We start from the raw sequence: 56,651 nt of genomic DNA on the forward strand, positions 1-56,651 counted from the left end.
CCGAGCGCGCTCGGTATCAGGCGGCCGCCGTGCGCCGCGAGGCGGCGCGGATGGCGGTGGCCTCGGGAGAGCCCGCGTCACGCTGGGCGCTCAACGTGACGGCCGGTTCGGCCAGGGGCGACATCGCCGCCGACTGGGCGCTCACCCAGCTCGACAAGCCGTACGTGTGGGCGGCCGACGGGCCGGCCGCCTACGACTGCTCGGGGCTGACCATGCGGGCCTGGGAGCGGGTCGGGGTCGTCATGGACCACTGGACCGGCACCCAGTGGACCGCGGGCCCGCACGTGCGGCTCAGCGAGCTCCAGCGGGGCGACCTGCTCTTCTACGGGCAGATCACCCAGAACCCCGGCGACATCCACCACGTGGGGATCTACATCGGCCGGGGGCTGATGGTGCACGCCCCGCAGACGGGGGACGTGGTCAGGGTCGCGCCGATGTGGCGCAGCGACCTCGTCGGCGCGACCCGTCCAGCGTGATGACCGGCCAAGGACCGACCGGCCAAGGACCGACCGGCCAAGGACCGACCGGCCGATGGGCGACCGGTCAAAGGCCGGCCGTTCGACGAATGACCGGCTGAAAACCGATTGTCCGATGAACGACCGGTCAAAAGACGACCGTCCGGAAGACGACCGGCCAAGGGGCGGTCGGCCAAAGACCGGGTAATAATCCGGTCACGAATCAGTGCTTTCCGTGGACCTCGTCCTTGGCGCGCTTGATGGAGCGGACGATCTCCTCTTCGGCCTCCACCCTGCCGACCCAGTTGGCGCCCTCGACCGACTTGCCGGGCTCCAGGTCCTTGTAGACCTCGAAGAAGTGCTGGATCTCCAGGCGGTCGAACTCCGGCACATGGTGGATGTCGCGGATGTGTTCCATCCGGGGATCGGTGGCGGGGACGCACAGGACCTTGTCGTCGCCGCCCTTCTCGTCGGTCATGCGGAACATGCCGACCGCCCGGCACTTGATCAGACAGCCGGGAAAGGTCGGCTCCTGGAGCAGCACCAGGGCGTCGAGTGGATCACCGTCCTCGCCGAGCGTGTCTTCGATGAAGCCGTAGTCGGCGGGGTACTGCGTGGAGGTGAAGAGCATGCGGTCGAGCCTGATGCGGCCTGACTCGTGGTCCACCTCGTACTTGTTCCGTTGCCCCTTGGGAATCTCAACGAGAACGTCGAACTCCACCGCGGTTCCTCCACTCAGACCCCCGGGCACCCCCGGTTGGGCGTTAATGTCTCGTAGGCGATTTATGCCTTTTGGATACCGATGATGAGAGGACGGCGACGATAATGCGGCGTGAGCGGTGGGTGGCCTTGGTCACTCTCGTCCTGCTGCAGATCTTCGTCGTCGCGGCCGGGGCACACCTGCTCACCAGCGATGTGCTGGTCGAAGGTGAGCCCGAGACGATCGTCGCGTCGGCCGAGCCGCCCCCCGTCCCGGTCATCACCGCGGGTCCGGTGCTGGCCGCGGGGGGGAACGGCCCTCTCCCCGCCAAGGGTACTTTGGCGGAGCGGCTGACCGAGGCGTTGGGTGACCCCGCCCTGGGGAGAAGTGTCGGCGCCGCGGTCCTCGACGCGGAGACGGGCGCCCTGCTGTTCGGCAGCGGCGCGGCCACGGGCATCACCCCCGCCTCCACCACCAAGGTCGTCACCGCGGTCGCCTCGATGGCCTCGCTGGGACCCGACGCCAGGCTGAGCACCCGCGTGGTGCGGGGCTCCTCGCCCGGCTCGATCATCCTCGTCGGCGGCGGCGATCCCACCCTGGCGAGTCCCAGGACGGCGGGGAGCGCGGGAAACACGGTCTATCCCCGGCCCGCCTCGCTCGCCACCCTCGCCTCGCGTACCGCCAGGGCGCTCAAGGGGGCCGGCGTGTCCAAGGTGACGGTGGCCTACGACGACTCCCTCTACACCGGGTCGCGTACCGCCGCGACCTGGAAGCCCGGTTACGTCCCCGAGGGCAGCGTCGCCCCCGTCACGGCGCTCATGATCGACGAGGGCAGGGTCTCGCGGGGAAGCGACCAGCGGGTCTCCGACCCCTCCCGCACGGCGCACGCCGCGTTCGTGTCACTGCTGTCGAAGTACGGGGTCACGGTCTCCAAGTCCGCCAGGCGGTCCAAGGCCCCGGCCGGTGCGCAGGAGCTCGCCCGGGTCGACTCCGCTCCGGTCTACGCCCTGGTCGAGCGGGCCCTCACGCTCAGCGACAACGACCTGTCGGAGGCGCTGGCCAGGCACGTGGCGATCAAGGAGGGGGAGCCGGCCTCCTTCGACGGCGGCGCCGCGGCCGTCGGCAAGGTGCTGACCCGGCTCGGCGCGGCGCAGGGCGTTCGGGTGTTCGACGGCAGCGGGCTGTCGCCGAAGAACCGCATCGCCCCCGAGGCGCTCGCCCGCCTGGTCGCGGCGGCGGCCTCCCCGGCCAATCCCGGCCTGCACCCGATCATCAGCGGCATGCCGGTCGCCGGCTTCAGCGGCACCCTCGGGCACCGGTTCGACAAGCTCCACTCCGCCTACGGGCTGATCCGCGCCAAGACGGGCACCCTCGACGGGGTCAACACCCTGGCGGGCATGACCACCACGCGGGGCGGACGCATGGTGACCTTCGCCTTCATGGCGGACAGGGTCCCGCCGGGCTGGGGCAAGGCCGAGGCGGCCCTCGACAGGCTCGCCGCCGCGGTCGCCGCCAGCTGATCACGGGTTCCGGGTGCGCGAGTCGACGGGAGAGCACGTACGGTGGACGGTATGCAGGTGATCGACTGGGATCTTGCCGTAGCGACCGGAACGCGCCTGGTGCGCCCCGGGCCGCAAGTCAGCCGAGAGGAGGCCCGGCAGGCCGTCGCCGATTTACGGCGGCTCTCGCGTGAGGCCGAGGGGCATGTCCGCGAGTTCACCCGAATCGACACCGAGACCGCGCCGCAACCCGCGACCATCGTCGACAGGCCCGGCTGGATCAAGGCCAACGTCGACGGCTTCCGGGTGGTGCTGGAGCCGCTCACCGAGCGGATGGCCGCCCGGGGGAACCAGACACCGGCGATCGTGAGCGCGGTGGGCTCGCGCGTCACCGGGGTCGAGGTGGGCGCGGTGCTGGCCTTCCTCGCCTCCCGCGTCCTGGGGCAGTACGAGCTGTTCCTGCCGCCCGACCCGACCGGCCAGGCGCCCACGGGACGTCTCACCCTGGTCGCGCCCAACATCGTTCACGCCGAGCAGGAGCTCAACGTCAACCCGCGTGACTTCCGCCTCTGGGTCTGCCTGCATGAGGAGACCCACCGGGTGCAGTTCACCGGCGTCCCCTGGCTGCGCGAGTACGTCAGCACGCAGACGACCGACTTCCTGCTCGCCTCCGACATCGACCTGCCCGCGCTGCTGGAGCGGCTCCGCTCGGCCGCCGGCACGTTCACCGATGTCGTCAGGGGCGGGGAGGGCAACCTGATCGACGCGATCCAGACGCCCGAGCAGAAGGTGATCCTCGACCGGCTCACCGCGGTGATGACCCTGGTCGAGGGGCACGGCGACTACGTCATGGACGCGGTGGGCCCCTCGGTGGTCCCCTCGGTCGCCGACATCCGCGCCAAGTTCCACCACCGCCGCGAGGGCGGCTCCCGGCTCGACCGCACGATCCGCAGGCTGCTCGGCCTCGACCTCAAGATGAAGCAGTACGCCGAGGGATCGGCCTTCGTCCGCACGGTCGTGGGGCAGGTTGGCATCGGCGGCTTCAACAAGATCTGGACCTCGCCGGAGACGCTCCCCACCCAGGCGGAGATCGCCAAGCCGGAGCGCTGGATCGCCAGGGTGATCGGCACCCCGGCCATTCCCGAGGCCAGCGGCACCGTCGGCTGACCGGTCCGGCTTGGCGGCCCGATTCGATCGGGCCGCCAAGCCGACCGCACCGACCGCGCTCACTCCGTTGGCCCCGCCGGTCACGTCGGCCGTGAGCGGGGTGGTCGTGTCGCCGTCCCGTCCGGGGCCTGGACAATGGCGGGCATGGGTCCGCATCCCGCCGTCGCCGACATCCGGCGCGCCGTACGGCTCGCACTGGGCGACCTGGAGCCGGGCGTTCTGGTGCTGGCCGCGTGCAGCGGCGGCGCCGACTCCCTGGCCCTGGCCGCCGCGCTGGGCTTCACGGCGCCCCGCGCCGGGCTCCGCGCCGGCCTGCTCAGCGTCGACCACGGTCTGCAGGAGGGTTCGGGCGAGCGCGCGGGCGACGTCGTGCGGCTCGCGCCCGGCCTGGGGCTCGACCTCGCCGAGGCGCTGACCGTCTCCGTCGGCACCTCGGGAGGGCCGGAGGCGGCGGCCAGGCAGGCCAGGTACGCCGCCCTGTCCGAGGCGGCGGAGCGCCTGGGGGCGGTGGCCGTGCTGCTCGGGCACACCAGGGACGACCAGGCGGAGACCGTGCTGCTCGGGCTTGCCAGGGGGAGCGGCACCCGGTCGCTGGCCGGGATGCCCGCGCGGGCCGGAATCTACCGGCGGCCGCTGCTGGAGCTCGGCCGGGCGACGACCGTGGCGGCCTGCGCGGCGCTCGGCCTGACCCCGTGGGACGACCCGCACAACCTCGACCCCCGATACACCCGGGTCCGGGTCCGCGAGCGGCTGCTGCCCGCCCTGGAGGACGAGCTCGGCCCCGGCGTCGCCGAGGCGCTCGCCAGGACCGCGTCCCTGTGCCGCGACGACGCCGACGCGCTGGACGCCTGGGCCGGGGAGGTCTACGCCCGCGTCGCCGTACGGGATTGCGCTCTTAGCGATATCAGCACGGTGACGGTGGCCGTACGGGACCTGGAGGAGCTCCCGGCCGCCGTGCGGCGGAGGGTGTTGCGGAGGGCGGCGATCGACGCGGGATCGCCGCCGGGCACGCTGGCGGCCTCGCACGTCCTGCAGGTCGACCGTCTGGTCACGGCGTGGAAGGGGCAGCGGCGCGTAGAGGTGCCCGGGGGGGTGGGCGCGGTTCGGCGGTATGACACCCTGATACTCGCCAGACAGCCAGCCAGCCCCGTTTCGTAAGGAAAATCCCAGGTGGACGCAGCCGATATGGGCCGGGACCTCTCGAAGGTCCTCATTCCCGAGGAAGAGCTCCAAGCCAAGATCAAGGAGCTCGCGAGCCGGATCGACGAGGACTACGCGGGCGAGGACCTGCTGATCGTGGGCGTGCTCAAGGGCGCGGTCATGGTGATGGCGGACCTGGCGAGGGCCCTGCACCTGCCCGTGCAGATGGACTGGATGGCCGTCTCCTCCTACGGGGCGGGCACCAGGTCGTCGGGCGTCGTGCGCGTGCTCAAGGACCTCGACACCGACATCGCCGGACGCCACGTGCTGGTCGTCGAGGACATCATCGACTCCGGCCTGACCCTGTCGTGGCTGGTTCACAACCTGAAGTCGCGCAACCCCGCCTCGGTGGAGATCTGCGCCGCGCTGCGCAAGCCGGACGCGGTCAAGGTGCCGATCGACGTGAAGTACGTCGGTTTCGACATCCCCAACGAGTTCGTGATCGGTTACGGCCTCGACTACGCCGAGCGCTACCGCAACCTTCCCTTCATCGGAACTCTCGCCCCTCACGTATACGGAGCGGGCTGAAAAGTACGCCCTGCGCGAAGTGAGCCATCCACAAACGCGACATTGCCCATAGCGGCGGGGAACACGGACCTACCTGACGTACGTTGGTAGGGCAAAGCCGGTCTGTCCGCGCGGTGACCCCGCGCGCCACGCCGGTGTACCTTCGGACAACCGAAGAGGTGGCCTCCCGCCGTCTCTGGGTAGTCAGTTGGAGCGGTTAGGGATACCGCGAACCCCGGGTTCGCCCGGGGTTGCCAGGCTCTGGTCAGGAAGGGACGGGCCCGCCGGGGTTCCGCATCGGATGGATCTCAAGCGATTTACACGTGGGCCACTGCTGTGGATCCTGGGCATCGTCGTTCTGCTTCTTCTCGTCACCACCATGTGGGGCGGTGAGGGCAACTTCGAGAGACGCGACACCTCCCAGGTCATCAGCTGGATCGACGAGGGCAAGGTCTCCAACGCCAAGATCATCGACAAGGACCAGCGCATCGAGGTCACTCTGACCGACAAGAAGCGCTACTACTCCTCGTGGGTGACGGGCCAGGGCGTGCAGCTCGCCGACAGGCTCCAGACGGCCGAGGCCGCCAACAAGCTGCCCGGCGGATACAACGTCGACGTGCCCAAGGAGAACTTCCTTCTCGGGCTCCTGGTGAGCTTCCTGCCGATCGTTCTCATCGTGCTGTTCTTCCTGTTCATCATGAACCAGATGCAGGGCGGCGGCTCCCGGGTGATGAACTTCGGCAAGTCGAAGGCGAAACTCATCACCAAGGACACCCCGAAGACCACCTTCGCCGACGTCGCGGGTGCCGACGAGGCCATCGAGGAGCTCCAGGAGATCAAGGAGTTCCTGCAGGCCCCGGCGAAGTTCCAGGCGATCGGCGCCAAGATCCCCAAGGGCGTCCTGCTCTACGGCCCGCCCGGAACCGGCAAGACCCTGCTCGCCAGGGCCGTCGCCGGTGAGGCCGGGGTGCCGTTCTACTCCATCTCCGGCTCCGACTTCGTGGAGATGTTCGTCGGTGTCGGCGCCTCCCGGGTCCGCGACCTGTTCGAGCAGGCCAAGGCGAACGCTCCGGCGATCATCTTCATCGACGAGATCGACGCGGTGGGCCGCCACCGCGGCGCCGGTCTCGGCGGCGGCCACGACGAGCGCGAGCAGACGCTGAACCAGCTCCTCGTCGAGATGGACGGTTTCGACGTCAAGGGCGGCGTGATCCTGATCGCCGCGACCAACCGGCCCGACATCCTCGACCCGGCGCTGCTGCGTCCCGGCCGTTTCGACCGCCAGGTCACCGTCGACCGCCCCGACCTGGAGGGCCGCAAGGGCATCCTCAAGGTGCACGGCCGCGGCAAGCCCTTCGCCGAGGGCGTCGACCTCGACATCATCGCCCGCCGGACGCCCGGTTTCACCGGTGCCGACCTGGCCAACGTGATCAACGAGGCCGCGCTGCTCACCGCGCGGGCCGACGAGAAGCTGATCACGATGGAGCTGCTCGAGGAGTCCATCGACCGCGTGATGGCCGGCCCCGAGCGCAAGTCCCGCGTCATGTCGGACCAGGAAAAGAAGATCATCGCGTACCACGAGGGCGGGCACGCCCTGGTCGCGCACGCGCTGCCCAACTCCGACCCGGTCCACAAGATCACGATCCTGTCCCGCGGACGCGCCCTCGGTTACACGATGACGCTGCCGATGGAGGACAAGTTCCTCGCGACCCGCTCGGAGATGCTGGACCAGCTCGCGATGCTCCTCGGCGGCCGTACGGCGGAGGAGCTCGTCTTCCACGAGCCCACCACCGGCGCCTCCAACGACATCGAGAAGGCCACCTCCATCGCCCGCCGCATGGTCACCGAGTACGGCATGAGCGAGCAGCTCGGCGCCCGCAAGTTCGGCAGCGGCAACGGTGAGGTCTTCCTCGGCCGCGAGATGGGCCACGAGCGCGACTACTCCGAGAAGATCGCCTCCACGATCGACGAGGAGGTCCGCCGCCTCATCGAGTCCGGCCACGACCAGGCCTGGGAGATCCTCGTCGAATACCGCGACGTGCTCGACAACCTGGTGCTGGAGCTGATGGAGAAGGAGACCCTCTCCCGCGACCAGGTGCTGCAGATCTTTGCCCCGGTCGTCGTCAAGGAGAAGAGGCCCTCCTACTCCGGCTACGGCAAGCGGCTGCCCTCCAACCGTCCGCCGATCCTGTCCCGCAAGGAGCAGTCCGGCAACGGCGCGCTCCCCACGGGCGAGCAGGCGGCCGGTGGCAACGGCGCCCTTCCGGCGGGGACGGGTCACCCCGACGCCTCGCCCAAGGACGTGAACTGAACGTGGGGGGTGCCAAGCCGCTCCAGGTCGACGCGGCCCGGCTGGAGAGCGCGGTCCGGGAGATCCTCATCGCCATCGGTGAGGATCCCGACCGCGACGGGCTCCAGGACACCCCCGCCCGCGTCGCCCGCGCCTACGCGGAGCAGTTCGCCGGGCTGGGGCAGACCCCGGAGGACGTCCTGACCACGGTCTTCGACGTCGACCACGACGAGATGGTGCTCGTCCGCGACATCGAGGTCTACTCGACCTGCGAGCACCACCTCGTGCCGTTCCACGGCGTGGCCCACGTCGGCTACATCCCGAACGCGAAGGGGCAGGTCACAGGCCTGTCCAAGCTCGCCCGCCTCGTCGACGTGTACGCCAGGCGCCCCCAGGTGCAGGAGAGGATGACCTCCCAGATCGCCGACGCGCTCATGAACGTGCTGGAGCCGCGGGGGGTCATCGTCGTGATCGAGTGCGAGCACCTCTGCATGACCATGCGGGGGGTCCGCAAGCCAGGGGCCAAGACGATCACCTCGGCCGTGCGCGGGGACTTCCGCAACAGCGACAAGACCCGCGCCGAGGCGATGGCCCTCATCATCCGCTGATCGCCGTCCCGCGTGCCTTCGAGAGCCCGTAAGGACGTGACCCCGCCCGGACCGCCGATCGGCGTCCGGGCGGGGTTTCCGCGTTGTGGAGGGTCTGGAGGGGGTGTGGCGGGACCGGCGACCGGACGACGGCCGTGCCCGCGGCCGGACCCGTGGCCCGGCCGGCGGCCGGGAAGGGCTGTGGGGCGGGGAAAGTCCCCCAAGCCGACCTTGGTCGGGCTAATATCGCCACACCCGGCAGGGCCGGGCGCCCCGATCGGGTTCTCTCCGACTCTCGGATCGAGACGGCCACGCCCGAGGGTCTCGCGGAGCCGCCGACTCCGAGTGGAGGAGAACGCATGCCAGCCAGACGTCCCGGGCGGGACACCGGCCGAGGACCGTCCGCCCTGTGACGGGTGTGCGGATTCGTTATGGCGCAAGCCGGACCCACGAGACGGGCGTACAGGGCGCAACGCCTAGGCTTGTCGCCATGACTACGTGGAGTGTGCCCGGGCTGCCGGACGCGGGCCGGTGCCTCGTGATGGGCGTGGTCAACGTGACTCCCGACTCCTTCTCCGACGGCGGCAGGTGGTTCGACCCGGCGGTGGCCGTGCGTCACGGCCTGGAGCTGGTCGAGCAGGGCGCCGACATCGTCGACGTCGGCGGCGAGTCCACCAGGCCCGGCGCCGCGCGGGTGCCGCTGGAGGAGGAGCTGGCCAGGGTCGAGCCGGTCATCCGGGAGCTGAGCCGCGAGGGCGTCACCGTCAGCGTCGACACCATGCGGGCCGAGGTCGCCCAGATGGCCGTGCGGGCCGGGGCGAAACTGGTCAACGACGTCAGCGGAGGGCTGGCCGACCCGGCGATGCCGAGAGTAGTGGCCGCCTCGGGCGTACCGTACGTGGTGATGCACTGGCGGGGGCACAGTCACGCCATGGACCGCAGGGCCGTGTACGGCGACGTGGTGACCGAGGTGCGCGAGGAGCTCGCCAAGCGGGTCGCCTCCGTGCTGGCCGAGGGGGTGGCGGAGGAGCAGATCGTGCTCGACCCGGGGCTGGGCTTCTCCAAGAACCCCGAACACAACTGGGCGCTGATCGCGGGCATCGACAGGCTCGGAGAGCTGGGTTACCCGCTGCTCGTCGGGGCCTCGCGGAAACGCTTCCTGGGTCGCCTCCTGGCCGACCCGGAGGGCGTGCCGCGCCCTTTCAGTCGTAGTGACGATGCCACGCTCGCCGTGACCGCGCTCGCCGCGCAGGCGGGGGCCTGGTGTGTGCGCGTGCACGACGTCCGTCCGAACGCGGACGCCGTCCGTGTGGCTGCCGCAGTTCAGGGAGCGAGATCATGAGCGTCGACACCACCGCCGTCGAGACGGTCAACCAGGCGTTCTACACCGCCATCGAGGACGCCGACCTCGACCGGATGACCGAGATCTGGGCCGAGGACATCGAGGGCGAGCAGGTGAGCTGCGTCCACCCCGGCTGGCCGATCGTGAACGGCCGGCAGGAGGTGCTGCGCTCGTGGGCGCTCATCATGGCCAACACGCCCTACATCCAGTTCGTGCTGACCGACGTCCGCGTCATGGTCCTGGGCGACGTCGCCATCCTCACCTGTGAGGAGAACATCCTCACCGCGGGCGACGAAGGTGATTCCAGCTTCGCGGCGGGCAAGGTGGTCGCGAGCAACACCTTCGTGCGGACGTCGGCGGGGTGGCGGCTCTGGCTGCACCACGGCTCACCCGTGCTGCAGGGGGACGACGAGGACGAGGAAGAGGAAGCCGCGTGAGCGAGCGCACCGGTGAACGGTCCGGCGGGAGTGGCGGTCACCCGGTGGCCGGGGGTCGGCCCCTGCGGATCGACGACGGCGTCGACGACCTGATCGGAGATCCGGCCGACGAGCCGATCGGCGGTCCGATCGGCGGCCGGCCGCTGGATCCGCTGGAGAACCTGGCCCTGGGCTCGTCCGGGGCCGTGGCGTACGGCCTGCCCTCCGGCGGGTCCGGCAGGACGGCCGGCGACCGGATCAGCCTCAGAGGGCTGCGGGTGCGCGGGCGGCACGGCGTGCTGGCGGCGGAGCGGGAGCTCGGCCAGGAGTTCGTCGTCGACGTCACCCTGTTCCTCGACACGGCACCGGCGGCGGCCGGTGACGACCTCACCAGGACCGTCCACTACGGCGAGCTCGCCGAGGACCTGGCGCGGGTCGTGGGAGGCGAGCCGGTCGACCTGATCGAGACCCTCGCCCAGCGCCTGGCCGACGTCTGCCTGGCCCGCGAGCTCGTCCAGGCGGCGGAGGTGAGCGTGCACAAGCCCGCCGCGCCGATCCCGCTGCCGTTCGACGACGTGATCGTGACGATCACCCGGGGCCGGGCATGAGGGTCGTCCTGGCGCTCGGCAGCAATCTGGGCGACCGGTTCGGCACCCTGCGGGGCGCGCTCGACGCCCTGTTCGAGAAGCCGGAGCTCACGTTCGTCGCGGTCTCGCCGGTCTACGAGACCGACCCGGTCGGCGGTCCGGAACAGGGCGCCTATCTCAACGCGGTGGTGATCGCCGAGAGCGCGCTGGAACCTCGGGCGCTCCTCGATCGTGCTCAAGGTGTGGAGAACGCCTTCGGCAGGGTCCGGGTGGAGCGCTGGGGAGCGCGCACCCTGGACGTCGACCTGATCACCGTGGGGGACGTCGTCATGGACGACCCCGACCTCACCCTGCCGCACCCCAGGGCGCACGAGCGCGCGTTCGTACTGGTCCCCTGGGTGTGGGCCGACCCCGGCGCCGTCCTGTCCGGACGCCGGGTGGCCGACCTGCTGGCCGGTCTCGACCAGGGCTACGTACGGCCGCGCCCCGACCTGACCCTCCAGAGGCCCGTGTGAAGCCCACCCGCCCCGGTGTCCTCATCGGGATCTTCCTCGTGTTCGCGATCCTCACCTGGGCGCTCCTCAGACCGCTCTACTCGGATCTGCCGACCGTGCCGTGGACGGCGATCCCGACGGTGCTGCTGCTGGCGATCGGTGAGTTCTACAGCGGGTGGATGACGAAGGCCAGGATCGAGCGCAAGCCCGACACCAAGCCCGTCGAGCCCCTGGCCGTGGCCCGCCTGGCCGCCCTGGCCAAGGCCTCCGCGTACGGCGGGGCGATCTTCGGCGGGATCTTCGCCGGGTTCACCCTCTACACGGTGGAGCTGCTGGAGCAGGAGGTCCCCCGCCGCGACTTCTTCATCACCGGCGGGTCGATGCTGGTGTGCGTGCTGCTGATCTGCTCGGCCCTGTACCTGGAGCACTGCTGCAAGGTGCCCAAGGACTCCGCGGACGACGATCGCTGAGGCGCCGGCCCCGGCGTAGGCCCCGCCCCGGCCGTCCGCCGCCCTGGCGCGACGCCGGCCTCGTTCCCGCGGGGCCACGCTAGCGTCGTCTCGCCGTCCACTTGCGTCCGAAGAGCATGATGACCGGGAGCGTGCAGACCAGCGCCCCGGCGACGGCCAGGGGGCGCTCCAACCACCAGAACAGGTCCGGCCGCACCCCGACGCCGGGCCCGCCGCCCGCCAGCCACCAGGTCAGCGCCACCCAGATCGCCATGCCGGTCGTGTGGAACAGGAACAGCGGGAGCGCGAACCGGTTGACCGTCTCGTTCACGCGCTGCCACCTGGGACGTTCGAGCAGGCGTTCCATGGACGGCCTCAGCACCTCCACCAGGCCGATCTGGAAGATCAGGAGCGCCACGATGACGAAGGTGGGCGGCGCCATGTTGGAGAGCTTGTCGCCGGGAACACCCACCATCGAACCCGGGTAGATGCCCGAGTAGACCAGGCCGAAGAGGGCGAACAAACCGGTCCACAGGATGGCGACGTCGAAGCGGCGGGGAAGCTCCACCACCCTGTCGTAGAAGAAACCCGCCTGGTGGGCCAGCCCCCAGACGATGATCATGTTGAGCCAGCCCGCGGCCTCGTACCCGTAGCGCAGCCGTAGCACGTCGACGACGAGCGCCGCCCCCGCCAGCCAGATCAGGGCCAGCACGTCGTAGTGCCGGTGCAGCCAGAGCGAGATCGGGAGCAGGGCGATCAGCACGAGGTAGACGCCGATGAACCAGAGGGGGCTGATGACGAGCAGGACCACGCGGTCCATCCACTCGATCCCGAACGCCCACGCCACGAGTGCGCCGAACACGATCCAGGTTCCGGCCAGCGCCAGCGCGGGGATCGCGAGGCTCCGGATGCGCCGCGACACGAAGGTGCCGATGCCCACCCCGCGCTCGCAGGCCCGGTTCCACGACAGCAGGTGGACGTATCCACCCACGTAGAAGAAGAGCGGCAGCACCTGCAGCAGCCACGTCAGGATCCACAGCCCCGAGGTGAAGCCCAGCGGGCTCGTCGGGGAGGGGCCGTCGGGGCCCCACTGCAGGATCGTGAACGCCCAGTGCCAGACGACCACGACGATCAGGCTGAACGCGCGTAGCCAGTCGACGTACCGGTCCCGCCGTGGCCCGCCCTCGACAGGAGGGACCTCGGGCGGCACGGGCCCCGTGGTCGCGGTGGTCGCGGTGGCGGGAGTTCCGGCGGTTCCGGTCGAGGCGGGCCCGGAGGCTCCCGGAACGGGAGCGGCGGGGGACGCCGGGGGTGTGGGGAGCGCCGAGGGGGCAGGGGGAGTCGCCCTCTCCTGATCCTCACCGGGTTCGGTCATGCGGTTCCAACCGTGCCTTACTCGTCACTCGTCACTCGTCACTTGTCGATGTCGCCGACGACGAAGAACATCGAGCCCAGGATGGCCACCATGTCCGCGACCAGGTGGCCGGGGAGCATCTCGCGCAGCACCTGGACGTTGTTGAAGGAGGCCGAGCGGAGCTTCATCCGCCACGGCGTCTTCTCGCCGCGCGAGACCAGGTAGTAGCCGTTCAGGCCGAGCGGGCTCTCCGTCCAGGCGTAGGTGTGGCCCTCGGGAACCTTCAGCACCTTGGGCAGGCGCTGGTTGACCGGCCCCGGGGGCAGGTCAAGAAGCCGTTCCACGCAGGCGTCGGCCAGGTCGAGGGAGACCTTCACCTGTTCCAGCAGCACCTCGAAGCGGGCGTGGCAGTCTCCCGCCGACCGGGTGACGACCTTCACCGGCAGCTCGCCGTAGGCGAGGTACGGCTCGTCCCTGCGCAGGTCGACGTCGACGCCGGAGGCGCGGGCGATGGGGCCGCTCACGCCGTACTGCATGATCGTCTCGCGGTCGAGGACGCCGACCCCGCGCGTGCGGGCGAGGAAGATCTCGTTCCCGACGATCAGGTTCTCGATGTCGGGCAGCCGTCGCCGCACGTCGGCCACGGCCTGGGCGACCCGGCCCGTCCACCCCTCGGGGATCTCCTCCTTCAGGCCGCCGACCCGGTTGAACATGTAGTGCATGCGCCCGCCGGAGATCTCCTCCATCACGGCCTGGAGGGTCTCGCGCTCCCGGAACGCGTAGAAGACCGGAGTGATCGCGCCGAGCTCCAGCGGGTAGGAGCCGAGGAACATCAGGTGGCTGAGCACCCGGTTGAGCTCGGCCATCAGCGTGCGCGTCCAGACCGCCCTGACCGGCACCTCCATGCCGAGCATCCGTTCCACCGCGAGCACGACGCCCAGCTCGTTGGCGAACGCCGACAGCCAGTCGTGCCGGTTGGCCAGCACGATGATCTGCCGGTAGTCGCGCACCTCGAAGAGCTTCTCCGCGCCCCGGTGCATGTAGCCCACGATCGGCTCGGCCGAGCTGATCCGTTCCCCGTCCAGGGTGAGCCGCAGCCGCAGCACGCCGTGCGTGGACGGGTGCTGCGGGCCGATGTTGAGGATCATGTCCTCGGTCGCGAGCTCCTTGCCGTGCGCCCCCCGCACGGCCTCGGCCCCCGCCCCCATTCCCACGCTCAGCTCGCGGGGCGCGCCTTCAGTCATAGGGCCATGCTGTCACGTCAGCCGCGCGAGGCAAGATCCCGCAGGGCGTCGATCAACCGGTCGACGTGCTCGGAGGTGGTACCGATGCCGATGGAGGCGCGGACGGCGGAGGCGGTGACGTCGTCGCAGCCGCCGTCCTTGGCGCCCAGCAGGTGCCGTACGAAGGGGTGGGCGCAGAACTTGCCGTCGCGGACGCCGATGCCGTGGTCGCCGGACAGGACCTCGGCGACCTCGCGGGCGGTGAAGCCGTCCACCACGAAGGAGACGATGCCGACGCGCGGGTGGTCCGGGCCCCACAGGGACAGCTCGTGCACGCCGGGGACGGAGGCGAGACCCGCGCGCAGGCGCTCCAGGAGGCGCTCCTCCTCGCGGACCAGCGGGGTCCAGCCGGTGGCGATCAGGGCGTCGCAGGCCGCGGCGAGCGCGACGGCGCCCAGCACGTTCGGGGTCCCCGCCTCGTGCCGGGCCTCGGGGTCGTCGTGCCACTCGGTGCCGTCGTCGTTCACGGCCTTCACCGCGCCGCCGCCCCGCAGGTACGGCTCGGCCTCGGCCAGCCAGTCGGAACGGCCGATCAGCGCGCCGGTGCCGAACGGCGCGTAGAGCTTGTGGCCGGAGAAGACCACGTAGTCCAGGTCGAGCGCCGTCAGGTTGAGGCGGCGGTGCGGGACGAGCTGCGCGGCGTCGACGAGGACGCGGGCCCCGTGGCGGTGGGCGATGTGGGCCAGCGCGGCGATCGGCCAGAGCTCCCCGGTGACGTTGGAGGCGGCGGTCACGACCAGCAGCTTGGGGCCGTCGATCGAGGCGAGGGCGTCGTCGGCGGCGCGGACGGCCTCGCCGGGGAAGGCGGGGGCCGCCAGCCGCACGACCCGCTCCCAGGGCAGCAGCGAGGCGTGGTGCTCGGTGTCGAAGACCACGGCGGTGGTGCCCTCGGGCAGGCTGCGGGCCAGCAGGTTGGTCGCGTCCGTGGTGTTGCGGGTGAAGATCACCGAGTCGTCGGGACGGGCGCCGACGAAGGCGCGCACCGTATGCCTGGCCTGCTCGTAGCGGGCCGTGGTCAGCTGGGACGCGTACCCGGCGCCGCGGTGGACGCTGGAGTAGGCCGGGAGCGCGGCGGCGACGGCGGCGCTGACCGGCTCCAGACAGGGGGCGCTCGCGGCGTAGTCGAGGTTGGCGTAGCGGACGAGCCTGCCGCCCCTGACCGGGACCTCCAGGTCCGAGCCGAGCACGGCCGGGATCGGGCGGTCACCGGACGCGTAGGTCTCGGGGACGGTCACAGGAGCGGCGGTGGTGGCCGGGACGACGGGGGCGGGGCTCGCGGGGTTTGCGAGGCTCGCGGGGGTGAAGATCGTCAGGGTGGACATGCCAGGGCTCCTTCGAGGTCATCGGACCCCAACCCATGACACAGGTGCCTGGAGCCCGCGCTTGCCCGGCACACCTCGTGCCGGACCAGGTCCTCACCCGGGGCACCCCGCCGCGGACGCGAGGGTTGCCGGCCAGCGAGCCGGGGCTTGTCACTGGCACTCATGACCTACGGGGGAACTATAACCGACACCTCGCGGTGCCCCGCAAGTCCGAAACGTGATCAACCCGATATCGGAGCCGGAGCGGGCGTCCTCGGGAACGCCCGGCGGATTTGCCAGCGAAGCGTGATGAGGGGGAAGGAACTCCCTGCGTCCCCCGGTCGTCCAGGCAGTCAGTCGAAGAAGCACTCGGGCAGCTGGGCCGGCGGTGCGTTCGGGCGCCGGCCGACGAAGGAGGAAGCAATGGACTGGGTGACCAGCCCGGAGATATGGATAGGGTTCTTCACCCTTGTCGCCCTGGAGATCGTCCTGGGAATCGACAACATCATCTTCATCTCGATCCTGGTGGGCAAGCTCCCGCCCGAGCAGCGCGACAAGGCCCGCAAGCTCGGCCTCGCCGTCGCCCTGCTCAGCCGCCTCCTGTTGCTGCTGGCGTTGTCGTGGGTGGTGAGGCTCACCGAACCGATGTTCGAGGTCTTCGGGCAGGGGATATCGGGGCGCGACCTGATCCTGATACTCGGCGGCCTGTTCCTGCTGGGCAAGAGCGTCCACGAGATGCACGGCAGCCTGGAGGGAGAGTCCCACCACTCCGAGGGCAAGGTCGCCTCCTCCTTCACCTCGGTGATCATCCAGATCATGATCCTCGACGTCGTCTTCTCGCTCGACTCGGTGATCACCGCGGTCGGCATGGTCGACGAGCTGGGCGTCATGATCGCGGCCGTCATCGTCTCGGTCATCGTGATGCTGGTCGCCTCCGGGCCGATCAGCCGCTTCGTGGACCGGCACCCGAGCATCAAGATGCTCGCCCTGTCCTTCCTGGTGCTGATCGGCGTCGTGCTCATCGCCGAGGGGTTCGAGCAGCACATCTCGAAGGGCTACATCTACTTCGCGATGGCGTTCTCGCTGCTGGTGGAGCTGCTGAACATCCGGATGCGCGGCAAGGCGGGGCGGAAGCCGGTCGAGCTGCGTTCCCGCTACGAGACCGAGGGCGAGGCCGGCCCGGAGACGCCAAAGGGCACGGAGGCCCCGGTGGGCGCGGAGACCCCGGCGGGCCGGGCGGACGAGCCGGTCGAGAGAGGGAAGCCGGACGAGCAGACCTGATCCTGGACCGGGGATTACGATGCTTACGTGCGCTTTGATCCCTGGAATCCGGAATTCGTCGCCCACCCCTATGACGTCTACGACGAGCTGAGGCGGGAGCGGCCGGTCAGCTTCTTCGAACCGACCGGCCAGTGGCTGGTGGCCAGGTACGCCGACGTCAACGCGCTGCTGCGAGACCGCAGGCTCGGCCGCTCCTACCTGCACGTGGCCTCGCACCAGGAGTTCGGCAGGCCGGACGACCCCGAGTTCCAGGACCCGTTCTGGCGGGTGATCAGGGCGGGAATGCTCGATGTCGAGCCGCCGGTGCACACCAGGCTCCGGCGGCTGGTGTCGAAGGCGTTCACCCCCCGCATGGTCGAGGCGCTCCGTCCCAAGGTCGCCCGGATGGCCGGGGAACTGGTGGACGACTTCGTCGAGCGCGGCGGCGGAGACCTGATCGCCGAGGTCGCCGAGCCGCTCCCGGTCACCGTGATCGCCGAGATGCTGGGCGTCCCCGAGGCCGACCGGCACCTGCTGCGGCCCTGGTCGGCCGACATCTGCGGCATGTACGAGCTCCAGCCGTCGGTCGAGGCCCAGCACACGGCCGTGCGGGCGGCCGAGGAGTTCTCCGCCTATCTCGTCGAGCTGGCCCGCGCCCGCAGGGCCGACCCCGGCGACGACCTGATCAGCGCGCTCGCCCTGGTGGCCGACGAGGGTGACAGGCTCACCGAGGAGGAGCTGGTCGGCACCTGCGTGCTGCTGCTCAATGCCGGGCACGAGGCCACCGTCAACGTCACCGGCAACGGCTGGTGGTCGTTGTTCCGCAACCCGGCCGAGCTGGACCGGCTCCGCGCCGACCACACCCTGCTGCCCACGGCGGTCGAGGAGCTGATGCGCTGGGACACCCCGCTGCAGATGTTCGAGCGCTGGGTGCTGGAGGACATCTCGGTGGGCGGGGTCGACATCCCGCGCGGCACCGAGGTGGCGCTGCTGTTCGGCTCGGCCAACCGCGATCCCGAGGTCTTCGCCGACCCCGCCCGCCTGGACGTGGGCCGGGCCGACAACCCGCACATCTCCTTCGGCGCAGGGATTCACTTCTGCCTCGGGGCACCGCTGGCCAGGGTCGAGCTGATCGAGTCCTTCGGCGCCCTGCTGCGCAGGGCCCCGAAGATGGAACTCGCCGCCGAGCCCGTCTGGGGGCCGGGCTACGTCATCCGCGGTCTCACCTCCCTGGACGTGCGGGTCTGAACCGGCCTCGAACCTGGACGTGCGGGTCTGAACCGGCCTCGAACCTGGACGTGCGGGTTTGAACCGGCCTCGGACGAAGCGGCCGGAGCGGGCGACGCGGACGGGCCACGGGTGTGCCCGGCCCGTGTCGTCCGTGGACGAGGGCACGGCGGCCGGGCGCCCCACCGGCTCCCTGTCGGCTCCGCCGCCCGCACCGTGGCCCCGCGGGAACGACGTCGGTCCGGCGGGTCAGTGACGGCTCTGCGACAGCCAGCCGAACCCGCCGAGGCCGCCCGCGGCGATGAGCTCCGCCTCCTCCGAGGCCCTCGCGAGGGCCTGCAGGTAGCCGCGCGGGTCGTTCCTGGCCTGCTCGACCGGCGGGCGGCCTCCGGTGATCCCGAGGGCGCGCAACGCCTCGCGCTGCGTGGTCAGCGCCGTCGTGACGGCTCCGGCGCTCTCGCCGGAGGCCGCGCAGGCGTCGAGCGCCACATGGGCGGTGATGTCGCACGAGCCGTCGGGCACGGGCGCGACCATCGCCCCGTCCCGGTAGCCGGCCAGCGTGCCGTACGGCGGCCGGTCGTCCAGGGCGTGGGAGTAGTCGATCGCGATCGCCCCGCCGCGCGCCAGCCGTACGATCACCGACGCCCAGGCCCTGTCGCGCGGCCTGCCGATCTCGGCCCGCTCCCCGACGGCCCGCATCGGCCACCATCGGTCCAGCCAGGCGAGATCCGCCTCCGAGGGCATGCCGCCGAGGCGTTCCTCACCGTCGGTGACGTTGACCATGACCAGCCGGGGCCCGTCGGCCGTCTGCTCCGCGATGTCGACCGGCACGTTGTCGAGCCACTCGTTGGCGATCACCAGCCCGTGGATCCCGTCCGGCGCGGCCCTCGACCAGACGATCTCCTCGGGCAGCGCCGGCGGCCGGGGCGCCAGGTCGACCGCGGTCACCCGCAGTCTCGACCGGAGCGCGGGCGGTGCCGCGGCGAGCACACCCGCCGCCAGCTCGCCCTCACCGGCGCCGATGTCGACCAGGTCGAGCACGTCGGGGCCGCCGAGCGCCTCGTCGATCGCGGCCAGCTCGCGCAGCACGGCCTCGGCGAAGACGGGGGAGGCGCCGACCGATGTCCGGAAATGGCTGGAGGGGCGCTCCCGGAGATAGAAGCCGCTTTCGCCGTAGAGCGCATGCTCCATCGCGGCACGCCAGGTGAGCCACACGCTCTCAGACGCTACCCGCCGGGGCGGGGGAACGAGATCGGCTCGCGCTGACGCTTCGAGTGAATGCATGACTACATTCTGTCACCGGTTTGCGCGATCGTTGTCGACGCCACGTCGGCGCGCCGCGGGCTGGATCGCCGTGTGAGCCGGGCCTGCGGGCTCTCCAGCGGGCCCGGTACGCTCCCGGTTCGCCCGGCCGGGCCCCCTCGGGGAGGGCCTCGCCTCCGTTACCGACCGCTACGAACCCGCGTCTTGCCACGGTTGCGACGGCATGGCCCGTTACGCTGGTCAATCGGGCACGGAGCCCCACATGGTCGAAGGACGGGACGTCATGGACGCAGTCGATCGCCCGGCACGGCTGGCCGTCGGAGTGGTTGGAGCGGGCAGGGTCGGTTCGGCGCTCGGCGCCGCGCTCGTCAGGGCGGGGCACCGGGTGGTCGCGGCGAGCGGTGTCTCCGACGCCTCGAGGGAGCGGGCGGTCGAGCGGCTCGGGCTCGTTCCCACCCGGCCGGAGGACGTGGTGGCCGGCGCGGACCTCGTCCTGCTGACGGTCCCCGACGACGTGCTGCCCGGCCTGGTCTCCGGCCTGGTCGAGACCGGCACCGATCTGCGCGGCAAGCTGGTGGCCCACACCAGCGGCGCGTACGGCCTGGCCGTGCTGAACCCGGCGATCAAGGCGGGGGCGCTGCCGCTGGCGCTGCATCCCGTGATGACCTTCACCGGCCGCGACGACGACCTGCGCCGCCTCACCGGGATCTCGTACGGGGTGACCGCTCCCGACCCGCTCCGCCCGGTGGCCGAGGCCCTCGTCATCGAGATGGAGGGCGAGCCGGTCTGGATCGCCGACGAGGACCGGCCGCTCTACCACGCGGCCCTGGCCCAGGCGGCCAACCACATGGTGACGCTCATCGCGGAGTCCTCGGAGCTGCTGGAGAAGATCGGCGTGGAGCAGCCGGGCCGGATGCTCGGCCCGCTGCTCGGCGCGGCCCTGGAGAACGTGCTGAGGCTCGGCATCGCCGGGCTCACCGGCCCGGTGGTGCGCGGCGACGCCGGAACCGTCCGCAGGCACGTGGACGCGCTGATCCTCGCCGCCCCCGAGGCGGCGGACGCCTACGTGGCGCTCGCCAGGCTCACCGCCGACCGGGCACTGGCGGCCGGGCTGCTCAAGCCCGAGGCCGCCGAGCGCCTTCTGGACGCCCTGGGCGGCAACATATGGACCTGAGGGACATGACGAGTCACGACCGGCGGCGACCGGTGACGGTTCCTGGGCGGCAACATATGGACCTGAGGGACCCGAAGGCGTACGAGATCGCCCTGGGAGGCGCCGTACGGCCCTGAGGGGCCGGGGCGTACCGGATCGGCCTGGGGAGGCGAGTGCGGTCCTGAGGGACCCGGGTGCGTACGAAGTCGGCATGGGCGACGCGCGGCCCCGAGAGGTTCCGTGCCGACCCGGTGCCCGCCCCGGTGACCCGATCGGGTTAGCTGATCCGGTGAGCCGAATCCGCCCGGCGAAGGGAACCGGCGGATTCCGACGACCGTCATTCCTCTCCGGCCCGGGAGCCGGAGCACCCCCGGGAGGTTCCAGTGATCGTGGCGGACGACCGCGCAGGGCTGCTCAAGGCCCGCGAGGCACTGGGGATCGGCGCGGGCGCCTCCCCCGGCTCCGGCGGGGGGAGCGCGCTGGCGCTCGTGCCGACCATGGGCGCGCTGCACGAGGGGCACCGCTCGCTCATCCGGCTGGCCCGTGAGAGGGCCGCGCACGTGGCGGTGAGCATCTTCGTGAACCCGCTCCAGTTCGGGCCCACCGAGGACTTCTCCCGCTATCCCCGCACGTTCGACGCCGACCTCGAGGTCTGTGAGGCCGAGGGGGTGAGCGTGGTGTTCGCCCCCTCGGCCGAGGACATGTACCTGCCGGACAGGCAGGTCGGGGTCTCCGCGGGCGGGATGGGCTCGGTCGTCGAGGGGGAGTTCAGGCCCGGCCACCTCGACGGCGTGCTGACCGTGGTGCTGAAGCTGTTCAACCTGGTCCAGCCGGACGTGGCGGTGTTCGGGCAGAAGGACGCCCAGCAGCTCGCGGTGATCCGCAGGATGGTCGCCGACCTGAACCTGCCGGTCTCGATCGTCGGCGGGCCCACGGTCCGCGAGCCGGACGGCCTGGCGCTGTCCAGCCGCAACCGCTACCTGTCACCGGACGACCGGGTGACGGCCCTGGCCCTGTCGCGTGCCCTGACGGCGGGGGCCGGGCGGCGCGCGCCCGCGGAGATCCGCCGGGCCGCGCTCGCCGTCCTGGAGGCCGAGCCTTCGCTGGCGCTCGACTACCTGGTCCTGGTCGACCCCGCGACCTTCGCGGAGGTCGGCGACGGCCACGCGGGTGAGGCGATCCTCGCGGTGGCCGCCAGGGTGGGGTCCACCAGGCTGATCGACAACGTCACGCTCGACATCCGCTGACCCCCGGCCGCTCGCCGGCAGGAGTCGGCGGGCGGTGGCCGGTGGCCGATGACTGGCGGGCGGTGATCGACGAGCGGCCGGCGGTGGTGGACGACCGGTGAGCGGCCGGTGACGAGAGGTAACCGGTGAGTGGCCGGTGGCGAGCCGCCGTGTGCGTCCCCGAGCTGCGGTGATTTCAAGGTTCGGGCGAAATGTCCCACCCCGGGGAACAGCCGCCGCGAAGCTCGCGTTATCGTCACACTGACGAAATCAACGGCCTCTAATGAACCCCGCGAGGAGGCGGCTATGAGCATCCCGGCCATTCCCCAGAGGTTGACCGCCCCGCCTCCGGGCTGGACGGTCCGGGCGGACGTGGTCGTGGTGGGCTCCGGCGTCGCCGGCCTCACCCTGGCGCTGCGGTACGTCGCCCTCGACCCCGGGGCGAAGGTCCTGGTCGTCACCAAGGACGTCCTGTCGTCCGGCTCGACCCGCTGGGCACAGGGCGGCATCGCCGCCGTGCTCGACCCGCGGGACACCCCCGAGGAACACCTGTCGGACACGCTCGTCGCCGGAGTCGGACTCTGCGACGAGGAGGCCGTCCGGACCCTGGTGACCGAGGGGCCCGGCGCGCTGCGCGGCCTGATCGCGGTGGGCGCCCGGTTTGACACCGACGCCTCGGGGGCGCTCCAGCTCACCAGGGAGGGCGGCCACCGGCGCGACCGCATCGTGCACGCGGGCGGCGACGCCACCGGGGCCGAGGTGCAGCGGGCACTCGTCCAGGCCGTCGCGGAGTCGGGGATCGAGGTGATCGAGCACGCGCTCGTCCTCGACCTCCTCAAGGACGCCGAGGGCCGTACCGCGGGAGTGACCCTGCACGTCATGGGCGAGGGCGAGCGCGACGGGGTGGGCGCGGTCACGGCGGGGGCCGTGGTGCTGGCCACCGGCGGCATGGGACAGGTCTACGCCGCCACCACCAACCCCGTCGTCTCCACCGGCGACGGGGTGGCGCTCGCGCTGCGCGCGGGCGCCGTCGTCAGGGACCTGGAGTTCGTCCAGTTCCACCCGACCGTCCTCTGGCTCGGCGAGCACTCCACCGGCCAGCAGCCGCTGATCTCCGAGGCGGTCAGGGGCGAGGGAGCCGTACTGGTCGACGCGGACGGCACCCGGTTCATGGAGGGCGTCCACGAGCTCGCCGACCTCGCCCCCCGCGACGTCGTGGCCAAGGCGATCATGCGGCGGATGCGCGCCACCGGCGCCGACCACGTCTATCTCGACGCCCGCCACTTCGGCGAGGAGAAGTGGCGCACCCGCTTCCCGACGATCCACGCGGTCTGCCTGGAGCACGGCATCGACCCGGTCACCCAGCTCGTCCCCGTCGCGCCCGCCGCCCACTACGCCAGCGGCGGCGTCCGCGCCGACCTGCGCGGCCGTACCAGCGTGCCCGGCCTGTACGCGTGCGGCGAGGTCGCGTGCACCGGCGTGCACGGCGCCAACCGGCTGGCCTCCAACTCCCTGCTCGAAGGCCTGGTCTTCGCCGGGCGCATCGCCGCCGACATCCACGCGGTACGGGCCGCCCGCGGCAAGAGCGCGACGCTGCCGGTCGCGGGCGAGCCGGCCCCCGACGACCGGCCCACCGGCCTGATCGACCCCAGGGCCCGGACCAGGATCCAGGGGCACATGAGCCGGGGGGCGAGCGTGCTGCGCGGCGAGGAGTCCCTGGGCGAGGTCGCCAGGGCCCTGCTGAACCTCAGGTGGACCCCGGTGGCGGTGGAGCCGTGCACCGAGTCCTGGGAGACCACCAACCTGCTGACGGTCGCCTCCGCGCTCGTGGCGGCCGCCCGCGAACGCCGGGAGACCCGGGGCTCGCACTGGCGTGAGGACTTTCCCGAGCGCGACGACGACTGGTGGCTGGGCCACCTCGACACCACCCTGACCGCGGAGGGACCCGCCATGACATACGTACCGCACGGGCGGCGCGCGACCGCCCTGCCGTCCCAGGTGGAGAACGACCTGGTCGAGGCGGGCCTGGACCCGGCGGTGGTGGCCGCGATCCTGGAGGCCGCCGCGGCCGAGGACCTGCAGGAGGCGGGCGACGTCACCAGCCTCGCCACCATCCCCGCCGACCAGACCGCCACCGCCGACGTGGTGGCCCGCGAGGACGGCGTGGTCGCGGGGCTGGTCGTGGCCGAGGGTGCGTTCGCCCACCTCGGCCAGGGCCGGCTGGTGGCCGAGCGCAAGGTCAAGGACGGCGAGCGTGTCGCCAGGGGCGACGTGCTGATGACCGTCACCGGTCCCACCCGGGACCTGCTGACCGCCGAGCGCACCGCGCTCAACCTGCTCACCCACCTGTCCGGCATCGCGACCCTCACCGGCCGCTGGGTCCTGGCCGTCGAGGGGACCGGGGCCCGGATCAGGGACAGCCGCAAGACGCTGCCCGGACTGCGCGCCCTGGAGAAGTACGCCGTCCGGTGCGGCGGCGGAACCAATCACCGGATGTCGCTTTCGGACGCCGCGCTGATCAAGGACAATCACGTGGTGGCCTCGGGCGGGGTCGCCGAGGCGTTCCGTGCGGTCCGCGACGCCTACCCCGGTCTGCCGATCGAGGTCGAGGTCGACCGGATCGACCAGATCGAGCCGGTGCTGGCCGAGGGAGCGGAGGAGATCCTGTTGGACAATTTCACCGTCGAGGAGCTGGCGCGGGCCGTACGGCTGGTCGCCGGCAGGGCACGGCTGGAGTCCAGCGGGGGACTGACCCTCCAGGTCGCTCGTGACGTGGCCGAAACAGGTGTTGACTACCTTGCCGTGGGCGCGCTCACGCACTCGGCGCCGGCGCTGGACATCGCCTTGGACCTTCGGGGGAATTGATGCTGCTTGCCATCGACGTCGGCAACACTCACACCGTTCTCGGGCTCTTCGAGGGCGAGGACGTCATCGAGCACTGGCGGATCGCCACGGACGCCCGGCGCACGGCGGACGAGATCGCCGTCGTGCTCCAGGGGCTGCTCGGGCAGTCGCCGCTGCTCAAGGGCGCCGACGTCAACGGCATCGTGATCTGCTCCACCGTCCCCTCGGTGCTCAACGAGATGCGCGAGATGTGCCGCCGCTACTACGGCGACGTGAACGCGGTGATCGTCGAGCCCGGCGTCCGCACCGGGGTGCCGGTCCGGATGGACAACCCGAAGGAGGTCGGCAGCGACCGCATCGTCAACGCGCTGGCGGCCATCCAGTTGTACGGCGGGCCGTGCGTCATCGTCGACTTCGGGACCGCCACCTCCTTCGACGCCGTCTCCGCCAAGGGGGAGTACGTCGGCGCGGTGACCGCCCCCGGGATCGAGATCTCGGTGGACGCGCTCGCCGCGGCCGGGGCGCAGCTGCACAAGGTGGAGCTGATCCGCCCCCGCTCGGTGATCGCGAAGAACACCGTCGAGGCGCTCCAGGCCGGCATCATCTACGGCTTCGCCGGTCAGGTCGACGGGATCGTCGAGCGGATGGCGGCCGAGCTCGCCGTCGACCCCGACGACGTCACCGTGGTCGCCACCGGCAGCGCGGCGCCGCTCGTGGTCAGCGAGGCGCGCTCGATCGACATGCACGAACCCTGGCTCACGCTGATCGGCCTGCGGCTGATCTACCATCGCAACGCCCCCTGAGGGCGCCGCGGCACGGAGGAGGCGTCCCTCCCCCGTGCCGCGCGACCGGTTCCCGCGCCGCGCGACGGGCTTCCGCACCGTGTGACGGGCTTCCGCGCCGCAGGATGGGCTTCCGCGCCGCACGACCGGCGAACTCATGAGGTTCGCCACATCGGTACCCTTTGGAACTGTGACCGATGACGTGACGAATCCCGCCGAGGATCTGCCCGAGCAGATGCGCGTGCGCCGGGAGAAGCTCGACCGCCTCCGTTCCGAGAACGTCGACCCCTACCCGGTGAACTTCCCGCGCACCGCGACCAACGCCGAGATCCGCCAGAAATACGCTGATCTCTCCGCTGACACCGCGACGGGCGACAAAGTGGGCGTCACCGGCCGGGTGATGCTGTCCAGGACCGGCGGCAAGCTCTGCTTCGCCACCCTCCGCGACGGCTCAGGCGACCTCCAGGTCATGGTCTCCCTGGACAGGGTGGGCGAGGAGTCCCTGGCCGCGTGGAAGCGCGACGTCGACCTCGGCGACCACGTGGGCATCGAGGGCGAGGTCATCACCTCCCGCAGGGGCGAGCTGTCCATCCTCGCCGACCGCTGGGCGATCACGTCGAAGTGCCTGCGCCCGCTGCCGGAGAAGCACGCCGGGCTCACCGACCCCGAGGCGCGGGTCCGCCAGCGCTACGTCGACCTCATCGTCAACGACGAGGCCAGGAAGATGGCCCGCACCCGCAGCGCCGTGGTCCGGGCCGTCCGCGACTTCTGGCACGAGGAGGGCTACCTGGAGGTCGAGACGCCGATGCTCCAGCCGATCCACGGCGGAGCCACGGCCAGGCCCTTCAAGACCCACATCAACGCGTACGACATGGAGCTCTACCTCCGCATCGCGATCGAGCTCTACCTCAAGCGGCTGGTGGTCGGCGGCCTGGAGAAGGTCTTCGAGATCAACCGCAACTTCCGCAACGAGGGCGCGGACTCCACCCACAACCCCGAGTTCACGATGCTGGAGGCGTACGGCACGTATCTCGACTACAACGACATCGCCGACCTGACCCAGCGGATGATCCAGAGGGCCGTGCTGGCCGCACTCGGCCACTCCGTGGTCGTCCACCAGGGCCAGGAGATCGACCTCGGTCTGGCGAAGTGGCCGCGGATCACCCTGTACGGGTCGGTCTCCGAGGCGCTGGGCGAGGAGGTCACCACCGAGACGCCCCTGGAGCGCGTCCGCAAGCTCGCGGACGCGCGGGAGATCCACTGGGACGCCAAGTGGGGTCAGGGCAAACTCGTCCAGGAGATCTTCGAGGCCCTCGTCGAGCACACGCTCGTCCAGCCCACGTTCGTCATGGACTACCCGCTGGAGACCTCCCCGCTGGCCCGCACCCACCGGGACAACCCGCTCCTCACCGAGAAGTGGGACCTGATCGGCTTCGGCACCGAGCTGGGCACCGGCTACTCGGAGCTGGTCGACCCGGTCGAGCAGCGCCGCCGCCTCACCGAGCAGTCCCTGCTCGCCGCGGGCGGCGACGTCGAGGCCATGCAGCTTGACGAGGACTTCCTCACGGCCCTGGAATATGCGATGCCGCCCACCGGCGGCATGGGGCTCGGCATCGACCGCCTCGTCATGGCCTTCACCGGTAAGAACATCCGCGAGACCATCCTGTTCCCGCTGGTCAAGCCGACCGGCTGAACCCGGCGGGCGGCGGGTGAGGACGTTCTCCCCGTACGGTGCACCGGGCCGGGCACCGCGGCCCGGTGCCACCGCCACGAGGGGCGGTGTCGCCTCCTGACGACGGCGAGCGGCGGCGGAGGGTTCCCGGGCGGCGACGGCGGGCTCCCGGCCGTGCGCGGCCGGTTCCCGGCCGTGCGCGCGCCGGGGACGAGGCCGGACGGCGGCCCCGGTCACCGCTCGGGACAGGGGCGGGATCCGGCCGGGATCGCGTGGGGAGCCGGGCTCGGAAAGGGCCTGAGAGCCTGGTCGGCCGCGCCGGGCGGCGCCGTCACCGTCCCCTCCGCCGACCGGCGTCCCGGGCCGTCACGCGCCGGTGGACGCGAGCCGGAGCAGGAGCCGCGCGGCCGGGGCGCGGCGGAGCGGTTCCCCGATCGTCTCCGGCCCGTTCCCCGCGCGAGCGCCCCGAGGCGCCGGGGCGAAGCGCCCGCATAGATCCTCACGGACCCTCACGGACCTTCACGGATCAGGGCGGTTCCCCGCGGAGGCGGCCGAGGCCCCCCGGGCGAACCCGGCCGGTGGAAACGGCCGTTGGGCCCATGGCCCCGCGCAATATTGGACGCATTTCCGTATGGTGCAGAAATCCATTTCCAGTAGGTCCAATATCGCCCGGATGTTCCGTCGTCACCACGTGGCACTTCGCGAATGCCGCAAAGCTCCGCTCTTGACCCTCATATTTCCGTGTTATCCGTGGTGTGCCGTCAAGGTGGTGAGGACATGCTCGTCGGGAAGAGATCAATTTTTTCCGAGAAATGCGGACGGGCCGGATCCCCGAGCGGACGGCTTCGAGGTGCCCGGCGGGGCGGCGGTTCCGGCGAAATCTTGTTCTGCCAGGACCTCGGTCGCCGCAGCCAGGGATGCCTGCCGGCTCGTGCCTGGGCTCGATCATGACATAGCCGCAAAGGCACTGACATATCATGAGTACTTCACGTAGCGCCTGCTATGTCAATACTGGACGCACGCTATGAAGAGTGGAACTTGACGACCTTTGAACAAGGCGTTTACCGTTCCTGGCGGACGGTATTCATTTCCGGCGTCTCGCACCCGGTTTCCAGAGTGGGGGGAGTGACTCTTGATGGCATATCCAGAAGTGGATTCTCGCCATGGCGACAGCCCCCTGGGCATGAGCGATATCGGTCTCAGCGACGACGACCTTGTGCTGCTGGCCGAGCTCGCCAAGGGTGTCACGGTCGATCGGGTGGGGCGTCGCCTCGACATCAGCGGCCGGACGGTCAGGCGCAGGCTCAGGGGCATCTGCGACCGCATCGGCGTCGCCACGGCGATCGAGGCCGTGGCCTGGGCGGCCCGCCGCCGTCTGATCTGACGCACCGCCGCGTGTCCGGCAGGTCGGGCCGGACACGCGTGCGGGCCGGACACGCCCGCGGACCCCTGCACGGTATCCGGGGTACGCCCGGGACCCGGTTCGGCCGTGCGCGGCCCCGGTCGTCGACGCCGGTTCAGGCGGCGATGCGGACGCCTCCGGCGAAGGGCCGGTTGTCGATCGTGGCGATGTGGACGACGTCACCCGTCCGGGGGGCGTGGACCATCAGGCCCGCGCCGATGTAGATCCCGACGTGGTGCAGGTCGCTGTAGAAGAAGACCAGGTCGCCGGGGCGCAGCTCTTTCCTGGAGACGTGGGTGCCCGCGGTCCACTGGTCGCCGGTGTAGTGCGGCAGGCTGATGCCGACCTTCTGGTAGGCCCACATGACCAGGCCGGAGCAGTCGAAGGAGTTGGGCCCCTCGGCGCCCCAGACGTACGGCTTCAGCTGCTGGGTGAGGGCCCAGCGGGTGGCCTCCGCGGCCTTGCCGCTGCCGACGATGGGCACGTTCGTCTTCACCCGGGCGCCCCTGTTGCTGACGGCCCTGGTGCGCACCTCGCTGAACAGGTCGCTCTCGACCCGGTCGACCAACCGCTCGATCTTGGTCCGGTTGCCGTCGATCTCCGCCAGGATCTTCTTGACCTCCGCCGTCCTGGCCTTGGCACTGGCCTGGGCCCGCTCGGCGGCCTCGATCGCCCGGCTCACCTGGGCGACCTCCTCGCTCTGCTGCTGCTGGAGCGCGTAGTTGGTGGTGGCCTGGTCGAGGAAGGTGTCGGGGTCGGTGGCCTGGGTGAAGGCGAGCCCGGAGTTCAGGCCGCCCGACATGTAGGTGCTCTGTGCCAGGAGGGTGGCCTTGGTGCGACGGGCCGCCAGCTCGGACTCGCTCGACGCGAGGGTCTTCTTGGCACTCTCGGCGGCCCGCTGGGCCTGCTTGAGCTTGACCCGCTCGCCGTTGTAGCGCTCCGCGAGGATGCCGATCTCCTCGTGCAGCTTCTCGGCCTGCTTGGCCAGCTGCTGGAGGCTGGGCTCGGGGTCCGCGGTGGCCGCCACGAGCGGGGTGCCGAGGGTCAGGGTGGCGAATGCCAGGCCGACGACCGCCATGCGACGGCGCAGCCCTCGCGGCGCGCGTTCTCGGCAGCGGGTCTCGTGGCCCGCGTGCTTTCCTCCGCGGTCGCGCGTGCGCTTCACCAACGGGCTCCTCTCTCGGCCGCCTACCGGGTTAGCTGACGGGTTCGGGCCGGAGGCAGCCCTACCGGGTGCGCCGGTGGCACTCGGATTCACCCCGGAGGACGTGGTGGGTCCCCGGTTCCCCTGTGAGGGATTCGGCGGGTCAGGCTTTTTACGTCTCTGACATCGAGCACGGAGATTAGTGCACCTGTGGTTCCTGCTCAACCAGAACTGCGAATTCAGTAGAGGTTTCGCAACTGAGGTGTCACGAAAAGATCACACCTCAAAATGATCAACATGGCCATTACGCTGCCTTTGCTTCCCGTGCGACGGGTGTGGCCGAGGTCTTCCCAGCTCCGGGACCGTGCCAAAGGTGAGTTGTGGCACACGAGAGGTGCCGCACACCGAGAGTGGTAATGCGATCGCCAAGGGTCATGTGTGGTCTGCGAGCTGCGAGTTAAGGATGAGCCGTAATTGAAGACCCGTGAGGACGTACGCTGAACGGTCATGGAGCAGCTTGCTGAGCATTCTCCCGTGCCGGCCATTCGCGCCTCCGGCGACGGGGAGCGGCGCGCCGAATCCGCGGGGGCGGAGCGGGGTTCGCCCGGCCCGGGGACGGGCCCCGAGGTCTCCGAGGTCTCCGAGGTCGCTGTCCGCCGCGCCCGCACCCCGGACGTGCGGGCCATCAGGCGGCTCGTCGACACCTACGGCGGTGTCGGCCCGCGCCTGCTGGAGAAGGCCACCGTCACCCTGTACGAGGACGTCCAGGAGTTCTGGGTCGCCACCGACGGGGAGGGGGAGGTGATCGGCTGCGGGGCACTCCACGTCCTCTGGGAGGATCTGGCCGAGATCCGCACCGTCGCCGTCGATCCGACCCGCAGGGGGATGGGAATCGGCCACCGGATCGTCTCCGCGCTCATTCGCACGGCCGCCGAGCTGGGCCTGCGCCGGGTCTTCTGCCTGACCTTCGAGGTCGACTTCTTCGGCCGGCACGGATTCCGGGAAATCCAGGGCACGCCCGTCGCCCCGGAGGTCTACGCCGAACTTCTCGCCTCCTATGACGAGGGTGTGGCGGAGTTCCTCGATCTGGAACACGTCAAGCCCAACACCTTGGGAAACACCCGGATGCTGCTGCACCTGACACGTGAGCCCGACTCTGGTGACTTTGGAGCTGACTGATCGGAAAGGTGACTGTTGATACCTATGTCGATACCTTGTGCAGCAGCATGCATGTGCGTCTGACATTTGCCACATGCGCAGTCTAAGTGAGGTGACGCGGTGAGCACCGGACAGCCGCCGTATCCACAGGATGATCCCGACCGCGATCGCACACCGTCGGGGCAGCCGGATTACGGACAGCACAACGCGGGTCGAGCCCCTGGCGAACTCGACCCCGACGTGACAGTCGTGGGGTATCGGTCGGAGGCCTCACAGCCGAACACCGGCCCAGGGCAGAGCCAGCCCGGATACGGTCAGCAGGGCTACGGGCAGCAGGGGTACGGCCAGCAGCCCGGCTACGGCCAGCAGCAGGGTTATGGTCAGCAGCCCGACTACGGGCAGCAGGGCTACGGCCAGCAGCAGGGGTACGGCCAGCAGGGCGGGACCGGCGCGTACGGGCAGCAGCCAGGCTACGGCCAGCAGTCCTCCCACGAGCAGCAGGGCTACGGTCAGCAGCAGGGGTACGGCCAGCAGGGCGGGACCGGCGCGTACGGGCAGCAGCCCGGCTACGGCCAGCAGCCGCCCCAGCCCGGTTACGGCCAGCAGCCCGACTACGGGCAACAGCAGCAGTACGGCCAGCAGGGCGGGACCGGCGCGTACGGGCAGCAGCCCGGCTACGGCCAGCAGCCGCCCCAGCCCGGTTACGGCCAGCAGCCCGACTACGGGCAACAGCAGCAGTACGGCCAGCAGCCCGGTTACGGCCAGCAGCCCGACTACGGGCAGCAGGGCTACGGCCACCAGCAGCCCGCGTACGGGCAGCAGGGCTACGGCCAGCCGTACGGCGGTCCTCCCGGGGCCCCCGCCCCGCTCGCCGAGTGGTGGCAGCGCCTGGTGGCGAGGATCGTCGACGGGGTCATCCTGGCGATCCCGACGTTCATCATCAGCGCGGTGCTGACCGGCCTGCTCGTGACGTTCCCCAGTTTCAACAGCGAGACGGGCGAGGTCACGGAGGCGAGCGGCCTGTTCCTCTCGACCCTCCTCATCTCGCTGGTCACCTCGGGGATCTACTTCGCCTACGAGTTCTTCATGATCAGCAGGGGCGGGCAGACCGTTGGCAAGATGGTCATGGGCATCAAGGTCGTGCCGGTCGGCAGCGCACTGCCGCCCGGCGGGCTCAGCTCCGACGTCGCGCTCAAGCGCGCCGGCGTGCTTTACGGTCCGCAGTTCCTGACCTGGGTGCCGTTCCTGAACTACGTCGTCTACATCTTCAGTCTCGTGAACGTGTTGTGGCTGCTGTGGGACAAGCCCCTGCAGCAGGCACTGCACGACAAGGTGGCCGAGACGGTCGTCGTCAAGATCAAGTAGTTCTCCGAATAACGGGGCCGGCGGTTGAACCGCCGGCCCCGTTTTCACGTACAGGCGAGAAAACGAGGGGTCTTAGGGACCTCGTATGGGTCTCGGGGTCCGGGTCACGGAAGGGCAAAACCATTTGCCGCGCCCTGAGCAACGCGGGGGAACTTATGACCGAGTCTCGCCCCGCTCGTCGGAATATTCGCGTACGGTGCCCACAACGGGCTCACCGGCGCCCGTGGGTCTCCTATGAGGCGTCAATGCCGGATCCGCCGCCGTCGGGGGTTCGCGCACTACTCACCGAATGGTCGATCCGTCGTGCCTCCGGCATCCTCGGCGATCCCGTGCCGGATTCTCTTCTTCGCCTTCCGCGGCGCGTTCGGGACAGCCGGTGAAGGCCTTCTTACGGATCCGGATCAGGGACGCGTGGTGTTGGCGGGGTTGTCCGAGGGGCCCATCGTGTTTGGTGGTTATACGGTCTACGACTATGTACTCCGTGCCGGAGCGGGTCGTACTCTTGGCGAGAAAGTGTTGAAGATCCGTCTTGTTCCATACGCTTGCGTCACATCGGCTCACACCGGGGTGATGAAGCGAGCGGCTCTCCGTCCTGGCGTTCCACCGACGGCGGGCATTCCCGTGATGAACACGCTCGAGGCGATCTCCGGCTCCATGGCATGGTGTCGTTCGTCCCGGCGGGCCGGCCCTCTCAGCAGGGGTTTCGGCGCGAGGAGGTCGACGGCGCGGCGGCCGGGAACCCGGCGGGCATTGGTATTACGGAGACGGTGATGATCACCTGATCGCCCTGTCGGTTTTTCCTCACGGCTTTACGACCGCAACCGGTAAGGCGGCTGGAGAGAAGCATTAGGCTGGAGAGAGACGGACATGGTCGCCCCTGCTGACGCGTGTCGCCGGCCGGTGGCGCTATGGTCATCTGTGGGCGGTTCCAGACCGATCGGGCGTGCCTGCACGGCCCGGGAGTCGTCGCCACATTTCCATGGTCCCCAGAAAGCCACCACGGTGCGGAGCGAGGACGAATGTACGACGTATTGTCCGCGTTGATACCCCCGGCGATCGTCGGCGGGGCCTTCATCTTCGGAGTCGTCAAGCTACTTCGGAGTGAAGCCGCCGGTCGGCGTCCGGCAAAACGACCCGGCCCGGAGTCGCAGAAGAGCTGATCCACGGGAGGCTCGACTGCGAGTCTCGGTAGCCTGTGAGAATCGCCGGGCTCCTGGAATTGCCGCTCTTCGATCGCGGGTATATGTTTAGCTTGCGAATGAAACAATACCCGCGAAAGGATTGTGTAGATGGCCAAGCAGATCCAGGAGATTCTCATCGACGACCTCGATGGGGGCGAGGCCAATGAGACTGTCGCCTTCGCGATTGACGGCACCAGCTATGAGATTGACCTGAGTGACGTTAACGCGAAGAAGCTCCGTGACTCCCTGTCGCCTTTCGTGCAGAGCGCCCGTCGGTCCGGCGCCCTGGCTCCCCGTCGCCGCCGTGCAGGCGGAGCGCGGGCGCTCACGCGAGAGAAGAGCGCCGACATCCGGGCGTGGGCGAAGTCTCACGGCCTCAATGTCAGCGAGCGCGGTCGAATCGCCTCCAAGATCGTCGAGCAGTACGAAGCGGCTCACTAGATCGGTTCAGCGGATCGAGTGAATCATGCGGTTATGGCGGTCACGGTGGGGTCCGGTGGCGGCCATGACCGCATGATGCGTTTCGCCGACAGACAAACGTCGTTCGCTTGCGGCGTAGCGGGAACATCCCACCCCTCGTAAGTAGTTGGATGGAGGGTGAACGCCCTGCTCTCGGGGAACGTCTTCTGCATAGAGCGGTCGCCGGGTCGGGGCTACCATGCGGGATGACAGGGCTCGGATATCCCGGACCTGCCTGACCGCTCTGTGAGGAGCGACGAGATGTTCGAGAGGTTCACCGACCGCGCACGGCGGGTTGTCGTCCTGGCCCAAGAAGAGGCCCGGATGCTCAACCACAACTACATCGGTACGGAGCACATTCTTCTTGGCTTGATCCATGAAGGTGAAGGCGTTGCCGCCAAGGCTCTGGAGAGCCTCGGCATCAGTCTTGAAGGTGTGCGTCAGCAGGTCGAGGAGATCATCGGCCAGGGTCAGTCTGCGCCGTCGGGGCACATTCCGTTCACCCCGCGTGCCAAGAAGGTCCTTGAGCTGTCGCTCCGCGAAGCCCTGCAACTAGGACACAACTACATCGGCACCGAGCACATTTTGCTCGGCCTCATCCGTGAGGGCGAGGGCGTCGCCGCCCAGGTGCTGGTGAAGCTGGGAGCCGACCTCAATCGGGTTCGGCAGCAGGTCATCCAGTTGCTCCACGGCTACCAGGGCAAGGAGCCGGCCGCCGCGGGCGGTCCGACCGAGGCCGCACCGTCGACCTCCCTTGTGCTGGACCAGTTCGGTCGCAACCTGACCCAGGCCGCCCGCGAGGGCAAGCTTGACCCGGTCATCGGCCGGGAGAAGGAAATCGAGCGGGTCATGCAGGTCCTGTCCCGCCGGACCAAGAACAACCCGGTCCTGGTGGGCGAGCCCGGCGTCGGCAAGACCGCCGTCGTGGAGGGCCTGTCCCAGAAGATCGTCAAGGGCGAGGTGCCGGAGACGCTCAAGGACAAGCAGCTCTACACCCTCGACCTGGGCGCCCTGGTGGCGGGTTCCCGCTACCGCGGTGACTTCGAGGAGCGGCTGAAGAAGGTCCTCAAGGAGATCCGCACCCGAGGCGACATCATCCTGTTCATCGACGAGCTCCACACGCTCGTCGGCGCGGGTGCCGCAGAGGGCGCGATCGACGCCGCCAGCATCCTGAAGCCGATGCTGGCCCGAGGCGAGCTGCAGACCATCGGAGCCACCACCCTCGACGAGTACCGCAAGCACCTGGAGAAGGACGCGGCGCTCGAGCGGCGCTTCCAGCCGATCCAGGTGGCCGAGCCCAGCCTCAGCCACACGATCGAGATCCTCAAGGGCCTGCGCGACCGTTACGAGGCACACCACCGCGTCTCCATCACGGACGGCGCCCTGGTGGCCGCGGCCCAGCTGGCCGACCGCTACATCAGCGACCGGTTCCTGCCCGACAAGGCGATCGACCTCATCGACGAGGCCGGCTCGCGCATGCGCATCCGCCGCATGACCGCGCCGCCGGACCTCCGCGAGTACGACGAGAAGATCGCCAACGTGCGGCGCGACAAGGAGTCCGCGATAGACGCGCAGGACTTCGAGAAGGCCGCCGCGCTGCGTGACCAGGAGAAGCAGCTCCAGCTCAAGCGCGAGCGCCGCGAGAAGGAGTGGAAGGCCGGCGACATGGACGTCGTCGCCGAGGTCACCGAGGAGCTCATCGCCGAGGTCCTGGCGACCGCCACCGGCATCCCGGTCTTCAAGCTCACCGAGGAGGAGTCCCAGCGACTGCTCCGCATGGAGGACGAGCTGCACAAGCGGATCATCGGTCAGGACGACGCCATCAAGGGTCTGTCCCGCTCGATCCGCCGTACGCGCGCCGGTCTGAAGGACCCGCGCCGTCCGGGTGGCTCGTTCATCTTCGCCGGCCCGTCCGGTGTCGGTAAGACCGAGCTGTCCAAGGCGCTGGCCGAGTTCCTGTTCGGGGACGAGGACGCGCTGATCATGCTGGACATGTCGGAGTTCATGGAGAAGCACACCGTCTCCCGCCTGTTCGGCTCGCCTCCCGGCTACGTCGGGTACGAGGAGGGCGGGCAGCTGACGGAGAAGGTGCGGCGCAAGCCGTTCTCGGTCGTCCTGTTCGACGAGATCGAGAAGGCCCACCCCGACATCTTCAACTCGCTGCTGCAGATCCTGGAAGACGGTCGCCTGACCGACGCCCAGGGCCGGGTGGTCGACTTCAAGAACACCGTCATCATCATGACGACGAACCTCGGCACCCGCGACATCTCCAAGGGTCAGGGCGTCGGCTTCGCGAAGAACAACGACGCCGAGTCCAACTACGACCGGATGAAGTCCAAGGTCCAGGAGGAGCTCAAGCAGCACTTCCGGCCGGAGTTCCTCAACCGTGTCGACGACATCGTGGTCTTCCACCAGCTCACGCCGAAGGAGATCATCCGCATCGTCGACCTGATGCTGGCCCAGGTGGGCCTGCGTCTGAAGGACCGCGACATGGGGATGGAGCTCACGCAGGAGGCCAAGCAGCTGCTGGCCGACCGTGGCTACGACCCGGTGATGGGCGCCCGCCCGCTCCGCCGTACGATCCAGCGCGAGCTGGAGGACACCCTGTCCGAGAAGATCCTGTACGGCGAGCTCCGTCCCGGCCAGATCGTGAAGATCGGCATCGAGGGCGAGGGTGAGAACGCGAAGTTCACCTTCATCGGTGAGAACGCGCCGGTCGACCAGGTTCCCGACTCGGCCGCCGCCATCGCGGAGCCGATCCAGAACTAGGACCGGCCGGGCATGGCCTGATCAAGCAGGGAGCAGACCCCGCAGTGAGGAGACTCACTGCGGGGTCTGCTTATTTGTTACCGAAGACGGTATCTCGCCACGACAGGTAGTACTACACTCTGTAGAGCGAGTTTGGTCGATCCCACCCAGATGGTCTCAACGTTGTACGGACTGCGTTGGGAGCGGTATCGAGGTCAGCCCAGCGACGTACCGAGAAATCAGCTCCGGGAGTGACGCGGAGGTCGGTGCCCGCGCGGGATGCTTCGGACCACCGGGTCGAGTTCCCGGCAGGCGTCGACGACCGGCGCGGGGCCACCGGGACGCTTACACGGAAAGCACGCCTTGGAGGCACGCATGCGTTTACGGCACGAGGACGGGACGCTCGTTCACCTGGCCTACAACGCGGGTGTGCACCCCGCCGAGGATCTGGAGAACCTCATCGCGCACCTGACGCGGTACGCGGTGCCGGTGCGCAAGCGCCTCGGGGTGGAGCGCATGGGGGTCGGCCTCTGGCTCTCCCCGAGCGTCGCCGACCATCTCACCGCCGACAGGATCGAGCTGGTGCGCCTGCGCCGCTCCCTCGAGGAGCGCGGCCTGGAGGTCGTCAGCCTCAACGGCACCGGCGGCAGGAACCAGGAGGTCCCCGGCCCCGACTGGGCCAAGCCCGAGCGTTACCGCTACACGATGGCCCTGGCCAAGATCCTGGCCTTCCTGCTCCCGCAGGACGTCCGTTTCGGGAGCATCTCCACCATCCCCATCGGCTGGCGCCGCGACTGGCCGGCCGACCTGCACTCGATCGCCTCGCGACGGCTGGAGCGCCTCGCCCGCGAGCTGCGCGGGCTGCACAGCGTCACCGGCAAGACGATCAGGGTCGGCTTCGAGCCGTGGCCCGGATGCGTGCTGGAGACCACCAAGCAGGCCCTCGACCGGGTGGGAGGCATCGACTCCGAGCATCTGGGGATCTGCCTGGACGCCTGTTACCTCGCGGGCGGCTCTGAGGAGCCCGGAGCGGCCCTGCGGGGCCTGGCCGACACCGGAGCCCCGGTGGTGAAGCTCGGCCACGTGCACAACCACATGGCCGCCGCCTGCCAGGAGCTGCCCAGCACCCGTCCGGTGCTGGAGGACACCCTCACCGCGATGCTCTCCGGCGCGGTGAACGGCACCGCGCACATCGAGGTGGAGACCCACGATCTGGCCGTGCCCCTGAGGACCAGGGGCCCCGGCGCCCTGGTCAACATGATCGCCGAGGAGCTCGACTGGGCCCGCACCAGCCTCACCGCCCTCGGCCTGCGCCTCGCCGCCTGACCTCCCGCGCTCGCCGGGCCCGGTCAGGAATCTCGCCGAGCCCGGTCAGGAGACTCGCCGGGTCCGGCAGGAGAGGGCCGCGCCGCTTCAGCCGGGGAGGCGGTAGGCGCCGTCGTCGAGGACCTCCGCCAGGCCGTCCGCCACCAGGCCGTCGAGGGCGCGCTCGCGCTGCGGGGCGTCGTCCCAGACCACGTCGAGAGCCTCCTTGGGTACGGCGCCGTGGGCCTGGCGCAGCACCGCGAGGAGGCGGCCACGGCACTGGCGGTCCGTGCCCGCATACGTCTGGCCCTTGCGCGCCGGACCGTCGTAGGCCGGTTTGCCCGCCAGGCGCCAGGCGCACAGGTCGCTGATCGGGCAGTCGGCACAGCGGGCGGCGCGGGCGGTGCAGACCAGGGCGCCCAGCTCCATGACGGCGACCGCCCAGACGGGGGCGCGGCCGGCGTCGGGGAGCAGCGAGGCGGCGAGCCGGCGCTCGGCGGGCGTGGTGGCCTTCGGCGGATACTCCTGGCCGCTGACGGCCCGCGCCAGGACCCGCCGCACGTTGGTGTCGAGAACCGCGTGACGGCCCTGGAAGGCGAAGCTGGCGACCGCGGCGGCGGTGTACTCGCCGACGCCGGGAAGCGCCAGCAGCGCGTCGTGGTCGGTGGGGACCTCGCCGCCGTGCCGGTCGGTGATCGCGCGGGCGCACGCGTGCAGGTTCAGTGCCCGTCGGGGGTAGCCGAGGCGGCCCCAGTGGCGTACAGCCTCGCCGGGGGACTCGCGGGCGAGCGAGGCGGGCGTGGGCCAGCGTTCCATCCACTCGGTCCAGACGGGCAGCACCCTGACCACCGGCGTCTGCTGCAGCATGATCTCGCTGACCAGGATCGACCAGGGGGAGGCGCCGGGCGTCCGCCAGGGAAGGTCGCGGGCGTTGCCGGCGTACCAGCCGAGGACGGGTTCGAGTAAGCGGTTCGACTCGGGCACCTTTCGACGATAGTGCGGCCTCGGGCACCCTTGGCCCGTCTTCACCTGCCTTCACCCGTCCCCGCCTCGTGCCCGGCGGCCGAAACAGGCCGGAAGCGGCGGGTCGCCTGCTGTGGCCCGCGAGGACTAACCATACTGAGCGTATGGATCCCGACACGTTCCGTAGCGACATCGGAGTCGACATCTACTGGCGGCGCCGGATGGCCGCGCTCGTCGGTGTGCTCGTGGTGGTCGCCGTCGTGGCGTGGGCCTGCTCGTCGACGAGCGGGCCGGACGACGTCAGGGAGCGGAACTCGGCCGCCCGGCAGGAGACACCTGACCCGCTGCTGGCCGTCCTGCCGACCGTGACGGTCATCCCCACGCCGTCCGCGAGCCCGACGCCCTCGCCGGGGGTGGCCAAGGCGTCCGCCAGGCCCAGGCGGCCCGGCGAGACCTGCGTCTCCCCGCAGCTCGTGCTGAGCATGGAGGGCCAGGGGACGGTCTACCCGGCGGGCATCCGGCCCCGGTTCGTCCTCACCCTCGTCAACGTCGGCAAGGTGATGTGCACCGCCGACGTCGGGCCGCGCGCCATGGAGGTGCGCATCACCTCCGGCGACGACCGCGTGTGGTCGTCCTCCGACTGCGTCAGCGGCGAGGCCACCAGGGTCCGCGAGCTCGAACGTGGCATCCCGTACGTCAAGGAGCTGGTGTGGGACCGTCGCCGCTCCGGTGACGACTGCGCCGCCGACCGCGCGGCCGCCCTGCCCGGCACCTACGTCGCGGTGGTCCACGCCCCGGGCCTGAGGAGCCGCAAGGCCGTCTTCCACCTCCGATAGCCGCCCGAGAGGGTCCCCGCCGGAGCGGGGACCTCAGACGTAGCGTTCCAGGATGGACGACTCCGCCAGGCGGGACAGGCCCTCGCGGATGTGGCGGGCCCTGGCCTCACCCACCCCGCCCACCTCCTGGAGCTCGCCGATGCTGGCCGCCAGGAGCTTCTGCAGGCTGCCGAACTGGTCGACGAGGCGGTCGACCACCGTGTTCGGCAGGCGCGGGACCTTGGCCAGCAGGCGGTAACCCCGGGGACTCACCGGGGTCTCCAGGGCGTCGTTGCCCGAGTGGCCGAGGATCTGGGCGACGACCGAGAGATCGAGCAGCTCGGCGGAGGAGAGCTGGTCGAGCTCGTGCAGCGCCTCGGCGAACTTGCGCGGACGGCGGCCCGCCACGGGCAGGTAGTCGCGCACGATCAGCTCGCGGTCGCTCTCCGTGCCGGCCACGAGCTCGTCCAGCTGCAGGGAGAGCAGCCGGCCGTCAGTGCCGAGCTCGACCACGTAACCGGCGATCTCCTCGGAGATGCGCCTGACCATCTCCAGCCGCTGGGCGACCACCGCGATGTCACGGACCGTCACCAGATCCTCGATCTCCAGCGCCGAGAGCGTGCCGGAGACCTCGTCCAGGCGGAGCTTGTAGCGCTCCAGCGTGGCCAGGGCCTGGTTGGACTTGGACAGGATGACCGCCGACTCCTCCACCACGTAGCGGATGCCGTCGAGGTAGAGGGCGATGATCCGCATGGACTTGCTGAGGGAGATGACCGGCAGCGACGTCTGCAGGGCCACGCGCTGGGCGGTGCGGTGCCGGGTGCCGGACTCGTCGGTGGGGATGGACGGATCGGGCATCAGGTGCACGGCCGCCCGCACGATCCGCAGGTCGCCGGAGTTGAGGACGATGGCGCCGTCCATCTTGGCCAGCTCTCGCAGCCGCGTCGCGGAGAACTCGACGTCAAGCTCGAAGCCGCCGCTGCATATCTCCTCGACCGTGCCGTCGTATCCCAGCACGATCAGGCCACCGGTGTGCCCGCGGAGAATGCGCTCCAGCCCGTCGCGCAGAGCGGTGCCCGGTGCGACCGCGGCCAGGACGGCTCTGCGGCGTTCGTCGAGTCCTTTGTAGGTTGCTGCCACATGACCCCCGTGGTCTGCGTATAACGGTCAGCTTACCGGCGAAGGCTCCGCGCGGCCCGGAATCGGCGGATGCCACGCGCCGTGCGGCTCCCGTGACGCGCCGCACCGCCGCGGGGCCGCAGGCCGCGGCTCCGGTGGCCCGCGCGGTGCCCGTGAGGCGTACCGGCGCGGGTCTGCGGCCCATGCGCCGTACGGCGCCTGTGACGGCCACGGGGGCGGGGCGCGGCTCAGGTGACGGGTGCTCAGGTGACGTGGGTGAGGGCATCCCAGACGTTCTCCGCCTCGACGACGTCGAATCCGGGCGCGAAGGGCGCGCCGCGTCCGGCCATGGGGACCAGGGAGTGGTCGCCGTTGCGCTTCTTGCCCGTGTCGAGGGAGCCCGCGGGGACCAGCGCCCGGGTGAAGCCCAGCCGGGCGGCCTCCGACAGGCGGCGCCGCACGTCGCGCACCGGGCGCAGCTCTCCGGCCAGGCCCACCTCGCCGAGCACCACCAGGCCGGAGGGCAGCGCCTTGTCGCCGGCCGCGCTGGCGACCGCCAGCATCACCGACAGGTCGACCGCGGGATCGCTGAGCTTGATCCCCCCGACGGTGGCGGTGAAGACGTCGCACCCGCCCAGCTTGGCGTTGAGCCGCCGCTCCAGCACGGCCAGGACCATCGTCACCCGGTAGGTGTCGAGCCCCGAGGAGGAGCGGCGCGGCTGCTGTGCCTCGGTCCTGGCGACCAGCGCCTGGACCTCGGCCGGCAGCGGCCGGGTGCCCTCCAGGGTGACCGTGACGCACGTGCCGGGCACCGGGTCGGTGCGGTGGGAGACGAACAGGCCGCTGGCGTCGGCGATGCCCTCGATGCCGCTCTCGTGAAGATCGAAGCAGCCGACCTCGTCGACCGGGCCGTACCGGTTCTTGATCGCGCGGACCAGGCGGAGCCGGGAGTGCCGGTCGCCCTCGAAGTGGAGCACGACGTCGACCAGGTGCTCCAGGGTCCGGGGGCCGGCGATCGAGCCCTCCTTGGTGACGTGGCCGACCAGCACGGTGGCCATGCCGCGCTCCTTGGCCAGCCGCACCAGGTTTCCCGCGACCTCCCTGACCTGGGTCACCCCGCCCGGCACGCCGGTCGCCTGGGTGGAGCCGATCGTCTGCACCGAGTCGACGATGAGCAGGTCGGGCCGGACCTTCTCGACGTGCGAGACCAGCGCGCCCAGGTCGGTCTCGGCGGCCAGGTAGAGGCGGTCCTGGATCGCGCCGATCCGGTCGGCCCTGATCCGCACCTGGGCGGCCGACTCCTCGCCCGTGATGTAGAGGACCGTCTGCTGCCGGGCGATCTTGGCCGCCGCCTCCAGCAGGAGGGTCGACTTGCCGATGCCGGGCTCGCCGGCGAGCAGCACCACGGCCCCGGGGACGAGGCCGCCGCCGAGGACCCGGTCGAGCTCGGGCACCCCGGTGCCGCGCGCGTGCGCCACCTCGGCCTTGACCTGGCCGATCGGCACCGCCGGCGCCGACACCGCCCCGGCGGAGGCCACGCGCGCGCCCGCGGGCGCCGTCTCCTCCTCGACCGTGCCCCAGGCCTGGCACTCGCCGCAGCGCCCCACCCACTTGGCCGTCTGCCACCCGCACTCGGCACAGCGGTAGCCACCAGCCTTCTTCGCCATGGCCGCACGTTACCGGCAGGGCCCGACAACTTTCACCCGGTACGGCATGCCGTACCGGGTGAAAGTCGCAGGGAGGGACGGCGCGCGCCCGGTCAGATGTGGCCTTCGAGGTCGGCCAGGAGCAGGCGCTTGGGCTTGGCGCCCTTGATCTGCTGCACGACCTCGCCGTCCTTGTAGAGGTTGAGCGTCGGCAGGCCGAGGACGCCGTACCTCGCCGTGATCTCGGGGTAGTCGTCGGCGTTGAGCTTGGCGATCGTGACGCGGTCGCCGTACTCGGCCTCGATCTCCGCCAGGACCGGCGCGATCATCTTGCACGGCCCGCACCACTCGGCCCAGAAGTCGACCAGGACGGGCTTGTCGCTCCGCAGCACCTGCTCGTCGAAGTTCTCCGCGGTCAATGTGATCATGATTTTCCCACTTTCCTCAGTACGCATCCTGGGCAGGCCGTGGTCAGTTGCGCCGCCACCTCTGCCCTCCGGGTGAGGAGCGCGCGGATCTCGTCGTCGATCTCCGCCAGCTTGCGCTGGTAGACGGCCACGGACTCCGGGCACGACCCCCCGGATTCGTGACCGGCCCGCAGGCAGTCCACGAACGGGCGGGCGTCGTCCAGGGTGAAGCCGACGGCGAGCAGCGAACGGATCTCGGAGACGAGCCTGAGATCCGTCTCCCCGTACTCCCGGTAGCCGTTGGCCGAGCGCCGCGCCGTGATCAGCCCCTGTTGCTCGTAGTAGCGCAGCGCCCGGGTGCTGACACCCGCCCGCCGCGCCAGCTCACCGATCCGCATCCGGCCCTCCCATGACACGACGATAAACCTTGACATCAACGTCAAGGTCAAGCGCCCGTCCCGTTGTTCCCGGCCGGTCCGCGGAGGTCACCGCCCGTACGACCGTGTCGCGGGAGGCCGGGGGAGGTTCAGAACAGCTTCCAGCGCAGCAGGTTGGGGTAGGCGATCTCCAGGCCGGGGGTCTCGGCGATGGCCCGGTCGGCGACCGCGGGGGTGAACTCGATGCGGAGCACCGCCTCCAGGTCGGCGCGGCGCTCGAAGGACATGCGCAGGTCGAGCTTGTTCGTCTGCCAGCCCTGGCGGTTCCAGAAGTTCTCGACGGACCTGGCCGAGTACGCGGGGATGGACTGGCCGAACCAGCGGCCGAAGGCGCCGCGGGTGGTGTCGATGTCGATCACGAAGGCCGCGCCGCCGCGCCGCATCACCCGGGAGAGCTCGGCCAGGCCGGGCTCGCACCCGGGACCGAAGAAGTACGCCCAGCGGGCGATGGCCACGTCCACGGAGGCGTCGGGCAGCGGGAGGGCCTGGGCGGTGGCGGCGTGGATCTCGACGTTGCGCAGGGTACGGCAGCGGCGCCTGGCCAGCTGGACGAGGTCCTCGTGCGGTTCCGCGCCGATCACGCGGGCGGCGGTGGCGGCGAGGGCGGGCAGGTGGTAACCGGTGCCGCAGCCGATGTCGAGGACCGTCGCCCCGGTCCACGACCGGATGGCCGACATCGCGGCCTCGGCGCGCCCCTCGGGGTCCACCGCCCGGTTCTCCAGCTCGTAGGTCTGTGGGGTGTTCCAGATGTTGGGGCTGGGGATGGCGCCCCTCAAGAACCTCGGCATGCCTTCACCGTAATGGTGTGATCTCGGCCGCGTCGGTGGTGGCGGACAGCACCGCTCTCCGTACCCGCTTAGGCTGGCAAAGGTGAGCGACTTGAGCGAGGGGGCCGGTCGGCCCGGCGGTGTTCGCGAGTGTGCGCTCCGAGCCGGAGACGAGGAAGCGGTATGAGCGTCCGTGTATCCAGCGCGAAGATCGCGCTGTCCACAGCGTCGGTGTATCCCGAACGCACTCCCGACGCCTTCGAGCTGGCCGCGCGCCTGGGGTACGACGGTGTGGAGATCATGGTGGGCGCCGACCCCGTGAGCCAGGACGTCGACGTCCTGGAGCGGTTGTCGGACCACTACCAGCTGCCGATCCTGGCCATCCACGCGCCGTGCCTGCTGGTGACGCAGCGCGTGTGGGGCAAGGACCCGTGGGCCAAGCTCCAGCGCGCGCAGCGCGCCGCCGAGCGGGTCGGCGCCAGGACGGTCGTGGTGCACCCCCCGTTCCGCTGGCAGCGCGACTACGCGCGTGACTTCGAGATCGGCCTGGCCAGGATGCGTGAGGAGACCGAAGTGGTCTTCGCGGTGGAGAACATGTTCCCGCTGAAGGCCAGGGGCAACGAGGTCGTCCCCTACGCGCCCGACTGGAACCCGGTCGACTACGACTTCCCGCAGGTCACGCTGGACCTGTCGCACACGGCGGTGTCCGGGTCCGACGCCCTGGAGATGTTCACCAAGCTCGGTGACCGGCTCGCCCACCTGCACCTGGCCGACGGCCTGGGGGTGCCGAACAAGGACGAGCATCTGGTCCCCGGGCGGGGCGGCCAGCCGTGCGCGCCGATCCTGGAGCGGATGGCGGGCAACGGATACTCCGGGCTGGTCGTGCTGGAGATCAACACGCGCAAGGCGACCAGCCGCTCCGAGCGGATCGACGACCTCGCGGAGGCGCTGGCCTTCGCCCGGCTGCACCTCACGGCCTCCACCCCCGCATGAGCGAGCCCGCCGCGAGCACTCCGCCCGGGAACGGGAACGGGAACGGGTCCGGGAGCGAGCCCGGGAGCGGGTCCGCCGCGGAGGCCAGGAGGCGTCCCGGGCGCAGGCCGGGGTCGGCCGACACGCGGGGGCAGATCCTCGCGGCGGCGCGCGAGACCTTCGCGGAGAAGGGGTTCGACAAGGCGACCATCCGGGGCATCGCCCGGCAGGCGGGGGTGGACCCGGCGCTGGTCCATCACTACTTCTCCGGCAAGGAGGGGATGTTCGTCGAGGCGATGGATCTGCCGATCACCCCCGACGTCGTCCTCTCGGCGGTCATGGCGGGGCCCCGCGAGCAGGCCGGTGAGCGGCTGGTCCGGCTCATCCTGACGATCATCGCGGACGCCGGGGCGCGCCAGCCGGTGCTGGCGCTGGTCCGCACCGCGATGACCAACGAGCAGATGGTCGTCACGATCCGCGAGTTCCTCGGCCAGGCGCTCCTCGGCCGGGTGGGGGAGGCGCTGGGCGTCCCGCCGATCCGGATGGAGGCGGCGTTCGCGCAGATGTTCGGCGTGGTCCTGGTGCGTTACGTCCTCAAGCTGGAGCCGCTGGCCTCGGTGGACATCGAGGACCTGGTGAAACTGCTCACACCCACGATCCAGGGCTACCTCGGCCCGCCCGAATAGCCCTCCCCGCTCGCCCGTGCGACCTTTCCGTCACGTCCCGCGGGTCTCCCCGGTCACTTCGACGCCGTCCGGAGGCGTATAGAGCATTGTTCTGGGAACGGTGTTGACCATAGGGTGACCACGGTCGCCGCGGGTCCCGGTACGAAGCGAAGTTACTCATCGGTAGGATTCGTGGAGACCCCTTGTCATCGTGGATGACCGGCGGTCGTACGCTGGCAGCCAACGCCGTCTGTGGGAGGACCCGTGCTCTGGGTAGCGATCATCGGGCTGGTCATGACAGCCGTCGCGGTCGCGCTTGCCGCGCGCCGCGTGTTGTTCCTGTACAAGCTCGCCACCGTCGGGCCCGCCGCGCCCGAGCGCGTCGCGTACGCCAGGACTCACCTGGGTGAGGAGATCAAGGCCCAGCTGGTCGAGGTCTTCGGGCAGCGGAAGCTGCTGAAGTGGACGGCGTCGGGCGTTGCGCACTTCTTCGTCATGTGGGCGTTCTTCATCCTGGTGACCGTCTATCTGGAGGCGTACGGCGCGTTGATCCAGGGGGCCGTCACCGGCACCCCCGACTTCCACATCCCGCTCGTCGGGACGTGGGCGATCCTGGGCTTCCTGCAGGACTTCATCGCGGTCGCGGCCCTGCTCGGCCTTCTCGCCTTCGCGATCATCAGGATCAAGAACTCGCCGAAGAAGCTGGGCCGCAGGTCCCGCTTCTCCGGGTCGCACCTCGGCGGTGCCTGGCTCGTCCTCTTCATGATCTTCAACGTGATCTGGACGATGTTCCTCTTCCGCGGGGCCGCCGCCAACACCGGCAACCTGCCGTACGCCTCGGGGGCGTTCGCCTCCGACGCGGCGGCCGCCCTGCTGCGCCCGCTGGGGGCCTCGGCCAACGAGACGCTCGAACACGTCGGTCTGCTCCTGCACATCGGCGTCATGCTGGTGTTCCTCGTGATCGTGGTGAACTCCAAGCACCTGCACATCTTCACCGCGCCGCTGAACGTGGCGTTCTCCCGCCGTCCCGACGGCAACGGCCCGGCCCAGCCGATGCGGATCGACGGCAAGGTCGTCGACTTCGAGGACGAGGAGCTCGACGGCGACAGGCTCGGCCGGGGCAAGATCGAGGACACCACCTGGAAGGGCTTCCTCGACTTCTACACCTGCACCGAGTGCGGACGCTGCCAGGACCAGTGCCCGGCCTGGAACACCGACAAGCCGCTGTCGCCGAAGATGCTGATCCTGGAGCAGCGCGACCACGCCTTCAAGGTCGCGCCGTACCTGACGGCGACCCAGGAGGAGCGCGCGGGCTTCCACGAGGACGTGCTGGCCCTGCTGGAGAAGCCGCTGGTCGGCGAGGACGGCGTCATCCACCCCGACGTGCTGTGGTCCTGCACCAACTGCGGCGCCTGCGTCGAGCAGTGCCCGGTCGACATCGAGCACATCGACCACATCCTCGACATGCGCCGCTACCAGGCGATGGTGGAGTCCAACTTCCCGTCCGAGGCCGGCGTCATGGTCAAGAACCTGGAGAACAAGGGCAACCCGTGGGGGATGTCCGAGACGAAGCGGGCCGACTGGATCGAGGAGCTGGCCGGTCGCGAGGTCGACCCCATCGAGGTCACGCTCATTGATGACAAAATGGGCGAAGATGTCGAGTATCTCTTCTGGGTCGGCTGCGCCGGGGCCCTGGAGGACCGGGCCAAGAAGACCACCAAGGCGGTCGCGGAGCTGCTGCACGTCGCGGGCGTCAAGTTCGCGGTGCTCGGCCCGATGGAGGCGTGCACCGGTGACCCGGCCCGCCGCCTGGGCATGGAGTATCTCTTCGACATGCTGGCCAAGCAGAACATCGAGACCCTGAACGAGGCCGGGGTCAAGAAGATCGTCGCGACCTGCCCGCACTGCTTCAACACCCTCGCCAACGAGTATCCCCAGCTCGGCGGCACCTACGAGGTGGTGCACCACACCCAGCTGCTGGCCAAGCTCGTGGACGAGGGCAAGCTGGTCCCGGTCACGCCGATCGAAGAGAAGATCACCTACCACGACCCGTGCTTCCTCGGACGCCACAACAAGGTTTACTCCCAGCCCCGCGACATCATGGCCAAGGTGCCCGGGGTGAAGACCCAGGAGATGCACCGCCACAAGGACCGCGGCTTCTGCTGCGGCGCGGGCGGCGCGCGGATGTGGATGGAGGAGCGGCTCGGCAAGCGCATCAACACCGAGCGCGTGGACGAGGCGCTGACCACCGAGCCGGACACCATCTCCACGGCCTGCCCGTTCTGCCTGGTCATGCTCGGTGACTCGATCAACGAGAAGAAGAACTCGGGTGAGGCCAAGGAGACGCTCGAGGTCGTCGACGTCTCCCAGCTGCTGATCAAGTCGATCAAGGGCCAGCCCGTCGAGGCGTCCTGACATCCGGCCGGTGACCAGTCAGAGGGAACATTTTCCCGATGTTTCCTCTGACATACGGTCAAGTCACCGGGAAAAGGATGTCAGGTCCGAAAACCTTTCTCCACATAACGGGAAAATCACGGTAACCTCAACGTCGCGTAGCTCATTCAACGGGGAGGGGGCTTGACGATGCCCGTCGTCGTCAGCGATGCCGAGGTTACCCTGGCCGATGTTCTCTCACTTCGGCTGGCCGTCGACGAACCTCTGGCCGACGGCACCGAACTGGTCCTGCGTAACCGGGCCACCTCGGTCGAGAGCCGGGTGCCGCTGGGCACGCCGGACGCACGGATACGCGAGGCGGAGCTGGCGGTCTCGCTCGCGCCGCTCGAACTCGGTCCCGGCCGCTGGGACACCTACCTGCAACAGGGCACGGCGCGCACGCGGCTGCGCAGTGTCGATCCCGGGTTCTCCCTCGACCACCTCGACGCGTACGCGCTGAGCCGCAGAACGCTGGCCTACCGCGCCTACCGGACCCGCAACGGCTTCCTCGCCCTGAAGGTCGACGACGCCCAGCCTGCGGCGGAGGTCCGTTCCGTCTGGTTCAGGGAGGGGCGCTTCGAGGTCACCGGGCTGCTGGCCTTCACCGGCCTCGACGACGACGAGGCGCGGCACGAGGCGAAGCTCGCCCTGCGCCGCAGCCGGCCCGACGCGGAGCTGACCTCCGTTGCAACGGTCCAGGGCGTGCGCTTCCACGCCGCGCTCTCGCTGTGCGACGTGCTCGCCGCCGCCCCCGACCAGACCGGCACCTGGGAACCCTCGCTGGAGGTGCGCGGCGTGGCCACGCCGCTGCGGCTGGGTTCCAGGCTGGACGACGTCGACGGCAAGCGCCGCCGCCTGCACTATCCCGCCACGCAGATCGACGGCGTGCCGATCCGGCCCTGCTACACGGCGGACGACGAGCTCAGGATCGAGGTCGGCGGGTGAGGATCTGCCTGCTCACCCCCTCCGTGTACGGCATGCGCGGCGACGTCCGCTCGATCGTCAACCTCGCGGGGGAACTGGCAGAACGTCACGAGGTAGAGATCATCAGCGTCCGCCGCCACCGGGAGAAACCGTTCTTCCCGGTGGCGTCCGGCGTGAAGCTCTCCTGGGTGGTCGACGGCCGGCCGGGGGTCAGATACCTGCTCCCGCGGGGCCAGATGCGCACCGAGGTCGCCCTCTGGCGGCGGCTGCGCGGGCTGCGGGCCGACGTGATCGTCAGCACCCGGCCGGGGCTGAGCGTCCAGGTGGCCAGGCACGCGCCGCGCGACGTCACGCGGATCGCCCGCGAGTGGGGCCGGCCGCCGGTGCCCGGGCCGATCAGGAAGTTCTACCCGCGCCTGGACGCGGTCGCCGCCGCCACCGAGACGAGCCGACAGGAGTGGGACCACCTGCTCGGCGGGAACGTCCCGGTCGGCGTGATCCCGGACGCGCTGCCCGCCGGGCCGTGGCCGCGCTCGCGGATGGACAACCGCATCGTCGCCGCGGGAGGGCGTCTGGTGCCGGTGAAGGCCCACGACCGGCTGATCCGCGCATTCGCCGTCGTCGCGGGCAAGCGCCCCGACTGGCGGCTGCGCCTGTACGGCGGGGGCCCCGAGGAGAAGCGCCTGCGCGCCCTGGTCGGCGACCTCGACCTGCACAACCACGTCTACTTCATGGGGACGACCTCCGACCTGACCGGCGAGTTCGCCAAGGCGTCGATCGTGGCGACGACCTCCAGGACGGAGGTGCTCGGGATGACCGTGATCGAGGCGATGGCCAGCGGGGTGCCGGTGATCGCGTTCGACGGCCCCCGGGGACCGGGCGAGTTCGTGGCCGACGGGCGGAACGGGGTGCTGGTCCCCGAGGGGCCCGAGGGGGAGGACGAGATCGAGGCGTACGCGTCCGCGCTGCTCGCGCTCATCGACGACGAGGGACGGCGCAGGGGGCTGGCCGCGGGCGCCCTGGAGGTCGCGGCGGACCACGACGCGTCCTCGGTGGCCGACCGCTGGGAGAAACTGATCGCGGCCACGTCCCGCCGTGCCTGACACCGGTACCGTTGGGACATGCATGGGTACAGCGGTGACAAGCAGGCTTATCTGACTCGGTTGCGGCGCGTCGAGGGACAGATCAGGGGCCTGCAGCGGATGGTCGAAGAGGATGCCTACTGCATCGACGTGCTGACCCAGGTCTCGGCCGCCACGCGGGCGCTCCAGGCGGTGGCGCTGGGCCTGCTGGAGGACCACATCGGGCACTGCGTCGCCGACGCCGTCAACGCCGGAGGGCCGGAGGCCCAGGAGAAGGTCAAGGAGGCGTCGGCCGCGATCGCCCGCCTCGTCCGTTCGTGACTAGTCACATGACTATCTTTTCCGACCACGTCCCGGACCCCGTTGGAGGGTCCGGGACCAGGTCTTGGAAACGGTTCTTCCCGAGGCTTCAGCAAACAGCCGAAGCGCTCAATCCGAGCGCGTTGTCGAGCTCCACCAAGGTGAGGGGCCGTTCGCTGATCGCGACGGCGGACAGCACCTCGGCATAGAGCGCGATCTCGTCCAACGCGACACGGTCGTGGACCCTAGAGTCCAGGTCGTCGTGCCCCACCGCGTCGTCCTTCCTTCCGCAGCCCACACCCACTTCGAGGTTACGGCGGGCGGACATCGGTGCCCATGGCCCATCGGGACCATTCCTCGCCCCGCCCGGCACATCCTCAAGGAGGATCATTTCCCGTTTAGGAGATCACAATTCAGCTAATTGTCTGATGCGTAGGGGGCTAGAAGGATATAGGGAGAGTAAGGATGAAATAACTGTATTTGTGGTTTAGGCATACCCGTGCGTGTCAGAAGTGACGGGGGTAAGTCGCCGATACTCCGGGGACGGGGTCGTCGCGCTCGTGCGTCAGCCGGTGCACGACCGCGGAGGCCGTCGCGAATCCCCGCTCCGGTATCTCGGTTCCCGTGAGGCGGCACCACGCCAGCCCGGTGGCGTAGGCGGCACCGAGCAGGGCCGCCGCCGCGGCACGGTCCGGCGGGTGGAGCGCCGCGGGCAGCTCTCCGGAACGCGGCCAGCACCCTCGCAGCGGGTGCGAGGCGTCGGTGAGCACCACGTGGAGGATGTGCCGCAGCTCGGGATCCAGCCACGGGTAGACACCGTCGGCCGCCCGGGGCGCGACGTCCGACAGATCGGCGGCGAGCAGCGAGGCGGCCACCGCCCTGGGGTCGGCGCCCATCGGGGCGAGGAAGCCCAGTGCCTGGACCAGGTCGTAGACCGCGTGCTGGAAGTACTCGCCGGGCGAGGTGTCGGGCAGCGTCAGGTGGGGCGGGCAGCGCGAGAGCCACGCGTGCCGTACGGCCTCGTCCCCCTGGTGGGCCACGGCGGGATCCCGGCAGGCCCGGCGCAGCAACGGCTCGACCATGGACAGCAGGGCGCCGGCCCTCGGCCTGAACCTCGGGTCCTCACGCACCACGGTGGCGGTGTCGGCCATCAACGCGACCAGCCGCAGGCCCGCCTCCGGGTGCCCGGCCCTGACCCGCTCGCCGTACAGCGCGACCAGGTCGCCCAGCGAGGTGGGCGGCAGCCAGCGGACCCACTCGTCACCGGGCAGCGGGCGGGCCAGGAACTCCCCGAACATCGACAGCAGCACCTCGTTGCCGTCGAAGGCGGGGGCGTAGGCGCACCACATGAGCGTGCCCCAGATCGCGGCGACGGGACTGGCCACCTCCCGGGCGAAGAGTTCGGCGAACGGCCCGGTGATCGGGAAGTCCTCCCTGCGCCTGCCGCGCTGGGCGACCAGCAGCTCGCGGACCCGCTCGGTGATCTCGTACGGCACGTCGGGGCCGACGAACCCCTGGACCGATCCCCGGTCGGCGACGAGGTCGGCGCCGGTCGGTACCAGGTGCGGCAAGATCATCGAGGTGACGTGGACCACCTGCGCCGCGGCGCGGAAGTCACGGTCGGCGGGGGGAGCGGTCAGGTACCAGCGGCCGTCGGCGGCATCCTGCCGGTACCACCGGGCGTGGGCGCCGAACAGCCAGCGCCCGCCGTCCGGGGTGGCCAGCGTGCGCTGCGCGATGGCCTGGGCGCGCGCGAGCGGCGGCAGCGCCACCCACCGGTGGTCGGCGACCATGGTCCGCACGTCGTTCTCGATGGCGTCGAACCCGTCCCACTGCCACATGCCGGTCATCGGCATTCCGGGGCGAGGGCCCCTGGCCTGCGCCACGGGCGGGATGCCCCTGCCTCCCTTCGGTCAAGGTCGTGCCAGGCCCCGAGATCCCCCGATGAGGCCTGGCACGATCGTAAGGCCCTCCCCGCCGCCGCGTCGGGGGCGTGCGGTCGCGGTCCGGGGCCGGAAGAGCCGGAAACGCCCGGACACCTGGGCGTCCGGGGCTTCGGATCCTCAGGCGTCCGGGTGCCGAGGTCGTTCAGGTCGTTCAGGTCGTCCGGGCCGTTCAGGCGGGCGGGAGGACGGTCGCGGCCCGGTGGCGGGCCGCCTTGGCGATGTAGCCGGCCGGTGTACGGGCGAACGAGTCGCGGTCGTCGTCGGTGAGCTCACGGACGATCTTCCCGGGGACGCCGGCGACGAGCACCCCCGCCGGGATCCGCTTTCCCGGCCCCACCAGGGCGCCCGCCGCGATCAGCGATCCCGCGCCGATCCTGGCGCCGCCGAGCACGATCGCGCCGATGCCCACGAGCGCGCCGGTCTCCACATGTGCCCCGTGCACCACGGCCTTGTGCCCGAGGCTCACCCGGGGCTCCAGCACGGCCGGCTCGCCCGGGTCGGCGTGCAGGCAGCACAGGTCCTGGATGTTGCACTCCTCCCCGACCTCGACGTCCTCGTCCTCGCCGCGCAGGACCGAGCCGTACCAGACGTTCGCGGCACGGCCCAGCCGTACCCTCCCGACGACCACCGCTCCGGGGGCGATGTAGGCGTCCGGATGGATCCGCGGGATCGCGTCGCCGTCGAGGGCGGCGATGTAGGGGGTGGCGTTCATGATGACGATGGTACGAGGGGGTGATCTGTCCGGTATTTCCGCAAGCAGGTCGGGCGTTCCGGTTGCGGACTTGGGCAGTAAGCAGGAAAGTCGTCTCCTGACGTCTCCTTTCCCGCCACACAACCTCCACGGGCAGTGCCATGACAAACCAGCACGACAGCTTTCCCGACCTGATGCACGAGGACTCGTTCGAGGTCGCCCTGCGCGGCTACAGCCGTCGTCAGGTTCACGAATACATGGACCGCCACCGCCACCAGATCCGCGACTTGGAGGAGCGGCTCGCGCGGGCGATCGACCAGGCCGAGCAGGGCCGGATCGAGCTGGCCGAGGCCCGCAGGAGGCTCTCCGACGCCCCGCAGGACTACGACGAGCTCGGCCAGAGGCTCAGCCAGATCCTGAAACTCGGCGAGGAGGAGGCCACCTCCAAGAAGCAGGTCGCCGAGGCGGAGGCGGTCAAGCTCCGTGACGACGCGGCCTCGGAGGCCGAGCGACTGATCAACTCCGCGCGGAGCCGGGCCGAGGGCATTCTGAACGCCGCGCAGCAGGAGGCCGAGCGCCGGGTCGCCGAGGCCACCGCCGCCGCCGAGCAGATGCTCGCCCAGGCCGGTAACGACGCCGAGGAGACGCTCAACGCGGCCCGTACCGAGTCCGAGGAGACCCTGCGCGGCGCCCGCACCGAGGCCGACCGGATGGTCACCTCGGCGAGGAACGAGGCCGAGCGGACGGTCCATGAGGCCCGCGCCGAGGCGGAAGCCACCCTGAGCGCCGCCGGCGCCGAGGCGGAGGCGACCGTCCGCGCCGCCAACACCGACGCGCACTCCACCCTGTCGACGGCCCAGCAGCGCGCCGCCGCCCTGGACGAGACCACCGGTCGCCGGGTCGTCTATCTCACCGACACCCACCACGAGGTCATGCGCCGCCTGCACGAGATGAGCTCCGTCCTGGGAGACCTGCTCCACCGCGAGGCCGCGGCCGGAGCTCTGATCGACGAAGGCTCCGTGCTGCCCCCGGCTCGCGTCCAGCCCGCGCCGGCCGCCCTCGTCCCCGCCCCCGTCCCCGGTGTCGGTGCCGATCCCGCTCCCGCTCCCCCCGGTCCCGCCGGGGCTCCGGACGGCTCCCAGGGCGTTCCCGGCGCGGCGGACACCGTCGCGCACGACGGCGCCGGAGCGCCCTCGGGACAGACCGGGCCCGCCCGGCACGCCGGATCCGAGGACGCGCCCGAGGACGTGCGGGACGACGCCGGGTTCGACGACTCGCCCGATCTGGAGTCCGTACGGGTGATCGTGGACGACGAGGCCCCCGCCGGGGGCGCGGACGAGCGGCACGGCCGGGACGACGACCGTTTCGACGAGATGCATGTCGAGGTGGTCGACGACGACGTCGCCGACGACGGGCCGGCGGCGGGGAAGGCCGGGAAGGACGAGGAGAAGTACGCCACCCCCAGGAAGTAGGAGATCCCGCCCCCAAAGACCGTGAAGCGGGTTCGTGCGGCCGTGGAGACGCCGCGCGTCACGGGCGGCGGGAGCGGTCCGAAGATCAAGCGGAAGCCCCCGCCCCCGATAGGGTCGGGGGCTTCCGCGATTGGGGGCCCGGCGCCGGGACCGCATCGGATCCGCTCATCCCGGCACCGGGCGGTCTTCAGGTGTCCGCTCCTGGCTCCGTGCCGCCGGAACGTTCCCGCTGGTCGAGTAACTGCTCGCGCAGCCCTTCCGGATCGTCCGCATCGATGGTCATCGCGCAGCCGACATCGCGCTGGGCGGAGGTCAGCGGGTGGTGGCGAGTGGCCCACCACCTGCCCGCGTCGCTCCGCCAGATCGTCCAGTCGGGGAACTCCCGGGCGATTTCAGCGAGATGCCGGTCGAAAGACATCTGTGCACCTTCCCCGCGCCCAGGCCCGTCTTTGCGACGTTCCACCTCTGACGGTGAGGCACTTCTCTAGAGAAATCAATGATCGCAGGGGACAGGTCAACCTATCGGTTGACGGATGGCCTTGATCTATGAGTCGAAGTCGTACTGAAGTACGTAAGAGGCGGCGTCGAGGACCATCTCGTTGACCTCGACGGCGACGCCGTCGGCGGTGCGGGCGACCCGGGCGATCACGATGACCGGGGTGCCCGCGGGCAGGTCAAGCTGGACGGTCTCATGGGGATGGGGCATGCGGGCCCTGATCTCCTCGGTGAAGTGCACCGGGGCGTGGCCGAGATCGCCGAGGCGCGCGTAGACGCCCCCCGGGCCCGTGTCCTCTCTCGTGATCGCGGTTCCCTCCACCAGGGCGGCGGGGAAGTGGGAGACCGACAGCTGCACCGGCCGATCGTCCACCGAGTAGCGCCGCCTGCGGACCCACACCTCGGGGCTGCCCAGCACCCGGGCCACGGTGTCCTCGGCGGTCTCCCGGTCGATGTCCACCTCGTCCACGGTGTAGGGGCGTCCCCTGGTGTCGGAGTCCCAGATGGCCTCGCCGCGCCCCCACCGGTCACGGGAGAGTCGTCGGGAGCCGTGCCGCCTGATGGGGCGGAACTGCCTGACGTACACCCCTGAGCCGCGTTTGGGGACGGCCAGTCCTTCGTTGATTAGTACGGACAGGGCCTGCCTGGCGGTGGCACGAGCTATGCCGTGCGTCGCCATCAGGGCGTTCTCGCCCGGAAGCCGATCCCCGTCTCGGAGATCACCGGACAGGATCGCTTCGCGAAGCCCGTCGGCGATGCGCCGATAGATCGGGGGCTCGGGAGGTACCGGGGACTGCTGCACGTTCGATCACCCTCTGTCACCAACCGGGTTTGGCGTCTCCAGAGAACTTGCCCCGCCTTGTCCACGATCGCACAGATACGGAGGTTGGTATCGTGCTTCTTTTGGGAGGATCGTGCCCGTGTGGCGATCTTCAAGAGTTTCTTCGGTCCGTTACCGTGGAACGGTCCCAGCCGGTATTCGGACGGCCCACCACCGGCGCGTGACGATCGCGGCCAGCACGGCCCCCGTCGCGTTGACGATCACATCGTCGACGGAGCTCACCCGTCCCAGGCGCAGGGCGTACTGGAGGACCTCCACGGTGAGCGACGCCCCGGCCGCCACGGCCGCGATAGCGGCGAGTGACGCGAACCGCGCCGAACGCACGGGAAGCATGGACCCGAGTGCGGCGAAGACGAGGAGATTCCCTCCGACCTGCACGAACGCCGCCTGTCCCGGTCCGTGGAGGGTCGCCCACAGGTCCGCGAACGGGACGAGGCTGACGCCTGAGACCCCCACCCCGGGGGTGAGGATCATCCAGATCCAGGGTGCGGTCCCGGCCACCGCGACCACGTCGGCCAGGGCGGTACGCGCGGGGAAGGGGTGACCGGCGCGGGCACGGTGGAGGGTCAGCAGGCGGACGGCCACGACGACCGCGGGGATCGCGAGGAAGGCCGCCAGAACGATGTTCCCCCACTGCTGCCACGCCTGGTGCATGAGGCAATGATCAATGATGCGGCGCGCGCGGTCCCGCCGGACAGCCTTCGGGGTTACGGGAAGGTGACCTTCGAGCAAGGGTCGTTCGCACCCTCGGCGGCGGCGAGAAGGCGTCCGGGAGCGGGAGATCTGGGCGCGGGGAGAGGCGGGTGCGGGGAGAGGCGGCGCATCCTCCCGGAAGACCGAACGCCTCGGGGCGGCG

At 70.4% G+C, this 56,651-nt stretch carries 50 protein-coding genes and 2 riboswitches (1 of these 52 only partly in view); of the genes, 33 read left to right on the forward strand and 17 right to left on the reverse strand.

What is annotated here, in order from left to right:
* Positions 1–476, forward strand: the 3' portion of a protein-coding gene (locus tag ACTOQ2_RS28945; protein WP_440103796.1) for an NlpC/P60 family protein. It extends 811 nt beyond the left edge of the window; the window shows 476 of its 1,287 coding nt (coding positions 812–1,287); the start codon falls outside the window, past its left edge; it ends in the stop codon at positions 474–476.
* A 202-nt stretch (positions 477–678) separates the two neighbouring features.
* Here ACTOQ2_RS28945 and ACTOQ2_RS28950 read toward each other — a convergent pair whose 3' ends face one another.
* Entirely contained in the window at positions 679–1,176 is a 498-nt protein-coding gene (locus ACTOQ2_RS28950) for an inorganic diphosphatase (protein ID WP_329087576.1), read from the reverse strand.
* A gap of 122 nt (positions 1,177–1,298) precedes the next feature.
* On the opposite strand from ACTOQ2_RS28950, the gene dacB reads away from it, so the two are divergent.
* From dacB to ACTOQ2_RS29005, 11 genes are all read left to right on the forward strand, one after another.
* Positions 1,299–2,675 carry a D-alanyl-D-alanine carboxypeptidase/D-alanyl-D-alanine endopeptidase gene (gene dacB, locus ACTOQ2_RS28955; protein ID WP_440103797.1) on the forward strand — a complete coding sequence of 459 codons (1,377 nt, stop codon included), beginning with the start codon at positions 1,299–1,301 and terminating at the stop codon, positions 2,673–2,675.
* A gap of 51 nt (positions 2,676–2,726) precedes the next feature.
* Positions 2,727–3,821, forward strand: coding sequence for a zinc-dependent metalloprotease (locus ACTOQ2_RS28960; RefSeq protein ID WP_440103799.1), 1,095 nt, complete (start codon positions 2,727–2,729; stop codon positions 3,819–3,821).
* Positions 3,822–3,965: 144 nt separating this feature from the next.
* The gene (tilS, locus tag ACTOQ2_RS28965; protein WP_440103801.1) at positions 3,966–4,979 is read left to right on the forward strand and encodes a tRNA lysidine(34) synthetase TilS; all 1,014 of its coding nucleotides are present in this window, start codon (positions 3,966–3,968) and stop codon (positions 4,977–4,979) included.
* A gap of 12 nt (positions 4,980–4,991) precedes the next feature.
* A complete protein-coding gene (gene hpt / locus ACTOQ2_RS28970) occupies positions 4,992–5,549 on the forward strand; it encodes a hypoxanthine phosphoribosyltransferase (protein WP_440071359.1) in 558 nt (185 codons plus the stop codon).
* A 280-nt stretch (positions 5,550–5,829) separates the two neighbouring features.
* The gene (gene ftsH / locus ACTOQ2_RS28975) at positions 5,830–7,839 is read left to right on the forward strand and encodes an ATP-dependent zinc metalloprotease FtsH (protein WP_440103803.1); all 2,010 of its coding nucleotides are present in this window, start codon (positions 5,830–5,832) and stop codon (positions 7,837–7,839) included.
* The gene (gene folE, locus ACTOQ2_RS28980; RefSeq protein ID WP_440071410.1) at positions 7,836–8,426 is read left to right on the forward strand and encodes a GTP cyclohydrolase I FolE; all 591 of its coding nucleotides are present in this window, start codon (positions 7,836–7,838) and stop codon (positions 8,424–8,426) included. The genes ftsH and folE overlap by 4 nt, the downstream gene beginning before the upstream one ends.
* Positions 8,427–8,895: 469 nt before the next feature.
* On the forward strand, positions 8,896–9,747 hold the full coding sequence (folP, locus tag ACTOQ2_RS28985) for a dihydropteroate synthase (RefSeq protein WP_440103805.1): 852 nt from the start codon (positions 8,896–8,898) through the stop codon (positions 9,745–9,747).
* The gene (locus tag ACTOQ2_RS28990; RefSeq protein WP_350972537.1) at positions 9,744–10,184 is read left to right on the forward strand and encodes a nuclear transport factor 2 family protein; all 441 of its coding nucleotides are present in this window, start codon (positions 9,744–9,746) and stop codon (positions 10,182–10,184) included. The genes folP and ACTOQ2_RS28990 overlap by 4 nt, the downstream gene beginning before the upstream one ends.
* 197 nt (positions 10,185–10,381) lie before the next feature.
* On the forward strand, positions 10,382–10,771 hold the full coding sequence (folB, locus tag ACTOQ2_RS28995) for a dihydroneopterin aldolase (protein ID WP_440071409.1): 390 nt from the start codon (positions 10,382–10,384) through the stop codon (positions 10,769–10,771).
* Entirely contained in the window at positions 10,768–11,265 is a 498-nt protein-coding gene (folK, locus tag ACTOQ2_RS29000) for a 2-amino-4-hydroxy-6-hydroxymethyldihydropteridine diphosphokinase (protein WP_440103807.1), read from the forward strand. Before folB ends, folK begins: the two co-directional genes overlap by 4 nt.
* Positions 11,262–11,714, forward strand: coding sequence for a DUF3180 domain-containing protein (locus tag ACTOQ2_RS29005; protein WP_440071355.1), 453 nt, complete (start codon positions 11,262–11,264; stop codon positions 11,712–11,714). Before folK ends, ACTOQ2_RS29005 begins: the two co-directional genes overlap by 4 nt.
* Positions 11,715–11,793: 79 nt before the next feature.
* Here ACTOQ2_RS29005 and ACTOQ2_RS29010 read toward each other — a convergent pair whose 3' ends face one another.
* The 3 genes from ACTOQ2_RS29010 to ACTOQ2_RS29020 are packed head-to-tail and all read right to left on the reverse strand — an operon-like array spanning position 11,794 to position 15,652.
* On the reverse strand, positions 11,794–13,068 hold the full coding sequence (locus tag ACTOQ2_RS29010; RefSeq protein WP_440103809.1) for an acyltransferase family protein: 1,275 nt from the start codon (positions 13,066–13,068) through the stop codon (positions 11,794–11,796).
* A gap of 38 nt (positions 13,069–13,106) precedes the next feature.
* Positions 13,107–14,291, reverse strand: coding sequence for an NADH-quinone oxidoreductase subunit D (locus ACTOQ2_RS29015; protein ID WP_440071353.1), 1,185 nt, complete (start codon positions 14,289–14,291; stop codon positions 13,107–13,109).
* Between the two features lie 17 nt (positions 14,292–14,308).
* Positions 14,309–15,652, reverse strand: coding sequence for an aminotransferase class V-fold PLP-dependent enzyme (locus ACTOQ2_RS29020; protein ID WP_440103810.1), 1,344 nt, complete (start codon positions 15,650–15,652; stop codon positions 14,309–14,311).
* Positions 15,653–15,704: 52 nt separating this feature from the next.
* Positions 15,705–15,820: riboswitch (SAM riboswitch) on the reverse strand.
* A gap of 234 nt (positions 15,821–16,054) precedes the next feature.
* Between ACTOQ2_RS29020 and ACTOQ2_RS29025 the strand changes: the two genes are divergently transcribed.
* Complete coding sequence (locus tag ACTOQ2_RS29025; RefSeq protein WP_440103812.1) at positions 16,055–16,912, forward strand: TerC family protein; 858 nt, start codon at positions 16,055–16,057, stop codon at positions 16,910–16,912.
* Between the two features lie 27 nt (positions 16,913–16,939).
* On the forward strand, positions 16,940–18,139 hold the full coding sequence (locus ACTOQ2_RS29030; RefSeq protein WP_440103814.1) for a cytochrome P450: 1,200 nt from the start codon (positions 16,940–16,942) through the stop codon (positions 18,137–18,139).
* A gap of 228 nt (positions 18,140–18,367) precedes the next feature.
* On the opposite strand, the gene ACTOQ2_RS29035 is transcribed toward ACTOQ2_RS29030, so the two are convergent.
* Complete coding sequence (locus tag ACTOQ2_RS29035) at positions 18,368–19,333, reverse strand: SAM-dependent methyltransferase (protein ID WP_440103816.1); 966 nt, start codon at positions 19,331–19,333, stop codon at positions 18,368–18,370.
* Between the two features lie 331 nt (positions 19,334–19,664).
* Between ACTOQ2_RS29035 and ACTOQ2_RS29040 the strand changes: the two genes are divergently transcribed.
* The 6 genes from ACTOQ2_RS29040 (at position 19,665) to ACTOQ2_RS29065 (ending at position 28,442) form a co-directional block, all read left to right on the forward strand.
* Positions 19,665–20,555, forward strand: a complete 891-nt coding sequence (locus tag ACTOQ2_RS29040) for a Rossmann-like and DUF2520 domain-containing protein (protein WP_362695283.1) — start codon at positions 19,665–19,667, stop codon at positions 20,553–20,555.
* Positions 20,556–20,965: 410 nt separating this feature from the next.
* A complete protein-coding gene (panC, locus tag ACTOQ2_RS29045; RefSeq protein WP_440103967.1) occupies positions 20,966–21,781 on the forward strand; it encodes a pantoate--beta-alanine ligase in 816 nt (271 codons plus the stop codon).
* 285 nt (positions 21,782–22,066) lie between these two features.
* Positions 22,067–24,625, forward strand: a complete 2,559-nt coding sequence (locus ACTOQ2_RS29050) for an L-aspartate oxidase (RefSeq protein WP_440103817.1) — start codon at positions 22,067–22,069, stop codon at positions 24,623–24,625.
* Positions 24,625–25,407: a type III pantothenate kinase gene (locus tag ACTOQ2_RS29055; RefSeq protein ID WP_350972521.1), complete on the forward strand. Its 783-nt coding sequence runs from the start codon at positions 24,625–24,627 to the stop codon at positions 25,405–25,407. The genes ACTOQ2_RS29050 and ACTOQ2_RS29055 overlap by 1 nt, the downstream gene beginning before the upstream one ends.
* 214 nt (positions 25,408–25,621) lie before the next feature.
* On the forward strand, positions 25,622–27,079 hold the full coding sequence (lysX, locus tag ACTOQ2_RS29060; RefSeq protein ID WP_440103968.1) for a bifunctional lysylphosphatidylglycerol synthetase/lysine--tRNA ligase LysX: 1,458 nt from the start codon (positions 25,622–25,624) through the stop codon (positions 27,077–27,079).
* A 1,162-nt stretch (positions 27,080–28,241) separates the two neighbouring features.
* A complete protein-coding gene (locus tag ACTOQ2_RS29065) occupies positions 28,242–28,442 on the forward strand; it encodes a LuxR C-terminal-related transcriptional regulator (protein ID WP_030905642.1) in 201 nt (66 codons plus the stop codon).
* A gap of 133 nt (positions 28,443–28,575) precedes the next feature.
* Here the strand turns inward: ACTOQ2_RS29065 and ACTOQ2_RS29070 are convergent, their stop codons facing one another.
* Complete coding sequence (locus ACTOQ2_RS29070; RefSeq protein ID WP_440103819.1) at positions 28,576–29,625, reverse strand: NlpC/P60 family protein; 1,050 nt, start codon at positions 29,623–29,625, stop codon at positions 28,576–28,578.
* A gap of 5 nt (positions 29,626–29,630) precedes the next feature.
* A riboswitch (cyclic di-AMP (ydaO/yuaA leader) is annotated at positions 29,631–29,775 on the reverse strand.
* 336 nt (positions 29,776–30,111) lie between these two features.
* Here ACTOQ2_RS29070 and ACTOQ2_RS29075 point away from each other — a divergent pair.
* The 5 genes from ACTOQ2_RS29075 to ACTOQ2_RS29095 all read left to right on the forward strand — a co-directional run bounded on the left by ACTOQ2_RS29075 (position 30,112) and on the right by ACTOQ2_RS29095 (position 37,841).
* Positions 30,112–30,783, forward strand: coding sequence for an amino-acid N-acetyltransferase (locus ACTOQ2_RS29075; RefSeq protein WP_440103821.1), 672 nt, complete (start codon positions 30,112–30,114; stop codon positions 30,781–30,783).
* Between the two features lie 228 nt (positions 30,784–31,011).
* On the forward strand, positions 31,012–32,127 hold the full coding sequence (locus ACTOQ2_RS29080; RefSeq protein ID WP_440103823.1) for an RDD family protein: 1,116 nt from the start codon (positions 31,012–31,014) through the stop codon (positions 32,125–32,127).
* A gap of 1,289 nt (positions 32,128–33,416) precedes the next feature.
* On the forward strand, positions 33,417–33,749 hold the full coding sequence (locus ACTOQ2_RS29085) for a histone-like nucleoid-structuring protein Lsr2 (RefSeq protein ID WP_012895497.1): 333 nt from the start codon (positions 33,417–33,419) through the stop codon (positions 33,747–33,749).
* A gap of 279 nt (positions 33,750–34,028) precedes the next feature.
* Entirely contained in the window at positions 34,029–36,536 is a 2,508-nt protein-coding gene (locus ACTOQ2_RS29090) for an ATP-dependent Clp protease ATP-binding subunit (RefSeq protein ID WP_344744009.1), read from the forward strand.
* 354 nt (positions 36,537–36,890) lie between these two features.
* The gene (locus ACTOQ2_RS29095) at positions 36,891–37,841 is read left to right on the forward strand and encodes a TIM barrel protein (RefSeq protein ID WP_362695265.1); all 951 of its coding nucleotides are present in this window, start codon (positions 36,891–36,893) and stop codon (positions 37,839–37,841) included.
* Between the two features lie 87 nt (positions 37,842–37,928).
* Here ACTOQ2_RS29095 and ACTOQ2_RS29100 read toward each other — a convergent pair whose 3' ends face one another.
* Entirely contained in the window at positions 37,929–38,804 is an 876-nt protein-coding gene (locus ACTOQ2_RS29100) for an A/G-specific adenine glycosylase (RefSeq protein ID WP_440103825.1), read from the reverse strand.
* 143 nt (positions 38,805–38,947) lie between these two features.
* Here ACTOQ2_RS29100 and ACTOQ2_RS29105 point away from each other — a divergent pair, with 143 nt between their 5' ends.
* Positions 38,948–39,619 carry a hypothetical protein gene (locus tag ACTOQ2_RS29105; protein ID WP_440103827.1) on the forward strand — a complete coding sequence of 224 codons (672 nt, stop codon included), beginning with the start codon at positions 38,948–38,950 and terminating at the stop codon, positions 39,617–39,619.
* Between the two features lie 33 nt (positions 39,620–39,652).
* On the opposite strand, the gene disA is transcribed toward ACTOQ2_RS29105, so the two are convergent.
* The 5 genes from disA to ACTOQ2_RS29130 form a co-directional block, all read right to left on the reverse strand.
* Entirely contained in the window at positions 39,653–40,738 is a 1,086-nt protein-coding gene (gene disA, locus ACTOQ2_RS29110; RefSeq protein ID WP_440103829.1) for a DNA integrity scanning diadenylate cyclase DisA, read from the reverse strand.
* 242 nt (positions 40,739–40,980) lie between these two features.
* The gene (gene radA / locus ACTOQ2_RS29115) at positions 40,981–42,384 is read right to left on the reverse strand and encodes a DNA repair protein RadA (RefSeq protein ID WP_440071342.1); all 1,404 of its coding nucleotides are present in this window, start codon (positions 42,382–42,384) and stop codon (positions 40,981–40,983) included.
* A gap of 92 nt (positions 42,385–42,476) precedes the next feature.
* On the reverse strand, positions 42,477–42,791 hold the full coding sequence (gene trxA, locus ACTOQ2_RS29120; protein WP_440103831.1) for a thioredoxin: 315 nt from the start codon (positions 42,789–42,791) through the stop codon (positions 42,477–42,479).
* Positions 42,788–43,168 carry a MerR family transcriptional regulator gene (locus ACTOQ2_RS29125; protein WP_440103970.1) on the reverse strand — a complete coding sequence of 127 codons (381 nt, stop codon included), beginning with the start codon at positions 43,166–43,168 and terminating at the stop codon, positions 42,788–42,790. Before ACTOQ2_RS29125 ends, trxA begins: the two co-directional genes overlap by 4 nt.
* A gap of 128 nt (positions 43,169–43,296) precedes the next feature.
* Positions 43,297–43,995: a class I SAM-dependent methyltransferase gene (locus ACTOQ2_RS29130; RefSeq protein WP_440086724.1), complete on the reverse strand. Its 699-nt coding sequence runs from the start codon at positions 43,993–43,995 to the stop codon at positions 43,297–43,299.
* Between the two features lie 162 nt (positions 43,996–44,157).
* Between ACTOQ2_RS29130 and ACTOQ2_RS29135 the strand changes: the two genes are divergently transcribed.
* From ACTOQ2_RS29135 to ACTOQ2_RS29160, 6 genes are all read left to right on the forward strand, one after another.
* On the forward strand, positions 44,158–44,967 hold the full coding sequence (locus tag ACTOQ2_RS29135) for a sugar phosphate isomerase/epimerase family protein (RefSeq protein WP_440103833.1): 810 nt from the start codon (positions 44,158–44,160) through the stop codon (positions 44,965–44,967).
* The gene (locus ACTOQ2_RS29140) at positions 44,964–45,632 is read left to right on the forward strand and encodes a TetR/AcrR family transcriptional regulator (protein WP_440103834.1); all 669 of its coding nucleotides are present in this window, start codon (positions 44,964–44,966) and stop codon (positions 45,630–45,632) included. Before ACTOQ2_RS29135 ends, ACTOQ2_RS29140 begins: the two co-directional genes overlap by 4 nt.
* A gap of 243 nt (positions 45,633–45,875) precedes the next feature.
* Complete coding sequence (locus tag ACTOQ2_RS29145) at positions 45,876–48,026, forward strand: (Fe-S)-binding protein (RefSeq protein WP_440103836.1); 2,151 nt, start codon at positions 45,876–45,878, stop codon at positions 48,024–48,026.
* 168 nt (positions 48,027–48,194) lie between these two features.
* Complete coding sequence (locus tag ACTOQ2_RS29150) at positions 48,195–48,989, forward strand: hypothetical protein (RefSeq protein WP_440103971.1); 795 nt, start codon at positions 48,195–48,197, stop codon at positions 48,987–48,989.
* The gene (locus ACTOQ2_RS29155; protein WP_440071336.1) at positions 48,986–50,071 is read left to right on the forward strand and encodes a glycosyltransferase; all 1,086 of its coding nucleotides are present in this window, start codon (positions 48,986–48,988) and stop codon (positions 50,069–50,071) included. Before ACTOQ2_RS29150 ends, ACTOQ2_RS29155 begins: the two co-directional genes overlap by 4 nt.
* Positions 50,072–50,089: 18 nt before the next feature.
* The gene (locus ACTOQ2_RS29160; RefSeq protein ID WP_440086718.1) at positions 50,090–50,371 is read left to right on the forward strand and encodes a metal-sensitive transcriptional regulator; all 282 of its coding nucleotides are present in this window, start codon (positions 50,090–50,092) and stop codon (positions 50,369–50,371) included.
* Positions 50,372–50,856: 485 nt separating this feature from the next.
* Here the strand turns inward: ACTOQ2_RS29160 and ACTOQ2_RS29165 are convergent, their stop codons facing one another.
* Together ACTOQ2_RS29165 and ACTOQ2_RS29170 are read right to left on the reverse strand one after the other, a co-directional pair.
* Complete coding sequence (locus ACTOQ2_RS29165) at positions 50,857–52,200, reverse strand: hypothetical protein (RefSeq protein WP_440103838.1); 1,344 nt, start codon at positions 52,198–52,200, stop codon at positions 50,857–50,859.
* Positions 52,201–52,465: 265 nt separating this feature from the next.
* Positions 52,466–53,008, reverse strand: a complete 543-nt coding sequence (locus tag ACTOQ2_RS29170; protein ID WP_440103840.1) for a gamma carbonic anhydrase family protein — start codon at positions 53,006–53,008, stop codon at positions 52,466–52,468.
* 140 nt (positions 53,009–53,148) lie between these two features.
* Here ACTOQ2_RS29170 and ACTOQ2_RS29175 point away from each other — a divergent pair, with 140 nt between their 5' ends.
* Positions 53,149–54,459, forward strand: coding sequence for a hypothetical protein (locus ACTOQ2_RS29175; protein WP_440103842.1), 1,311 nt, complete (start codon positions 53,149–53,151; stop codon positions 54,457–54,459).
* Positions 54,460–54,646: 187 nt separating this feature from the next.
* On the opposite strand, the gene ACTOQ2_RS29180 is transcribed toward ACTOQ2_RS29175, so the two are convergent.
* From ACTOQ2_RS29180 to ACTOQ2_RS29190, 3 genes are all read right to left on the reverse strand, one after another.
* Positions 54,647–54,877: a hypothetical protein gene (locus ACTOQ2_RS29180; protein WP_440071332.1), complete on the reverse strand. Its 231-nt coding sequence runs from the start codon at positions 54,875–54,877 to the stop codon at positions 54,647–54,649.
* A 126-nt stretch (positions 54,878–55,003) separates the two neighbouring features.
* Entirely contained in the window at positions 55,004–55,756 is a 753-nt protein-coding gene (locus tag ACTOQ2_RS29185) for a GntR family transcriptional regulator (RefSeq protein ID WP_440103844.1), read from the reverse strand.
* 150 nt (positions 55,757–55,906) lie between these two features.
* Entirely contained in the window at positions 55,907–56,449 is a 543-nt protein-coding gene (locus ACTOQ2_RS29190; protein WP_440103846.1) for a VanZ family protein, read from the reverse strand.
* Between the last annotated feature and the right edge of the window lie 202 nt (positions 56,450–56,651).

It is taken from the genome of Streptosporangium sp. H16 (assembly GCF_051918855.1).
In the GTDB taxonomy this organism is placed as follows: Bacteria; Actinomycetota; Actinomycetes; order Streptosporangiales; family Streptosporangiaceae; genus Streptosporangium.

Excerpts from the sequence above, each read along its gene's own strand:
- ACTOQ2_RS29075 (WP_440103821.1), top strand. The coding sequence starts at position 30,112 with ATGGAGCAGCTTGCTGAGCATTCTCCCGTGCCGGCCATTCGCGCCTCC.
- ACTOQ2_RS29090 (WP_344744009.1), top strand. The coding sequence starts at position 34,029 with ATGTTCGAGAGGTTCACCGACCGCGCACGGCGGGTTGTCGTCCTGGCC.
- ACTOQ2_RS29135 (WP_440103833.1), top strand. The coding sequence starts at position 44,158 with ATGAGCGTCCGTGTATCCAGCGCGAAGATCGCGCTGTCCACAGCGTCG.
- ACTOQ2_RS28990 (WP_350972537.1), top strand. The coding sequence starts at position 9,744 with ATGAGCGTCGACACCACCGCCGTCGAGACGGTCAACCAGGCGTTCTAC.
- ACTOQ2_RS29015 (WP_440071353.1), bottom strand. The coding sequence starts at position 14,291 with ATGACTGAAGGCGCGCCCCGCGAGCTGAGCGTGGGAATGGGGGCGGGG.
- ACTOQ2_RS29160 (WP_440086718.1), top strand. The coding sequence starts at position 50,090 with ATGCATGGGTACAGCGGTGACAAGCAGGCTTATCTGACTCGGTTGCGG.
- ACTOQ2_RS29010 (WP_440103809.1), bottom strand. The coding sequence starts at position 13,068 with ATGACCGAACCCGGTGAGGATCAGGAGAGGGCGACTCCCCCTGCCCCC.
- ACTOQ2_RS29055 (WP_350972521.1), top strand. The coding sequence starts at position 24,625 with ATGCTGCTTGCCATCGACGTCGGCAACACTCACACCGTTCTCGGGCTC.
- ACTOQ2_RS29125 (WP_440103970.1), bottom strand. The coding sequence starts at position 43,168 with ATGCGGATCGGTGAGCTGGCGCGGCGGGCGGGTGTCAGCACCCGGGCG.
- ACTOQ2_RS29105 (WP_440103827.1), top strand. The coding sequence starts at position 38,948 with ATGGATCCCGACACGTTCCGTAGCGACATCGGAGTCGACATCTACTGG.
- ftsH (WP_440103803.1), top strand. The coding sequence starts at position 5,830 with ATGGATCTCAAGCGATTTACACGTGGGCCACTGCTGTGGATCCTGGGC.
- ACTOQ2_RS28960 (WP_440103799.1), top strand. The coding sequence starts at position 2,727 with ATGCAGGTGATCGACTGGGATCTTGCCGTAGCGACCGGAACGCGCCTG.
- tilS (WP_440103801.1), top strand. The coding sequence starts at position 3,966 with ATGGGTCCGCATCCCGCCGTCGCCGACATCCGGCGCGCCGTACGGCTC.
- ACTOQ2_RS29020 (WP_440103810.1), bottom strand. The coding sequence starts at position 15,652 with ATGTCCACCCTGACGATCTTCACCCCCGCGAGCCTCGCAAACCCCGCG.
- radA (WP_440071342.1), bottom strand. The coding sequence starts at position 42,384 with ATGGCGAAGAAGGCTGGTGGCTACCGCTGTGCCGAGTGCGGGTGGCAG.
- ACTOQ2_RS29065 (WP_030905642.1), top strand. The coding sequence starts at position 28,242 with ATGAGCGATATCGGTCTCAGCGACGACGACCTTGTGCTGCTGGCCGAG.
- ACTOQ2_RS29040 (WP_362695283.1), top strand. The coding sequence starts at position 19,665 with ATGGACGCAGTCGATCGCCCGGCACGGCTGGCCGTCGGAGTGGTTGGA.
- ACTOQ2_RS29165 (WP_440103838.1), bottom strand. The coding sequence starts at position 52,200 with ATGACCGGCATGTGGCAGTGGGACGGGTTCGACGCCATCGAGAACGAC.
- ACTOQ2_RS29085 (WP_012895497.1), top strand. The coding sequence starts at position 33,417 with ATGGCCAAGCAGATCCAGGAGATTCTCATCGACGACCTCGATGGGGGC.
- ACTOQ2_RS29140 (WP_440103834.1), top strand. The coding sequence starts at position 44,964 with ATGAGCGAGCCCGCCGCGAGCACTCCGCCCGGGAACGGGAACGGGAAC.
- trxA (WP_440103831.1), bottom strand. The coding sequence starts at position 42,791 with ATGATCACATTGACCGCGGAGAACTTCGACGAGCAGGTGCTGCGGAGC.
- ACTOQ2_RS29150 (WP_440103971.1), top strand. The coding sequence starts at position 48,195 with ATGCCCGTCGTCGTCAGCGATGCCGAGGTTACCCTGGCCGATGTTCTC.
- folK (WP_440103807.1), top strand. The coding sequence starts at position 10,768 with ATGAGGGTCGTCCTGGCGCTCGGCAGCAATCTGGGCGACCGGTTCGGC.
- ACTOQ2_RS29190 (WP_440103846.1), bottom strand. The coding sequence starts at position 56,449 with ATGCACCAGGCGTGGCAGCAGTGGGGGAACATCGTTCTGGCGGCCTTC.
- ACTOQ2_RS29170 (WP_440103840.1), bottom strand. The coding sequence starts at position 53,008 with ATGAACGCCACCCCCTACATCGCCGCCCTCGACGGCGACGCGATCCCG.
- ACTOQ2_RS29175 (WP_440103842.1), top strand. The coding sequence starts at position 53,149 with ATGACAAACCAGCACGACAGCTTTCCCGACCTGATGCACGAGGACTCG.
- ACTOQ2_RS29050 (WP_440103817.1), top strand. The coding sequence starts at position 22,067 with ATGAGCATCCCGGCCATTCCCCAGAGGTTGACCGCCCCGCCTCCGGGC.
- folP (WP_440103805.1), top strand. The coding sequence starts at position 8,896 with ATGACTACGTGGAGTGTGCCCGGGCTGCCGGACGCGGGCCGGTGCCTC.
- ACTOQ2_RS29095 (WP_362695265.1), top strand. The coding sequence starts at position 36,891 with ATGCGTTTACGGCACGAGGACGGGACGCTCGTTCACCTGGCCTACAAC.
- ACTOQ2_RS29180 (WP_440071332.1), bottom strand. The coding sequence starts at position 54,877 with ATGTCTTTCGACCGGCATCTCGCTGAAATCGCCCGGGAGTTCCCCGAC.
- ACTOQ2_RS29025 (WP_440103812.1), top strand. The coding sequence starts at position 16,055 with ATGGACTGGGTGACCAGCCCGGAGATATGGATAGGGTTCTTCACCCTT.
- ACTOQ2_RS29130 (WP_440086724.1), bottom strand. The coding sequence starts at position 43,995 with ATGCCGAGGTTCTTGAGGGGCGCCATCCCCAGCCCCAACATCTGGAAC.
- lysX (WP_440103968.1), top strand. The coding sequence starts at position 25,622 with ATGCGCGTGCGCCGGGAGAAGCTCGACCGCCTCCGTTCCGAGAACGTC.